The 56,335-nt window shown below is 60.8% G+C and carries 58 protein-coding genes (2 of these 58 only partly in view); 20 read left to right on the forward strand and 38 right to left on the reverse strand.

What is annotated here, in order from left to right; all coding sequences use genetic code 11:
* Positions 1-695 carry the final stretch of a DNA translocase FtsK gene (locus HKD21_RS02055; RefSeq protein ID WP_194253922.1) on the forward strand. It extends 2,026 nt beyond the left edge of the window, so the window shows 695 of its 2,721 coding nt (coding positions 2,027-2,721); the start codon falls outside the window, past its left edge; its stop codon occupies positions 693-695.
* Positions 685-1,470, forward strand: a complete 786-nt coding sequence (locus HKD21_RS02060) for an RluA family pseudouridine synthase (RefSeq protein WP_194253923.1) — start codon at positions 685-687, stop codon at positions 1,468-1,470. Before HKD21_RS02055 ends, HKD21_RS02060 begins: the two co-directional genes overlap by 11 nt.
* Here the strand turns inward: HKD21_RS02060 and HKD21_RS02065 are convergent.
* The 12 genes from HKD21_RS02065 to HKD21_RS02120 form a co-directional block, all read right to left on the reverse strand.
* On the reverse strand, positions 1,467-2,204 hold the full coding sequence (locus tag HKD21_RS02065; protein ID WP_194253924.1) for a DUF4097 family beta strand repeat-containing protein: 738 nt from the start codon (positions 2,202-2,204) through the stop codon (positions 1,467-1,469). The two genes, HKD21_RS02060 and HKD21_RS02065, sit on opposite strands and share 4 nt — an antisense overlap.
* 19 nt (positions 2,205-2,223) lie before the next feature.
* Positions 2,224-2,643 (reverse strand): hypothetical protein, encoded by a 420-nt coding sequence (locus HKD21_RS02070; protein WP_228120723.1) that lies wholly within the window; start codon positions 2,641-2,643, stop codon positions 2,224-2,226.
* 140 nt (positions 2,644-2,783) lie between these two features.
* A complete protein-coding gene (locus HKD21_RS02075; RefSeq protein ID WP_194253925.1) occupies positions 2,784-3,206 on the reverse strand; it encodes a hypothetical protein in 423 nt (140 codons plus the stop codon).
* Between the two features lie 88 nt (positions 3,207-3,294).
* Positions 3,295-4,722, reverse strand: coding sequence for a sugar porter family MFS transporter (locus HKD21_RS02080; RefSeq protein WP_228120725.1), 1,428 nt, complete (start codon positions 4,720-4,722; stop codon positions 3,295-3,297).
* An 87-nt stretch (positions 4,723-4,809) separates the two neighbouring features.
* Positions 4,810-5,829: an asparaginase gene (locus HKD21_RS02085; protein ID WP_194253926.1), complete on the reverse strand. Its 1,020-nt coding sequence runs from the start codon at positions 5,827-5,829 to the stop codon at positions 4,810-4,812.
* 19 nt (positions 5,830-5,848) lie between these two features.
* Entirely contained in the window at positions 5,849-6,304 is a 456-nt protein-coding gene (locus tag HKD21_RS02090) for a hypothetical protein (protein ID WP_194253927.1), read from the reverse strand.
* A gap of 5 nt (positions 6,305-6,309) precedes the next feature.
* Complete coding sequence (locus tag HKD21_RS02095; RefSeq protein ID WP_194253928.1) at positions 6,310-6,864, reverse strand: Fur family transcriptional regulator; 555 nt, start codon at positions 6,862-6,864, stop codon at positions 6,310-6,312.
* A 57-nt stretch (positions 6,865-6,921) separates the two neighbouring features.
* Positions 6,922-8,784 carry a phosphoenolpyruvate--protein phosphotransferase gene (ptsP, locus tag HKD21_RS02100; protein ID WP_194253929.1) on the reverse strand — a complete coding sequence of 621 codons (1,863 nt, stop codon included), beginning with the start codon at positions 8,782-8,784 and terminating at the stop codon, positions 6,922-6,924.
* Positions 8,777-9,067, reverse strand: a complete 291-nt coding sequence (locus tag HKD21_RS02105) for an HPr family phosphocarrier protein (RefSeq protein WP_194253930.1) — start codon at positions 9,065-9,067, stop codon at positions 8,777-8,779. Before HKD21_RS02105 ends, ptsP begins: the two co-directional genes overlap by 8 nt.
* A gap of 14 nt (positions 9,068-9,081) precedes the next feature.
* Positions 9,082-9,522 carry a PTS sugar transporter subunit IIA gene (locus HKD21_RS02110; RefSeq protein ID WP_099285746.1) on the reverse strand — a complete coding sequence of 147 codons (441 nt, stop codon included), beginning with the start codon at positions 9,520-9,522 and terminating at the stop codon, positions 9,082-9,084.
* Complete coding sequence (gene rapZ / locus HKD21_RS02115; protein WP_194253931.1) at positions 9,519-10,487, reverse strand: RNase adapter RapZ; 969 nt, start codon at positions 10,485-10,487, stop codon at positions 9,519-9,521. Before rapZ ends, HKD21_RS02110 begins: the two co-directional genes overlap by 4 nt.
* Before the next feature lie 34 nt (positions 10,488-10,521).
* A complete protein-coding gene (locus HKD21_RS02120) occupies positions 10,522-10,995 on the reverse strand; it encodes an HPr kinase/phosphorylase (RefSeq protein WP_194253932.1) in 474 nt (157 codons plus the stop codon).
* A 92-nt stretch (positions 10,996-11,087) separates the two neighbouring features.
* Between HKD21_RS02120 and HKD21_RS02125 the strand changes: the two genes are divergently transcribed.
* The gene (locus HKD21_RS02125; protein ID WP_194253933.1) at positions 11,088-11,438 is read left to right on the forward strand and encodes an endoribonuclease L-PSP; all 351 of its coding nucleotides are present in this window, start codon (positions 11,088-11,090) and stop codon (positions 11,436-11,438) included.
* Positions 11,439-11,607: 169 nt separating this feature from the next.
* Positions 11,608-11,967 carry a UrcA family protein gene (locus HKD21_RS02130; protein ID WP_194253934.1) on the forward strand — a complete coding sequence of 120 codons (360 nt, stop codon included), beginning with the start codon at positions 11,608-11,610 and terminating at the stop codon, positions 11,965-11,967.
* Between the two features lie 134 nt (positions 11,968-12,101).
* Here the strand turns inward: HKD21_RS02130 and HKD21_RS02135 are convergent, their stop codons facing one another.
* Complete coding sequence (locus HKD21_RS02135) at positions 12,102-13,817, reverse strand: stimulus-sensing domain-containing protein (RefSeq protein WP_407646515.1); 1,716 nt, start codon at positions 13,815-13,817, stop codon at positions 12,102-12,104.
* Positions 13,818-13,958: 141 nt separating this feature from the next.
* Positions 13,959-14,729, reverse strand: coding sequence for a response regulator transcription factor (locus tag HKD21_RS02140; RefSeq protein ID WP_062031216.1), 771 nt, complete (start codon positions 14,727-14,729; stop codon positions 13,959-13,961).
* 162 nt (positions 14,730-14,891) lie between these two features.
* On the opposite strand from HKD21_RS02140, the gene HKD21_RS02145 reads away from it, so the two are divergent.
* The 5 genes from HKD21_RS02145 to infC all read left to right on the forward strand — a co-directional run bounded on the left by HKD21_RS02145 (position 14,892) and on the right by infC (position 20,336).
* Entirely contained in the window at positions 14,892-15,557 is a 666-nt protein-coding gene (locus HKD21_RS02145; protein ID WP_194253936.1) for a nucleotide exchange factor GrpE, read from the forward strand.
* 80 nt (positions 15,558-15,637) lie between these two features.
* Positions 15,638-16,558, forward strand: coding sequence for a glycosyltransferase family 9 protein (locus tag HKD21_RS02150; RefSeq protein WP_194253937.1), 921 nt, complete (start codon positions 15,638-15,640; stop codon positions 16,556-16,558).
* Positions 16,555-17,610 (forward strand): glycosyltransferase family 2 protein, encoded by a 1,056-nt coding sequence (locus tag HKD21_RS02155; RefSeq protein ID WP_194253938.1) that lies wholly within the window; start codon positions 16,555-16,557, stop codon positions 17,608-17,610. The genes HKD21_RS02150 and HKD21_RS02155 overlap by 4 nt, the downstream gene beginning before the upstream one ends.
* A 113-nt stretch (positions 17,611-17,723) precedes the next feature.
* Positions 17,724-19,661 (forward strand): threonine--tRNA ligase, encoded by a 1,938-nt coding sequence (gene thrS, locus HKD21_RS02160; protein ID WP_194253939.1) that lies wholly within the window; start codon positions 17,724-17,726, stop codon positions 19,659-19,661.
* Between the two features lie 153 nt (positions 19,662-19,814).
* Entirely contained in the window at positions 19,815-20,336 is a 522-nt protein-coding gene (gene infC, locus HKD21_RS02165; RefSeq protein ID WP_194253940.1) for a translation initiation factor IF-3, read from the forward strand.
* 77 nt (positions 20,337-20,413) lie between these two features.
* Here the strand turns inward: infC and HKD21_RS02170 are convergent, their stop codons facing one another.
* The 6 genes from HKD21_RS02170 to HKD21_RS02195 all read right to left on the reverse strand — a co-directional run bounded on the left by HKD21_RS02170 (position 20,414) and on the right by HKD21_RS02195 (position 25,697).
* Positions 20,414-21,928: a tetratricopeptide repeat protein gene (locus HKD21_RS02170; protein WP_194253941.1), complete on the reverse strand. Its 1,515-nt coding sequence runs from the start codon at positions 21,926-21,928 to the stop codon at positions 20,414-20,416.
* Between the two features lie 83 nt (positions 21,929-22,011).
* Positions 22,012-22,389, reverse strand: a complete 378-nt coding sequence (locus HKD21_RS02175; RefSeq protein WP_228120727.1) for a thiol-disulfide oxidoreductase DCC family protein — start codon at positions 22,387-22,389, stop codon at positions 22,012-22,014.
* Entirely contained in the window at positions 22,389-23,126 is a 738-nt protein-coding gene (locus HKD21_RS02180) for an SIMPL domain-containing protein (RefSeq protein ID WP_194253942.1), read from the reverse strand. Before HKD21_RS02180 ends, HKD21_RS02175 begins: the two co-directional genes overlap by 1 nt.
* 62 nt (positions 23,127-23,188) lie before the next feature.
* Positions 23,189-23,533, reverse strand: a complete 345-nt coding sequence (locus tag HKD21_RS02185; protein WP_194253943.1) for a hypothetical protein — start codon at positions 23,531-23,533, stop codon at positions 23,189-23,191.
* A 58-nt stretch (positions 23,534-23,591) separates the two neighbouring features.
* The gene (locus tag HKD21_RS02190; protein ID WP_194253944.1) at positions 23,592-25,010 is read right to left on the reverse strand and encodes a sensor histidine kinase; all 1,419 of its coding nucleotides are present in this window, start codon (positions 25,008-25,010) and stop codon (positions 23,592-23,594) included.
* A gap of 6 nt (positions 25,011-25,016) precedes the next feature.
* On the reverse strand, positions 25,017-25,697 hold the full coding sequence (locus tag HKD21_RS02195; RefSeq protein WP_011252400.1) for a winged helix-turn-helix domain-containing protein: 681 nt from the start codon (positions 25,695-25,697) through the stop codon (positions 25,017-25,019).
* 550 nt (positions 25,698-26,247) lie between these two features.
* Between HKD21_RS02195 and HKD21_RS02200 the strand changes: the two genes are divergently transcribed.
* From HKD21_RS02200 to HKD21_RS02210, 3 genes are read left to right on the forward strand one after another with little or no spacing between them, the layout of a single operon-like run.
* Complete coding sequence (locus tag HKD21_RS02200; protein WP_194253945.1) at positions 26,248-27,945, forward strand: hypothetical protein; 1,698 nt, start codon at positions 26,248-26,250, stop codon at positions 27,943-27,945.
* A gap of 1 nt (position 27,946) precedes the next feature.
* Positions 27,947-29,860 carry an HAD-IIIC family phosphatase gene (locus tag HKD21_RS02205; protein ID WP_194253946.1) on the forward strand — a complete coding sequence of 638 codons (1,914 nt, stop codon included), beginning with the start codon at positions 27,947-27,949 and terminating at the stop codon, positions 29,858-29,860.
* A gap of 2 nt (positions 29,861-29,862) precedes the next feature.
* Positions 29,863-30,105 carry an acyl carrier protein gene (locus HKD21_RS02210; protein WP_194253947.1) on the forward strand — a complete coding sequence of 81 codons (243 nt, stop codon included), beginning with the start codon at positions 29,863-29,865 and terminating at the stop codon, positions 30,103-30,105.
* A gap of 148 nt (positions 30,106-30,253) precedes the next feature.
* Here HKD21_RS02210 and HKD21_RS02215 read toward each other — a convergent pair whose 3' ends face one another.
* From HKD21_RS02215 to HKD21_RS02245, 7 genes are all read right to left on the reverse strand, one after another.
* Positions 30,254-31,510 carry a S1C family serine protease gene (locus tag HKD21_RS02215; protein ID WP_194253948.1) on the reverse strand — a complete coding sequence of 419 codons (1,257 nt, stop codon included), beginning with the start codon at positions 31,508-31,510 and terminating at the stop codon, positions 30,254-30,256.
* A gap of 75 nt (positions 31,511-31,585) precedes the next feature.
* On the reverse strand, positions 31,586-34,084 hold the full coding sequence (gene hrpB, locus HKD21_RS02220; RefSeq protein ID WP_194254101.1) for an ATP-dependent helicase HrpB: 2,499 nt from the start codon (positions 34,082-34,084) through the stop codon (positions 31,586-31,588).
* Positions 34,085-34,191: 107 nt separating this feature from the next.
* Positions 34,192-35,022 carry an NADPH-dependent oxidoreductase gene (locus HKD21_RS02225; RefSeq protein ID WP_194253949.1) on the reverse strand — a complete coding sequence of 277 codons (831 nt, stop codon included), beginning with the start codon at positions 35,020-35,022 and terminating at the stop codon, positions 34,192-34,194.
* A gap of 10 nt (positions 35,023-35,032) precedes the next feature.
* On the reverse strand, positions 35,033-35,572 hold the full coding sequence (locus HKD21_RS02230; protein WP_146861550.1) for an adenine phosphoribosyltransferase: 540 nt from the start codon (positions 35,570-35,572) through the stop codon (positions 35,033-35,035).
* 76 nt (positions 35,573-35,648) lie between these two features.
* The gene (locus HKD21_RS02235; protein ID WP_194253950.1) at positions 35,649-35,999 is read right to left on the reverse strand and encodes a response regulator; all 351 of its coding nucleotides are present in this window, start codon (positions 35,997-35,999) and stop codon (positions 35,649-35,651) included.
* Positions 36,000-36,012: 13 nt separating this feature from the next.
* Positions 36,013-37,281, reverse strand: a complete 1,269-nt coding sequence (locus HKD21_RS02240; protein ID WP_194253951.1) for a multidrug effflux MFS transporter — start codon at positions 37,279-37,281, stop codon at positions 36,013-36,015.
* A 51-nt stretch (positions 37,282-37,332) separates the two neighbouring features.
* Positions 37,333-38,028 (reverse strand): TVP38/TMEM64 family protein, encoded by a 696-nt coding sequence (locus tag HKD21_RS02245; protein ID WP_228120733.1) that lies wholly within the window; start codon positions 38,026-38,028, stop codon positions 37,333-37,335.
* Positions 38,029-38,218: 190 nt separating this feature from the next.
* Here HKD21_RS02245 and HKD21_RS02250 point away from each other — a divergent pair, with 190 nt between their 5' ends.
* The 3 genes from HKD21_RS02250 to HKD21_RS02260 all read left to right on the forward strand — a co-directional run bounded on the left by HKD21_RS02250 (position 38,219) and on the right by HKD21_RS02260 (position 39,826).
* Complete coding sequence (locus HKD21_RS02250; RefSeq protein ID WP_228120735.1) at positions 38,219-39,022, forward strand: PadR family transcriptional regulator; 804 nt, start codon at positions 38,219-38,221, stop codon at positions 39,020-39,022.
* A gap of 51 nt (positions 39,023-39,073) precedes the next feature.
* Positions 39,074-39,451 carry a hypothetical protein gene (locus HKD21_RS02255; protein WP_194253952.1) on the forward strand — a complete coding sequence of 126 codons (378 nt, stop codon included), beginning with the start codon at positions 39,074-39,076 and terminating at the stop codon, positions 39,449-39,451.
* Positions 39,452-39,532: 81 nt separating this feature from the next.
* Positions 39,533-39,826, forward strand: a complete 294-nt coding sequence (locus HKD21_RS02260; protein WP_194253953.1) for a putative quinol monooxygenase — start codon at positions 39,533-39,535, stop codon at positions 39,824-39,826.
* Between the two features lie 3 nt (positions 39,827-39,829).
* On the opposite strand, the gene HKD21_RS02265 is transcribed toward HKD21_RS02260, so the two are convergent.
* Both HKD21_RS02265 and HKD21_RS02270 read right to left on the reverse strand, forming a co-directional pair.
* Positions 39,830-40,342 (reverse strand): hypothetical protein, encoded by a 513-nt coding sequence (locus HKD21_RS02265; protein WP_194253954.1) that lies wholly within the window; start codon positions 40,340-40,342, stop codon positions 39,830-39,832.
* A gap of 78 nt (positions 40,343-40,420) precedes the next feature.
* Positions 40,421-40,999 carry an NUDIX domain-containing protein gene (locus HKD21_RS02270; RefSeq protein WP_194253955.1) on the reverse strand — a complete coding sequence of 193 codons (579 nt, stop codon included), beginning with the start codon at positions 40,997-40,999 and terminating at the stop codon, positions 40,421-40,423.
* Positions 41,000-41,049: 50 nt separating this feature from the next.
* Here HKD21_RS02270 and dinB point away from each other — a divergent pair, with 50 nt between their 5' ends.
* The 3 genes from dinB to HKD21_RS02285 all read left to right on the forward strand — a co-directional run bounded on the left by dinB (position 41,050) and on the right by HKD21_RS02285 (position 44,038).
* Complete coding sequence (gene dinB, locus HKD21_RS02275; RefSeq protein WP_228120738.1) at positions 41,050-42,141, forward strand: DNA polymerase IV; 1,092 nt, start codon at positions 41,050-41,052, stop codon at positions 42,139-42,141.
* A 116-nt stretch (positions 42,142-42,257) separates the two neighbouring features.
* Positions 42,258-43,451: an MFS transporter gene (locus tag HKD21_RS02280; RefSeq protein ID WP_194253956.1), complete on the forward strand. Its 1,194-nt coding sequence runs from the start codon at positions 42,258-42,260 to the stop codon at positions 43,449-43,451.
* Positions 43,452-43,483: 32 nt separating this feature from the next.
* Complete coding sequence (locus HKD21_RS02285) at positions 43,484-44,038, forward strand: LOG family protein (RefSeq protein ID WP_194253957.1); 555 nt, start codon at positions 43,484-43,486, stop codon at positions 44,036-44,038.
* Between the two features lie 25 nt (positions 44,039-44,063).
* Here the strand turns inward: HKD21_RS02285 and HKD21_RS02290 are convergent, their stop codons facing one another.
* Positions 44,064-44,540 carry a GAF domain-containing protein gene (locus HKD21_RS02290; RefSeq protein ID WP_194253958.1) on the reverse strand — a complete coding sequence of 159 codons (477 nt, stop codon included), beginning with the start codon at positions 44,538-44,540 and terminating at the stop codon, positions 44,064-44,066.
* 221 nt (positions 44,541-44,761) lie between these two features.
* On the opposite strand from HKD21_RS02290, the gene HKD21_RS02295 reads away from it, so the two are divergent.
* Positions 44,762-46,237 carry a mannitol dehydrogenase family protein gene (locus HKD21_RS02295; protein WP_194253959.1) on the forward strand — a complete coding sequence of 492 codons (1,476 nt, stop codon included), beginning with the start codon at positions 44,762-44,764 and terminating at the stop codon, positions 46,235-46,237.
* Positions 46,238-46,322: 85 nt separating this feature from the next.
* Here HKD21_RS02295 and murA read toward each other — a convergent pair whose 3' ends face one another.
* The 8 genes from murA to HKD21_RS02335 form a co-directional block, all read right to left on the reverse strand.
* The gene (gene murA, locus HKD21_RS02300) at positions 46,323-47,579 is read right to left on the reverse strand and encodes a UDP-N-acetylglucosamine 1-carboxyvinyltransferase (protein WP_194253960.1); all 1,257 of its coding nucleotides are present in this window, start codon (positions 47,577-47,579) and stop codon (positions 46,323-46,325) included.
* A gap of 40 nt (positions 47,580-47,619) precedes the next feature.
* Entirely contained in the window at positions 47,620-48,171 is a 552-nt protein-coding gene (gene dcd, locus HKD21_RS02305) for a dCTP deaminase (protein ID WP_194253961.1), read from the reverse strand.
* A gap of 108 nt (positions 48,172-48,279) precedes the next feature.
* Complete coding sequence (locus tag HKD21_RS02310; RefSeq protein ID WP_194253962.1) at positions 48,280-49,194, reverse strand: DMT family transporter; 915 nt, start codon at positions 49,192-49,194, stop codon at positions 48,280-48,282.
* On the reverse strand, positions 49,191-49,379 hold the full coding sequence (locus HKD21_RS02315; RefSeq protein WP_194253963.1) for a hypothetical protein: 189 nt from the start codon (positions 49,377-49,379) through the stop codon (positions 49,191-49,193). The genes HKD21_RS02310 and HKD21_RS02315 overlap by 4 nt, the downstream gene beginning before the upstream one ends.
* The gene (locus HKD21_RS02320) at positions 49,369-50,553 is read right to left on the reverse strand and encodes a glycosyltransferase family 4 protein (protein ID WP_194253964.1); all 1,185 of its coding nucleotides are present in this window, start codon (positions 50,551-50,553) and stop codon (positions 49,369-49,371) included. The genes HKD21_RS02315 and HKD21_RS02320 overlap by 11 nt, the downstream gene beginning before the upstream one ends.
* Positions 50,554-50,745: 192 nt before the next feature.
* Positions 50,746-52,965, reverse strand: coding sequence for a pyrroloquinoline quinone-dependent dehydrogenase (locus tag HKD21_RS02325; RefSeq protein ID WP_194253965.1), 2,220 nt, complete (start codon positions 52,963-52,965; stop codon positions 50,746-50,748).
* Positions 52,965-53,348, reverse strand: coding sequence for a glycerol dehydrogenase (locus HKD21_RS02330; RefSeq protein WP_194253966.1), 384 nt, complete (start codon positions 53,346-53,348; stop codon positions 52,965-52,967). Before HKD21_RS02330 ends, HKD21_RS02325 begins: the two co-directional genes overlap by 1 nt.
* A 151-nt stretch (positions 53,349-53,499) precedes the next feature.
* Positions 53,500-54,642, reverse strand: coding sequence for a hypothetical protein (locus tag HKD21_RS02335; protein WP_194253967.1), 1,143 nt, complete (start codon positions 54,640-54,642; stop codon positions 53,500-53,502).
* A gap of 282 nt (positions 54,643-54,924) precedes the next feature.
* Between HKD21_RS02335 and dnaK the strand changes: the two genes are divergently transcribed.
* Positions 54,925-56,335, forward strand: partial view of a molecular chaperone DnaK gene (gene dnaK, locus HKD21_RS02340; RefSeq protein WP_194253968.1) — the 5' portion only. The gene runs 494 nt beyond the window's last position; 1,411 of the gene's 1,905 nt are visible here — the first part of the coding sequence; the start codon lies at positions 54,925-54,927; its stop codon lies beyond the right edge, outside the window.

Consider the following 56,335-nt stretch of genomic DNA (forward strand, 5'->3'; position numbering starts at 1 on the left):
AGCAGCAGGTCGCAACAGAAAACCTGCCTTATATCGTCGTCGTCATTGACGAGATGGCCGACCTGATGATGGTCGCGGGCAAGGAAATCGAGACAGCCGTTCAACGTCTGGCCCAGAAGGCCCGTGCGGCCGGCATCCACGTCATCATGGCGACGCAGCGGCCCTCCGTGGACGTCATTACGGGCACCATCAAAGCCAACTTCCCGACCCGAATTTCCTTTCAGGTCATCAGCAAGTTCGACAGCCGCACGATCCTTCAGGAACAGGGCGCCGAACAGCTTCTGGGTCAGGGCGACATGCTGTTCATGCAGGGTGGTGGCCGCATCACGCGTGTCCACGGCCCATTCGTGGCGGATGAGGAAGTCGAGGCCGTGGTGGCAGATCTGCGCTCCAAGGGCGATCCGATCTACAATGACGACGTGGTCTCCGGTCAGGACGACGACAGCGCGGGCGGCCTGACAGCAGGAACGGGCTCGGGCGGTGACGGAGAAGGCACCCTGTTCGATCAGGCCGTGGATATCGTAATGCGTGAAGGCCGGGCCTCCACGAGCTTCATCCAGCGCCATCTCTCCATTGGATATAACCGCGCGGCCAAGCTGATCGACCAGATGGAAAAGGAAGGCATTATCGGTGCCGCCAACCATGTGGGCAAACGCGAGATCCTTGTCCGCCGCAAGGAAGAACATGAAGACTGACCGGAAAGACCGGATCCGACGCGCAAAAGCCTCGCGCAACGCCCACAAGCCGCGCCGCCTGCCAGAACAGACGGACCTCCCCGCGGCTGAAGGCCCGCGCACACCGTTTTATCCGGGAATGGACATTCCCATCCTGCTGGAAACACCGCGCTTCCTGATTCTGGACAAACCAGCAGGACTGGCGGTGCATCCCGGCCCTTCCACGCAGGATTCCGTCGAAACCCGCCTGCTTCCGCATCCGCGCGGAGGGCCGTGGCTGGCGCATCGGCTGGATACGGATACGTCCGGCTGCCTGCTGGTTGCGCGGCGCAAGACGGCGCTATTAGAGGCGCAGGCAGCGTTTCAGGAACGGCAGGTCCGCAAGCTCTACTGGGCGGTTGTGGTGGGGGATCTGCCGCAGGATAGCGGCGAGATTAACGCGCCGCTTCTGCGGAAATCTGGCCCCTCCGGCTGGCGCATGGTTGTGGATGCGAAAGGCGATGAGGCCCGGACGCGCTGGCGTGTGCTGGGACGCGGGAGGGGTCTGTGCTGGGTAGAGCTGGAACTGCTCACAGGACGGACCCATCAGGCCCGCATCCATTGCGCGGAACTGGGAACGCCGATCCTTGGCGATAGGGTTTACGGGGCTGCGGGAGGATCGTCTTTGCCGGGGCTGCATCTGCTCGCCCGCAGTCTGGAACTGAACCTGCCATCCGATATGCTCGCCGCGGAAGCGCCCCCGCCAGATTTTATGGCGGGAACGCTGCGGCGGATGGGCTGTAAGAGTGTGGGTTAGTCCTGAACGAGTTTCAGGGTTCCCGTCACGCTATGGATGACGACATGATCGCGGCCATCGCCGACCTTGCCGGTGGCCGTGATTGTCCGGGCCTCTTCTGACCCGCCGGATTCTTTTTCCCAGTTCCCTGTCTGCACAGTCAAACCGAGCGACTGCTCAAGCGGCAGTGTCTTGTCCGAGCGGCGCTGCTTCAGGTGAATGTCGAAGGTTCCGCCAAAGCCGTGCGGCAGATGGATCATCATGTCACCGCTGACCGTGCCGATATCAATCGTGCGCATCTGCGGCGCGGCATCGAGAGTAAGGTTTATATCTCCGTTAACACTGCGGATCATGACATCCCGGGCCGCATGGTTGATCGTGTCGTCACCACTCACGCTACGGATCGAAGCCGCGCCGTCGGAATGATCGAGCGTGACATCGCCGCTGGCGCTGCGGATTTCGACGGCGGCTATCGCATGATCCACATCCAGCGTACCGTTGACCGTATGAACGTCGAGCGGCCCTCTGGACTGCTTGATATGAATATCGCCGCTGACGGTCCGGACGGACAAGGGGCCGTCTGACGTCCCGATGCTGACATCGCCGTTAATGCTGGAAATTTTTCCGCCCTCGGGCAGGGCAGGCAGAGAGATATCGTCCGAAGTCGAGGACTGGATCAGCGGTGCCGCGCAGACCGGAAAGGCCAGTGCGGTACCGAAGACAAGGACAGGAAGGGAAAGCGCGAAACGGTTCATGGTATGGGTCTTTCGGGCTTTAGCGGCTTGCGACAGGACGGTTGAGCAGGGCGGCATGGACGCCACGGGCAATGGCCCAGGCCGTGAGAATACCCCAGGCCAAAGTCAGCCCCCACGGCACCACCATGAACACCAGTCCAAGCCCGCCCGTGATGGCGCCCAGACCCGCCACCATGACATGGATCGTCCCGATCACGGTCAGGGCGAGCGCGCCGTACCAGAACATCCGCACCTGCCAATCGAGCTGCGTGCGCGTCAGCCCCGTAGCGGAGCGTCGGCTTTTATGCGCAATCATCACGCCGATCAGGGCTGTCACGCCCGTGAAAAATCCGGCGACATACAGAGCATAGATCAGCAGGACCAGATCGCGGCCGCTCCGGGCATCATCTCCGCGACCATAACGGCCTGCGGGTTCGTAAGGGACGTAGGATGCGTACATGAGGGAGACATTCCTCTGAGAAAAACTCGACAGCAGCCTTGATGCATGAACCGTGCCAGATCTGGATTTCCTAAGACTCCAGCGAATGAAATCCGTCTGGAACTTCAGGAAATGGCGTATTGCACCAGTTCGTAACGAGCTTATTCCGCCAATGCCCGGAAACGTCCGGGAAGCGGGCCTTCTCCTGCCAGAATTCCACGCACGCCCACGACCAGCGATACAAGCAGGACGATGTTCCAGATCGCAAAAATGCCGATCGGCAGCAGGAAGATAAGCTGGCCGGGACCAGAACTTCCGGGCGGTTCTGTCAGGAAGCATGCCAGAAACAGAGCAGCGCAACCGATGATGAAGGCAACATCATACCAGAACAGGCGCACCAGCCAGTTCAGATGCATCCGCTCCACCCCAACGCTCGATCTGCGCAGGAGATAGGCGACGATGACACCCGCCAGAAGGCTGATTCCCGTGAAGAAACGGGCGATATACAGCGCGTAAACGAGCAGGACGCCGCTTCTGCCGATGACAGGGGTGGATTCTTGGGAGGATCGGGAAAATTCGCTCAAGCGCGTCTCCTAATGGAAGGTTTAAATAAAAACGCCCGACCAAAGGGGCCGGGCGCAAAATCACGCGATGGTGATGTCCCGGAGGATGTCAGCGGCCCAGTTTGCGGAGCTTCACACCCGCCATGAGCCGTTTTTCGATGACGGCAAGAGACATTCCCCGCGTCTCAGGCACGAACAGGAACGTGAGCAGCAGGAACAGTGCGTTCAGACCGGCGAAGAGCCAGAACGTGCCTGCTGTGCCGAGGGTCTGCATAAGGGTCAGGAAGCTTACACCAACCAGAAGATTGGTCATCCAGTTGGTGAAAGTTGAAATGGCGATTCCGAAATCACGACCGCCCAGCGGCTGGATTTCGGAACATAGCACCCACATGAGCGGCCCAGCCGACATGGCGAACCCGGCACAGAAAATCATCAGCAGAAAGACGGCCGCGATCTGGGAGGACTGCGTGGTCATGCCGGTCTGGAGCAGCATGGCCAGAACGCCCATACCGAGCGCCATGACCGTAAAGCCCGCATACAGGATTGGCTTGCGACCCCAGCGATCAACCAGCCCCACGGCCACGAAGGTCGCCAGCATGTTCACCAGACCGATAATGGCCGTGCACCACATCTGCGACTGTGCGTCGAAATGCGCTGCCGCGAGAATGTTGGGCGCATAATACATGACGATGTTGATGCCCGCGAGCTGCTGCATCATCTGGAGCATCACGCCCAGCGCCACGGAGCGGCGGAAGTTGGGATTCGTGCGAAAGAGCTTGAAACCTTCCTGTTTCGTCTCAAGCTGCTCCCGGATGGCGCGGATTTCCTTGGCGGCCGTCAGAGGGTCATCCCGCAGGTCCAGCAGGATCTGCCGCGCTTCCTTATGACGCCCCTGCGCCATCAGCCAGCGCGGGCTGTAGGGCAAGAACAGCACGCCGATCAGGAATAGAATGGCCGGAATACCCGCTACGCCGAACATCCAGCGCCAGTTGCCGCTATAGGAAAAATACGTGTCGGACAGGAACGCAATGAAAATGCCGACCGTCACCATGAGCTGATAGGTCGAGACCATCGCCCCACGGGACTCTTCGCTGGCGATTTCTGACAGGTAGAGTGGGGCGGTGAAGGCGGAAATCCCCACCGCAACGCCCATGACGACCCGAAAGGAAATCATGGACGCGACCGACCAGCTCATGGCGCAGCCAATCGTACCGACCACGAAGATCGCCCCCCCTACGATCAGGGAATGTTTGCGGCCAAGAGTTTTGGACATCCAGCCCGCACTCAAGGCACCCGCCGCCGCACCCGCCATCATGGAGCTGACGACCCATTCCAGCGCGATGGTAGAAGCGTGATATTCCTTGCCGAACAGGTCCAGCGCCCCTGCCACCACACCGATATCAAGCCCGGACATGAGACCCGCCAGCGCCGCGATCACGCCAATGGCGATGATCTTGAAGCGCGTTGCGTCGAAAATGGATGTGCTGCTGTCATCCTGCGGCGAAATGGTCCCTGTTGTTCCAGGCTGATCGTTCATAGGCCAGTGCGTTCCTTTTGTTCTGTCATAGAATGACATCAATCTTTCATGCGGATGTCATATCCGTAACCTATAACACAAAACCGTTTACAGCGTGAGCGCGCTGCGGATCTCACCGACTGTGAGCCCGTTCCAGTTCCGCATGGTCTGCGTGGCGGTTGCGTCCAGAATGTCGCGGTCTGCGGCGTCCCGGCACAGTGTTTCGCCACCGAAGCGACGCAGCAGGGCGGACATCGCGACTTCCGCAGCGCGGTTGGCGCCGTCATCGGTCTTGATGGCCAGACCGAGGCCCAGTTCCGGCAAAGACGCGATCATCACGCCTTCCGCACCCATCTTCACAAAGGCCCGCGCGCCGAACTGATCCATGATTTTCGTGTCATAGCGGCCTGTCCCGGCGACCATGAACGGATTTGCCGCCACGGCCTCACGAAGGCGTGTGGCCGCACGGGAACGCCCTTCGGACAGCCCGGTTCCCGCACCAAATCTTGCAAAACCTTTCGCAAGCGCCTTCAGAGGGACGGCATAGGTCGGCATGGAACAGCCATCCATGCCGCGGTTAGCATCGTCATGTGGCGCGTCCATCATGACGGCCAGCACATCCGTCACGCGGCGCTGGATTTCGTGGGACGGGTCGATATAGCCGGTCGGATCGATTCCCTGATCGCAGGACAGGCACACCATGCCCGCGTGTTTGCCCGAACAGTTGTTGTGCAGCGGGCAGGCGTCCTGATGTGCGGCCGCCAGCGCGCGGCCAGCCGGTTCGTAGGTCGGCCAGTGCGTTCCGCATTCCAGAGACCCGACATCCCGGCCGACCGACGCCAGCATCGTGGCCGCCATTTCGGCATGGGCTTTCTCGCCACCATGCGAGGCACAGGCAAGCGCCAACGCATCGCTGCTCAGACCGAGACGGTCCGCAGCGCCACTTTCCACCAGTTCGATCGCGAGCAGGGACTTGACGGTCGAACGCGGAAATACCGCTGCCTCTACATCCCCACACGACCAGACCACGCTGCCATCGGCATCCACGACAACCGCGCGGCCCAGATGATGGGATTCGACACGTCCGCCGCGCGTGACCTCGGCCAGAAGGCCCGACTGTGCTGCCATATGATACTCTCCCTGCCTCTCATGATTTTTCTGGACCGAGCACATAGCACGGACGGCCGTCCTGACGATCTGCCGTCAGCCAAGGCTGGATCAGACGCCGCCGGACACGCACGATCCCCAGATCTTCCGTCACCGGAGCATCCGCGAGATCCTGCGCCAGATGCGCGGCCGTGCGGAATATGAGGCTGTCCGTCAGAGAGAGGCCATTTTCCGCAATCATCCGGGCGCTGACGAAATCCGTCAGATGATACACAAACGCTTCCCCAGACGGAGGGCGGAACCTGACAGGATTCAGGAGGCAGGCTTCGACCTCCTCCGCATCCAGATGCGTCCGCGGTGGCGTCCAGCCCAGAAGATCCGGCTGATCAGCCGGAGCCACAGAGGCGCGGGGCAGCGGAGTTTCCGGGCGCGGACGACGGGACTGGGGTAGCGTTTCAAACAGCGGCGCCGACGACGGGGAACGACGGCGGCCCATGCGTTTCAGCCTGCCGTGGTTTTCGGACGGCGTACCGGCAGAACACCGGCTTTCTGACAGGCCACGCACAGGCCTTCAATTTCGACGGTCGCGGACTCGGCTTTAAAGCCCATGCTCTGTGCCGCACGGGTCAGGACCGGCGCAATGGCTTCCTGCTCCAATTCCCATGCCCGGTCACAGCCCCGGCAGATCAGGAACTGCGCCCGGTGCATTCCGCCTTCGTCATGATGGCTGCAGCCATGCGGACATTCCACGGCATGCGAACAGCCCACGAAGGCGCTCAACCGCTCCAGACGGTGGATCAGGCTGTTTTCCAGCAGAAAATCCAACGCCCGGTACACGGTGGGCGGGGCGGCTTTCGGATGGGCAGGGCGCAGTCTGGCCAGAAGATCGTAAGCCCCGGACGGCTTCTCGCTGGACAGGATCAACCCCAGCACTTGCCGACGTGTTTCAGTCAAACGCTGCCCGTTGCGCTGGCACCACTCGGCCGTGAGGTCGAGGCGCTGTGTGACCTCAGGCGAAAAAGCGAGCGTATCAGCAGTGGCAGAAGAATCCGGCATGGGCGTTAATATGGCATCCCCGCCCCGCTTTGCCGAGAGACCCACGTGCAAACAGTATCAGGTTGCGAACTGCCGCACCAGATCCTGGATCAGGTCCGGATCGCTTTCCAGCATAACCTGTCGGCGGAGTTGGTCGCAGTCTTCGAGCGTCAGGGTCCGGATCAGGCGCTTCACACGCGGTAGGGAAGCGGAATTCATGGAAAAGGACCGCAGACCCAGACCGATCAGCAACGCCACCACGCGCGGATCAGACGCCATTTCTCCACAGACCGAAATCGGACGGCGCGCCTTCAGGGCCGAATCCGCCGCCGCCTCGATCAGCCGCAGCACACCCGGATGAAGCGGGCTGTAGCGGTCCGCCACCATGGAATCCGAACGGTCCACGGCAAGCGTGTACATCGTCAGGTCATTGGTGCCGAGCGCCATGAAATCAGCGTGCCGGGCCAGCGTATCCACCGTCAGAGCGGCGGCAGGGGTTTCGATCATGATCCCCAGCGGCGGCAGCGGATCGGGCAACGTATGGCCCTTGCGCTTGAGGCGTCGGGCCACCCGGTCATAAATCTCCCGCGCTGCCACGATTTCGTCTGCGGACGTCACCATCGGCAGCAAAATCCGCACCGGTCCGATGACTGCGCCCTCTTCAGGCTCGGCGGCCCGCAGAATCGCGGCGAACTGCGTCTCCAGCACGTCCGGCACCCGCAGGAGCAAACGCACGCCTCTCAGGCCCAGCGCGGGGTTGCCACCATCCGCCACCTGCTCCGCCAGACCCAGCCGACGCATACAGGCCCGACCTTTTTCGCCACCCCAGTCCAACACGCGGATCGTGACCGGGCGGCCATCCATAGCCTGTACGATGGCGCGATAGGCATCTGTCTGGCCGTCTTCGTCCGGCAGGTCCTCACGTTCGCCAAACAGAAATTCGCTACGCAAAAGGCCAATGCCCTTGGCGCCATTGCGCAGCAGCATCGGCATTTCCGCCGGCAGTTCCAGATTGGCCGAAAGCTCGATGTCCTCGCCGCTCTGCAACTGAGCTGGCAGGCGTTTGAGCCGCCCGAACGCCCGCTTTTCCCTAACCTCACGCTGCGCGAATTCCCCCGCCAGACGCAGTTCGGTTTCGTTGGGTGACAGCGTGACGGTCCCGAGATGCCCGTCCACGACCAGCATCTCGCCTTCCTGAACCTGCGCCATGAGGTTCGGAACGGCGAGGATGGCGGGAATATCGAGCGCGCGCAGCAGGATCGCCGTGTGGTCCGCGCCACCCCCGCCCTGCGTGACGACCGCCGCGATGCGCGCAGGATCGATCATGGCGACATCGGCCGGACGAAGCTGCTCCGCCACCAGAACGGAGCCGGGAGGCAGGCTGGAAAACGCGCGATAAGAAATGCCGGTCAGGTTCCGCATCAGGCGACGCCCGACTTCTTCGAACTCACCCGCGAGACGCAGATTCGCGTCGGCGTCCTGCGCACTGTTCTCCCGCGCCACAGCTTCCGCCATGCGCGAGACCTGCGCCGCCAGTTCCTGCGTGACGTCCGAAACGGCTGCCTCCGCACAGAGCCCCTCGCCCGCGATCCGCTCCCGAACCTGACGCACCAGCCGCGACGGGCCGAGCATGCGTTCATAGACCGTCAGGAGGGAGGCGATCTCCGCCCGGCCCTCTTCCGGCAGACCGACCAGACGGTCGCGCATTTTCTCGATCTGGTGGAACGCCCGGGCGATGGCTTCGTCCAGACGGACGTTCTCTGCCTCAGGCCCGATGGCGCTGTAGCGTTCGGTGATGTCGGGCAGCGGGAGAGCTTCAACCCTTCCAGCAGGCCCCAGCGCCATGCCCGGCGTGATGGCCTTACCGTGAAGGAGCGAACAGGACGGTGCGCTGCGGCGGGGCTGTCGGGACGAGCGGCGACGGGGCGGCGTTTCAGTCACGCTCGCCAAATCCGTCCGCGATCAGGGCTTCCAGAGCATCAAGCGCTTCGGCTGCCTGAGGCCCGTGGGCACGGAGCGTCACGTCTTGCCCCTCCCCGGCCCCCAGCATCATCAGCCCCATGATCGACAAGGCGGAGACGACATTGGAGCCATGGGCAATCGTGGCTTCGGCGTCAAAACGCTCGGCAGTGGTCACGATCTTGGCGGCGGGGCGGGCATGAAGCCCCAAATGGTTGACGATGCTGACAGTGCGCGGCGGAACGGACAGGGTCGTATCACTCATTCAGCGAACTCGATTCAATGAACCGGCAGCGTACAGGCACGCGGCCCGCCATGGAGACAGGGGGCGGGAAGCTGTGACGCCACGGCGATATACTTCCGCCCCGCCATTGTGGCCTTTTCCACGCAGCCTGCAAGATCCAGATCGCGACGTGTTTTCGCCAGCTTGACCAGCATCGGCACGTTCACGCCTGACACGACCTCGACATGCCCCGGCTCTCGCAATGACAGGGCCAGATTGGAGGGCGAACTTCCGAAAATATCCGTCAGCACCAAAACGCCATCGCCGGTATCGAGGCGCTGGAGCAGGCGTTCGGCCGCAGGACGCAGGACGGCAGGATCGTCGTCATCCGCAACGCCGACAACCCCAACCTGAGTCTGCGGACCCACGACATGAACCAGCGTTTCCAGCAGGACATCGCCAAGACGTCCGTGCGTAATCAGCATGAGTCCGATCATACCGTTCTGTCCTGTAAAGAAATGTCCTGCGGGGGCACGGCCCAGCGTCGTGGCGCCACACCCTTGCGGGCGAGTTCGCGATGCAGAACCATCATCGGCCCAACCGGCATGGCTGTGGGGAGAATGCGGGCCAGTTCCTCCACGATCGTCACTGAACGATGGCGTCCGCCGCTGCATCCGATGGCAATGGTGGCGTATTTCTTGCCTTCCGCAACAAAGCGCGGAAGCACCAGTTCCAGAAGGCTCTGGATATGGCCGAAAAAGGCGGGATAAGCCGGGTCCGACTTCACGTACTGCACAACTGCCTCATCCAGCCCGGTCATGGGCTGGAGCAGCGGATCATAATGCGGATTACGCAGGAAACGTGCATCGAAAACCATGTCGGCTTCGCGCGGCAGACCTGACGGATAGGCAAAGGACATCAGCGCAACCGTCAGCCCGTCTTCGCTCGCGCTGCCAAAGCGCGTCTCGATCAGCTGGCGCAGCTCCGGCGAGGGCAGGTCGGACGTGTCGATGACCAGATCCGCATTGGTACGCAGCGGGGCCAGAAGGGCGGTTTCCTGCTCGATTCCGGGGAGGATGGTGCCGCTTGTCACCAGCGGATGGCGGCGGCGCGTGGCGGTAAAGCGACGCAGAAGGATTTCAGGCTCGGCCGTGGCGTAAAGGAGTTGCACCACGCAGTCCGGCAGGAGGCGAAGGCGCTCCAGTTCTTCAAGAACGCGGGAGGCTTCGAACCCGCGACTGCGGACGTCGATCCCGATGGCCAGATTCTGTCCGGCTCGTGAGGCGAGCGCCTGGATCAGGTTCAGAGGTGGATTGTCCACAACCTCATGACCCAGATCTTCCAGAACCCGCAATATGGATGATTTTCCCGCCCCGGACAGACCCGTTACGATCAGGATCCGACGGGACCCGTGACCATAGCCGGATAAGGAGCCAGACTCGGGATGGTTCGCCGATGCCATGCCACACTCTAGCCTTTTTTCTTTTGGTACGGAACTATTTCACATCTTCACGTTTTTTTAGCGTCTCCCCGGCTCCTGCGACCCATTCATAAGGACCGCAACAGGCCTTGAGAGCCGCCCTGATCCGGGCCACCGTTCCCGGAAAACCGGGCTCCAGACACAACATTACCGCACCCGTCCAGGGGTCCCGGCGCGATTCGGGCAGGCGTGGCTGTCCCAGCCCCAGACAGACCCGCAGGCGGACCGTCGCTTTCACAACAAAAGGTGTCCGCAGAATTCCCACACCCCGGACTTCGATCAATCCTGCCAGCCGCGCGGGGGCCGAAGCGACCGCCCCCTCCAGCAGCACACGGTCATCCGCCACGAGATCAAAACCCGCATCCATCAGCCGCAGAGCCAGTTCCGATTTCCCCGCGCCCGGGGGGCCGGAAATCAGGACAGCTTCCCCGTTCCACGCCACGCAGCTTGCATGGACCGAATCTTCAGAGGGGCATGGCGAGACAGACATGACGGATTGCGACCTCTTCAGGAGCGGACTAAGACCTTGGACCGGACAGGGGCATGACGGCCCCCTGACATGGATCAGGACTTCGAACCACCATGGGCGTATCCTTCCCTTCATCGACCGTCACCGTACATGGAGACGAGGTCACCTGCACGGATTTCAGTGGTTTCAGCCCGGAAGGGGATCGCCCCGGACGGCTGTCGGATGAGTGTCAGGCAGCACTTTTAGCCATTTCTCTGGCACTGGCCGATCATGGCCTCACGCTGGACCACACCCGGCATGTCGCGGCCATGATCCGCGAGGGCCAGACCTTCAGCCAGTGTCAGGCAGCCCTGAACGAGGCTTTGGGGGCTGCAAAACCCGCACTGACCCTGCGGATCGTGCAGCGTTTTCCTTTCCCCGAACAGCGCATCGCCCTCAGCCTAACGGCTACACCTCACGGATAATAGAAAAATACGCCACTTTATGGCGGATTTTATGATTTTACCGAGATGATTTATCTTCAACCTGCTGAAGATCGAATTTTTCTGACTGGAAATAAAAACTGGCACGCTTCCTGCATTGAAGATTTTCAGACGCAATCAGCGTCGGATCTGACTTCAGGAACGTCGTGCCATGACCCGTTTTTCCTCCTTGCTGCTCTGCGCCCTCTCCATCACCAGCCTTGCCCTGCCGCTTCAGGCCACACACGCCGCTCCCAGCGGGATCGGGACGACCAGCACGGAAATTGACCTCTCGTCGCTGGATCTCAGGGCCACGCGGGACTGGACCATCGCCAACCAGAAAATTGCCCAAGCGTCTCACGTCGTCTGCCAGAAGCTCATTCAGGACAACTGGCTGGTGGACAGCGATGGCGCCGATTGCGAGCAGGACGCCTTTTCCCGCGCCCATGATGACCTTTACGTCCTGCGGGATCAGCAGCGCGCGCGGCATCAGGCTGGTCATGTGATCCTTGCCCTCTCCGCCAGGAAGTGACCGCCATGTCCCGGCCCGCTTTTGCGGCCCTGATGCTGGCGCTGCCAGTGGCCGCGGCCCTTGTTCCGGGCGCGATTGCGGGCCTGTACCCGGAACCAGCCATCACCGTGCAGGGCACGGGCCGGATGGTAGCATCAGGACGCGCGAGGGAGCCGCACCACGAAACACGCCCCCCGGATCGCCCCGGACGCATCCATCCGGTTCTCGGCGAACAGGTTGCCGCGCAGGGCGTGAATGATCTGCCGACTGATCGCGAGCCCGAGCCCGGAATGCTGGCCGAAGTTCTCGGTCTGGGGCCGCTCTGAATAGAAACGGTCGAAAATGCTGTCGAGCTTTCCGGGCGGAATGCCAGGACCCTGATCGGTAATGGTGATTTCCACCACGCTCCCCGTCCCGGGCCCGCTCCCGGCAATATCGCGCGCACTGGCATGCAAGGCGATGATGCCCTTCGGCGGTGAGAACGAGACCGCATTGCCAATCAGGTTGCGCAACACCTGAACCAGACGGTCCTCCACGGCCAGCGCCTTGAGCGGCGGGTCCTGATCGCGGACGTCCAGCCGAAGCACGGGGTCGTTTTCCCGGCGGGTGGTCTGGTGCATTTCCGCGAGGATGGACAGGAGCGCCACGACCGAAACGGGCTCGGGGCGCACGCGGGACAGCTCTGCATCAATCCGACTGGCGTCGGAAATGTCGGTAATCAGACGGTCCAGCCGTTTGACGTCACTGTTGATGATCCCCATCAGCCGTTCGCGACGCTCGGCGATCTGGATACGCGGCAACGTCTCGATAGCGGAGCGGATAGAGGACAGCGGGTTCTTGATTTCGTGACTCACATCAGCGGCGAAGCGTTCGATGTCGTCCATCCGCGCCCAGAGCGCCAGTGCACTACCCCGAAGCGAGCGGGCCAGAACGCCGATCTCGTCCCTACGGACCAGAAGCCGTTCGGGCACCAGATCCTTTCGGCCATCCGCCTCGCGCATGTCGTTGGACGCACGCGCCAGCGTCAGGAGCGGGCGGGCAATCGTGAGCGACAGATACCAGGACAGCAGCACCGTCACGACAAGCGCCGCCAGAACCAGCGACAGGATTGAGGAGCGAACGGCGAACAGCGTGCGATCCACTTCCGGCGCGTGACGCGTCAGCTGGATTTCGCCAACCGTCACACCATCGCGCACGACCGGCTCCACCACCGTCACGACAAGCTGATGGTCCTTGGTGCGCCGGATGAAGGGCGGCAGTTCGGCCTGCGACTGGAGCGGCCGGGCATCATGCGGGCCGTCCATGGCGGTGTCATTGGTGTCGAGCGTGACTTCCTCGCTGGAGGTCAGCGGCAGGAGCGACAGCAGCCAGTCGTAGAAACTTTCAAGGATATTGTTCCGCGGCGGCTGCCACGGCGTGCCATCGACGGGGTCGGGGAGCGCATGGTCCTGCTTGCGGCGCGAGGCCGTGCGGCTGTCCACGACCAGCTTGCCATCCGGATCGAACAGCAAAGCGTGAGCATTCGGACTCGGCTCGGTCAGGCTGGCCAGAAGCGGACGGGCCTGCGCGACGTCCAGTTCCAGATTGCCACCGGGCGCGGGATGGCCCGGCCCATGCGCGCTCACCCGGACAGCAGACTGCCCGAGCGCGCCTGCATAAATATGCGCCTGTTCGCGCAGGGCGTTGACGTCGGTTTCCAGCAGGCCGTTCTGGAACTGGTCCAGAAACAGCAGCGTGACGGCCAAGAGAGCGAGCGGCAGAGCATTCAGCAGCAAAATCCGCACCAGAAGCGGAGATGCCAGACGCCGTCGCGTCAGGGAAATCTCCGAAGCCCGGCGCGGGCGCAGGCGCTTCAGGATCTTTGCGCCGATCCTCCGCAAAGACTCGCCCAGCCCTGCCCGCAGACCAGCCCGGGCCGATTCGGCACGCCGCCGGTCCCGGCCCTGTTCCAGCCGTTCAGCATCAAGAATATGGCCTGTCGGAAAAGCCTCCGAATCATCATCCACGCGCGCTTACTCGTCCCGGTAGCGGTAGCCGATGCCATACAGCGTCTCGATCTGGTTGAACTCGTCGTCCACCTGACGAAACTTCTTGCGCACGCGTTTGATATGGCTGTCGATCGTGCGGTCATCGACATAGATGTTGTCGCCATAGGCGGCATCAATGAGCTGGTCGCGCGATTTCACCATCCCCGGACGCAGGGCCAGAGCCTTGACCAGCAGGAACTCCGTGACCGTGAGCGCAATGTCCTGCCCGTCCCACAGGCACTGATGGCGCGTCTCGTCCAGCGAGAGCTTGCCGCGAACGATGGCGGAGCCGACGGCTGCCACACCCGTGGCCTCGGCCCGGCTGGCATCCTGACGGCGCAGCAAAGCGCGGATGCGCTCGATCAGCAGGCGCTGGGAGAACGGTTTGGTAATGTAGTCGTCAGCCCCCAGACGCAGGCCCATGAGCTGGTCCAGCTCCTCGTCCTTGGACGTCAGGAAAATGACCGGCAGGTTCGAGCGTGAGCGCAGGCGCTGGAGCAGTTCCATGCCATCCATGCGCGGCATCTTCACGTCCAGCACCGCGAGGCTGACAGGACGCGATGTGATGCCCTGCAACGCGCTTTCGCCGTCGGTATAGGTGTGGACGGTAAATCCTTCGGCTTCGAGCGTCATCTGGACGGACGCGAGAATGTTCCGGTCATCGTCCACCAGCGCAATAATCGGCGCGGCGGAAGCTCCGGGCGGCGTCTGCGAGGCAGGCGCGGGCGGCGCGTAGGGGGTTCGGGGCGTCTCCATAAGGGGTCCGTCTGCTGAGAACTGTTGCGGCTTTTTACCTATAACCCATGATCCATGATGGCGGAAAATAGGCTTTTCAATGACATGATGCGTCGTTATGCGACGGCGCAACCCTTGTCTTTAGGACAATCAGCGTTATCTCCTGAAGAAGAACGGGGCCGCATGATGGCCCGTCCCACCAAAGAAGGTCGTAACATGACAGACCACAACGCCTCGCCGGAAACGGCCCATGACGTGCCTGAACAGGGCGTCGAGACCTCCGGCCACGAGACACCGGGCATGAACGAAACCGGCGGTGAAACGCTGGAAGAGACGACTCCCGAAGCCCGGATCGAGGCTCTTGAAGCCGAGGTTGCAGAACTCAAGGACCGCTGGGTCCGCTCCGAAGCCGAAAGCCAGAACATCCGCGCCCGCGCCAAGCGCGACATTGAGGATGCGCGCCAGTACGCCATCCAGAAATTCGCCCGCGATGTGGTGGAAGCCGCTGACAATCTTGAGCGCGGCCTGGCCTCCCTGCCCGCCAAGACGGAAGGCGAAGACGTCCTCATCACGAAACTGCGTGAGGGAATCGAAGGGACGCAGCGTTCGTTCCTCGGCATTCTCGAACGCAACGGCATCACCTGCGAAGACCCGACCGGCAAGCCGTTCGATGCCAACCTGCATCAGGCGATGGCGGAACAGCCTTCCGACCAGCATCCGTCGGGCCATGTCATGCAGGCCTGGACACCGGCATGGCTGCTCAAGGGCCGTCTGCTGAAGCCCGCCATGGTCGTGGTCGCCAAGGGCGAGCCGGCTACGGCACCGCAGGGCGTCGACACTACGGCCTAATTGGCCACAGGGGCGATTTTCTTTGCGGAACGGCAGCCGGGAACGGTTGGCGTTCCGCAACACCCTGCTAAAGTCGGCTCATGAGTCGCATACTTGTCATAAAGCTCGGCGCGCTGGGCGATTTCGTTCAGGCTTTCAGCGCTTTCGCGTCCATTCGGGCCGCCTTCCCCCACGCCACGCTGACCCTTCTGACGACCGCGCCTTTCGTGGATCTGGCCCGCGCCGCGCCGTGGTTTGACGACATCCTGACGGACGAACGCCCGTCGATGCGGAACCTACCGGGGCTGTGGCGCCTGTCGCGAAAACTGCGCGGTTATGACCGGGTGTTCGATCTTCAGACCTCAGGTCGCTCCAAAACCTATTTCCGCCTCGCCGGACAGCCTGCAAACTGGTCGGGCATTTCCGATGGCTGCTGCCATCCGCACGGCAATCCATCGCGCAACGCCATGCATACGCTGGCCCGCCTCGACGATCAGCTCCATGACGCCGGGGTCACGCCCCTGCCGCGCAGTGTTCCACGCTGGCTTCAGGGCCATGGGCCGGACATTGCAGCCCCCTATGCCGTTCTGGTGCCGGGTGCAGCACCTCACCGCCCCCAGAAACGTTGGCCCAGCGCCCGCTTTGCCGAAATTGCAAAATCCCTCGCCGCGAAGGGCATCCGTCCGGTCCTCGTGGGAACCCGGACCGAAGCGCCTCTGGCTCAGGACATCCTGCGCGTCTGCCCAACGGCTCTCGACCTGACGGGCCAGACCACAATGGTTGAACTCGCAGGCGTGCTCGACCGCGCCTCCCTCGTGATAGGCAACGACACCGGGCCGATGCATCTGGCCGCCGCAATGGACACACCCTGCCTCACGCTGTTCGGCCCGGACAGCGACCCGCGCCTGACGGCCCCCCTCACCCCGACGGCAGGCCGGACAGAGCTGATCGTGGTGCCCGATCTGGCGATGCTACCCGTGGAGCGGGTCGAGACCTGCATGAACGCCCTGCTGTCCCGATGACCCGAATCCGCTGCGTCATGATGCAGAAGAACGAGGCGACCCTGCTGGAGCCCTGGATTCTGTGGCACGCAGCGATTTTCGGTTTCGCCAGCCTGACCGTGATCGACAACGGCTCGACTGATCCCGCCGTTCTGGAGATTCAGACCCGATATGAGGAAAAGGGCGTGCGGATTGTCCGGGATCATGCGTCGCCCAGTGATTTCCTGCATAAGGGCGAGGTCATCGCGAACATTATCCGACAATGGGACGCTGAAGAATCCTACGATTTTGCTGTCCCATTGGACTGTGATGAGTTTCTGACAGTCTTTCTGGACCAGCTTTCGCTCGACCCTGACGTTATCCGGCGGCAGTTCGACTGTCTGAAGCAGGAAAACGCGACCTTCATTACCGAACGCCTGCTGCTGAACGTCCCAGAAGCACCGGATTACTACCTGCCCCAGATCGTCCGACGCAGTCTGTTCAAAGCACGAACGATCGTCAGTTTGGACCGTGGCTTCCACAATCCCCAAAGCCTTTATCCCGAGCGCTATGTCCGCACACCTTTCGTGCATCTCCATCTGCACAACCGCCCCGATTATGAAGATATCCGCCGTTTTGCGCGCCAGAAACTGGCTGCCGCGGACACCGGCGAGACACTGGAGCACCCCGCGGACGGCACACATCTTCACTTCTATTTCCGCACGGACGCCGAGGCTTTTTCTGCCGGTTACCGGCCCGTTCCAAACATTTATGCGCCCATAATCGCGCAGCGCTTCCGCGATCTTGGCGTCGATCCGGACATCCTGTTGGGCACGGGAGAGAGCGTTCCACACCCTCCACTCAGCATCCCGTCCGGCTTTGTGGCCCATCGGGCGCGGAACGACGGGCAGCAGCACGAATATCGGGTGTTCGATCCGCTGTATTATGCCCAGAGCAATCCGGACGTGACGCAGGACCCCTATTACGGGATCTGGCCCCTCATCCATTATGTCACGCTCGGATGGGACGAAGGACGGCAGTCCGATCCCCATGATGGGCCTGCGCTCGTGATCCAGACGGACAAAGCGACCTGAAAACGGTTCGACTGTTCGTCTGGGGGTTGCGGCGGGACGGGGATTGAGGCCATTTACCCGTTCATTTTTCGGCAGAGCAATCTGCCGGTCCCACTCGCACAGGAGCGATCTCCATGCCCGCCATCACACTCCCCGACGGAAGCGTCCGCACATTCGACGGGACGGTGACGGGCACGACGATCGCCGCCTCCATCGGACCGGGCCTCGCCAAGGCCGCCATGGCGATGGAAGTGGACGGCAAGCCCGTCGATATCAGCACCGAAATCAGCAGCGACGCGTCCGTGAAGTTCGTCACCCGCAAGGATGAGGACGCGCTGGAAATGATCCGCCATGACGCGGCGCATGTTCTGGCCGAAGCCGTGCAATCCCTGTGGCCTGAAACGCAGGTCACGATCGGGCCGAGCATCAAGGACGGGTTCTATTACGATTTCTCCCGCGAGAAGCCGTTCACCCCGGAAGACTTCCCGGCCATCGAAGAAAAAATGCGCGAGATCGTGGCGGCCAACACACCGTTCGTCCGCGAGGTCTGGGACCGTGACGAGGCCATCCGCTTCTTTGAAGAGAAGGGCGAGGACTTCAAGGCCCAACTGATTCAGGACCTGCCGGAAGACGAGCAGATCTCGATCTACCGTCAGGGCGAATGGCTCGACCTGTGCCGCGGCCCGCATCTGCGCACCACTGGCGATGTCGGCACGGCGTTCAAGCTGATGCGCGTGGCCGGGGCCTACTGGCGCGGCGACCATCGCAACCCCATGCTGACCCGCATCTACGGCACCGCATGGCGCGACAAGAAGGAGCTGGACGCCCATCTCCTGCGCCTTGAGGAAGCCGAAAAGCGCGACCATCGCCGCATCGGCCGCGAGATGGACCTCTTCCATATTCAGGAAGAAGCCGTCGGGCAGATCTTCTGGCACCGCAAGGGCTGGCGCCTCTATACGGTCCTTCAGGATTACATGCGTCGCGCACAGGAGCGGAACAACTACGAGGAAGTCCGCACCCCGCAGCTCGTGGATCGTGCGCTCTGGGAGGCTTCGGGCCACTGGGACAAATATCGCGAGAACATGTTCATCGCGAGCGTCGAGGACGAGGACAAGACCCTCGCACTCAAGCCGATGAACTGCCCGTGCCATGTGCAGATCTTCCGTCACGGCCTGCGCTCCTATCGTGAGCTGCCGCTGCGGATGGCGGAATTCGGCGCGTGTCACCGTTACGAACCGTCGGGCGCGCTGCATGGCATCATGCGCGTGCGTGGCTTCACGCAGGATGATGCGCATATTTTCTGCACGGACGAGCAGATTGCGGACGAGACCGCGAAATTCGTGAAGATGCTGGCCGAAGTTTACACCGACCTCGGATTCGAGAGCTTCCGTGTGAAATTCTCGGACCGCCCGGAAACGCGCGCGGGTTCGGACGAAGTCTGGGACCGGGCGGAAGGCTCGCTCAAGAAAGCCTGTGAGATCGCAGGCGTCGAATACGAGTACAATCCGGGCGAAGGCGCGTTCTACGGTCCGAAGCTCGAATTCGTGCTGACGGATGCCATCGGTCGTGACTGGCAGTGTGGCACGCTTCAGGTGGACTACGTTCTGCCCGAGCGTTTGGATGCGTCCTATATCGGCGAAGACAGCAACCGTCATCGCCCGGTCATGCTGCACCGCGCGATCCTCGGCAGTTTCGAGCGCTTTATCGGCATTCTGATCGAGCAGTATGCTGGCAAGTTCCCGCTCTGGCTGGCGCCCACGCAGGTTGTCGTGGCGTCCATCGTCTCCGATGCTGGCGATTACGCCAACGAAGTGGCTGCGACCCTCAAGGCTGCGGGACTCCAGGTCGAGACCGACATCCGCAGCGACAAGATCAACGCCAAGATCCGCGAACACAGCCTCGCGCGCGTTCCGGTCATTCTGGTCGTCGGTCGTCGCGAAGCCGAGGAACGCAAAGTCGCCATGCGGCGTCTGGGCGGCGCGACGCAGGAAATCCTGTCGCTTGACGAAGCCGTTACGGCTCTCGCGAAAGAGGCTCAGGCCCCTGACATCGCACGTACGACAAAGGATTGAACGTAATCCCCTTGCACCGCGCGTAAGGCAGGACTATGTGCAGAAGGAACGGGATCGGAAATGGCCGTATCCCGCCTTTCTTCATAAAGGCGGATGCAGGTTGCCGGGCCCGAACGAAACTGATGACAGGAGCTGACCATAGCTAGACCGCCGATGCAGGCCGCGCCCACCCGTGAAGGACCGCGCGTCAACGAGGAAATCCGTGTTCCGCAGGTTCGTCTGATTGACGAAGAAGGCGAAATGCAGGGCATCATGACGACCCGGGATGCCATGATGCGCGCTTTTTCGGTGGGTCTCGATCTTCTGGAAATCAGCCCGACTGCTGTTCCTCCTGTCGTGAAAATTCTCGACTACGGCAAGTTCAAGTATGAGCAGCAGAAGAAGAAGAACGAAGCCCGCAAGAAGCAGAAGGTCGTTGAGATCAAGGAAGTGAAAGTTCGTCCGGGTACGGGCGAGCATGACTTCCAGACGAAGCTCAAGGCCATCCACAGCTTTCTTGACGAAGGCGACAAGGTCAAGATTTCCCTGCGCTTCAAGGGCCGCGAAATGGCCCATCAGGAACTCGGCATCAAGATGCTTGAGCGTATCCGGCAGGAAGTCGAAGAAAAGGCGAAGGTGGAGCAGATGCCCCGCCTTGAAAACCGCCAGATGCTGATGGTGATTGCTCCCCGCTAAGGGGTGCTTTCATCCTGCGAATAAAAAGCCGGCCACTTCCGCTTCGGGAATGGTCGGCTTTTTTTATGGATTGCGCCTCAGGCGGCTTCAGCCGCGAGGTGCGTCTGGTAAAGCGCAACAAACTGCCGCAGCATATCCGTAATTTCGGCCACCGGCGTCTCCCAGTCTCCTGAGCAGGGCTGACGGAAGATTTGCATACTGGGATACCACGGCGTCGTGGAACCGGTTTCCCCCCAGCGCCAGCAGGCATCGCTCCGCGAGAGCATCCAGACAGGCCGGCCAAGCCCGCCAGCCAGATGCACCATGGACGTATCAACACTGATCAGCAGATCCACGCCATAGAGCCCGGCCGCTGTATCCGCGAAATCCACAATACCGTTCGTCGCATCGATCACAGGCAAGCCGGTCTCGGCAATCTGGTTTTTCGCGGCCCCAAGCTGGAAACTGACGAACCGGACCCCCTGCATGTCCATCATGGGCGCGAGTTTCTCCAGAGGGACACTCCGACGCCGGTCCACCTGTGTGGCGACGGGATCATGAGACCGGGGGTCGCCGTTCCAGACCAGGCCGACAATCAGTTCAGGCTGCTCAGGGGTCCGCACCACACCCTGTCGCAACGCACCACCAACGCGCTCCTGTTCTTCAACAGGTACGGACAGATACGGACATTCAGGAGCCGTGTCCGGTGTCAGACCCAGACGCATCGGCAGGCCGACAAGCGGGCAATGCAGATCCAGAGGCAATGATGGATCAAGTGCCGAAACGACGCGGTCAATGCCTTCCATCCGTTCCAGAAGTCTGACGAGCGTGGGCGGAACCTGCACCACGGTCGTCGCCCCAAGCGCCTTGAGCAGTGGCACAAAACGGATGAACTGAAGCGTATCGCCATAGCCCTGTTCATGGTGGATCAGGATGGTTTTGCCCGTCAGGTCCTCCCCCTCCCATTGCGGGATGGAAAGATCCGTGCGCGGCGTCTGGCAGCACCGCCAGCGCCATTCATATTCCCGCCATCCAGCCTCGAAATTTCCGATTTTCAGAAGACTGACGGCCCGTCCGAAGCGACAGACGCCGTTTTCCGGCGCCAGAGCAATGGCGCGGTCATAGTAGGGAAGCGACTCTTCGCTTCGGCCAAGGCACTGGAGCGCATGAGCAATATTATTGATGGCCGGAACATGATCCGGGCAAAGGGAATCGCCGGTTATGGCGTTCTCCAGAGCCTCATCGAACGCGCCTTTGCGGGCCTGAACCAGACTCAGATCGACGTAATAAGGCGCTTCGGATGGTTTTTGCTGAATGGCGACCTTCAGCGCCCGCTCTGCCCCGTCCAGATCCCCTCCTTCCAGACAGACAATCCCTAGCCGATGCCAGATCCTCGGGGCATTGATATCCAGATTCAGGCTCTGAAGATAAAAATGGCGCGCCTGTTGCCAGTCTTTGAGGCGTTCGTACAGACATCCGGCCAGAAATGCAGAATGAGGGTCCTGAGGGAGGGTCTGGACACCATCATTCAGCTTTTCAAAGGCAGCGGGAGCATCGCCTGCATCTGCCAGAGCGAGAATATCCTGTGCCAGCAAACGGAAAGAATTGGGCATGGGGGCTCCTTTTTTTCCGTCGTATCGAAAGCCCCCTAAGAAACCCTTAAAATCTCTCGTTTTCCTGCCCGGACCTGACTGCTTCAGCTCTCCAGCCTACGGGTCAGGCGCTGGAGAAACGGACGGAAACGCAGAAACTGCCCGTATCCCCATTGCAGAACAGTAAGAATGACCGGGTTCCGGGCCGCCAGCCCCATCGGTCGCAGCAGGGGAATGGCGCGCCACATGGCTGCGAAGGCCGCCGCCCCCTCATACAGATGCCCGTCTTCTTCCGCATGGAAACGGGCCAGCAGGGTTTCCCGGTCCAGTGGACAGGCCTGCGCCGACTCAAGATTGATGAAGCGGATGGCCTTGCGCCGGTCCAGACGTTTCATCAGAGCGATTTCACGCCGACACAAAGAACATCCGCCATCGAACCAGACCGTCACCATGGCATGTGACGTCCCGGCAGACGGAACCATTACTGCGACAGTTCCGCCTGCACGAAGACGTTCACGCGGAGGGTCTGCTCATCCGGGCTACGCTGCGGAGGTGCGGAGTCCGCCATGCGGGCCGCCATGAGCATAACAGGGCGCGGGCCCGGCTCTTGAGAGGAAATACGGACTTCCTTCAGACGCACAAGGCGCAGACCCAGCGTCTGCGCGCTCTGCTCCGCCTGCTGACGGACCTGTTTGAGGGCCGCCGTCCGGGCGTCTTTCAGGAGCTGCTCACGAGTGGCATCATCCAGCGACCAGTCCATCCCTTCGAGCATCAGGGACTGCGACTGGAGTTGTCCGGCCAGCGCGAGAAGCTGCACGGAATCCTTGCCGGTGAGTTCAAGCTCCTGTCGGGCTGTCCAGCTTTTCGGCGCGTGTTCGGGCGTATTCTCATAAATGGAGTATCCCCCGGCCCTCGCTTCAATTCCCGCCTGACCGCCCGCCAGTTTCAGGGCTGCGGCCATGCGGGTGTTCACGTCCTTCTGGGCCGTTGCGGCAGACGGGCTATCAGCACGGACAGACAGGCGGATCGTCAGTTCCGTTGGCGCGGCGTGTGCGTTGCCTGTCACGTTGAAATCAAGCTTGGTCGTGGACGGTGTTGTGGTCTGGGGCATGTCAGCGGCCTGTGCTGTGGAGAACGCCCCGGAGAGGGCAAGCGGAGACACGAACAGGGCGGCCACCAGAAGGGGGGCTGGCCGGATCAGAGAAGAAAGACGGGTCATCGGATCTCCTGAAGGCAGGTATCGTGTGGAACGCCCCGAAAGCTGGCAGCAGAAAACGTCAGTCAGCGCGGCTCAGGAGCGTGTTTCAGCAGGACCAACGCCCGACGCAGGCGTTCGATCCCCGCCCGGACATGCCCCTGTGTGCACAGCAGGTTTCCCTGCGCGCGAAGGTGACGCGCATCTTCCATCATCCCCAGCGCAATCGCCCCGGAAGGAGCGGCCAGTTCAGCGTCCACGCTTTTGCGCAGTCGTGCGCAGTATTCCGCCGTCTCGGACGTAACAGAAATCGCATCGTCCGAGCGCCCTGACGGCTGGTGTTGCGCCGGGTGCAGGACTGGCGACGCGGCCAGACAGCCGAGCAGACAGAAAGCCGGGAGAAGCACCGGCGAAGGAAGGGAAAGGCGCATTACGGACTCTCTAGCCCATTCCAGCTAAGCGCAGGGTGGGGCGGGCATGAAACTTCCGTCATGCAGCCTTGGCGGCGGGAGTCACGACCGGCAGGAGCAGAGTCGCGGACAGACCCTGATCTCCATTTTTCAGCTCAAGCGCGCCTCCATGCAGGCTCATGACAGCCTGTACGAGAGACAGGCCAAGCCCGGCCCCCGGCGTATTGCGGGCTGTTTCGGCACGGAAAAACCGTTCTGAAGCGCGGCAAAGATCGTCTTCGCTCATGCCGGGCCCCTGATCCGCAACGGTGATGGCCAGACGTTCGCCCCGCATCTCCACCGAGAGGGTGATGGCCGTGTCCGGCGGAGCAAACTTGATGGCATTGTCCAGCAAATTGGCGACGGCCTGTTGCAGAAGATGCGGGTCGCCATTCACGGGCCGCACGCTCCCGGCCCTGAAGACCAGCCGGAGCCCGGCATCCTCGACGGACGCATCATAAAGCTCGGTCAATCCTTCCAACAGGGAGCGCACATCCAGAATCGTGAAGGCCGCCCGTCTGGCGCCCGCCTCAAGCTGTGCAATACGCAGCAGAGCCTCGAAAATTGACGTGACCCGATCGAGATCCATAACCGCACGATCAATCGCCGCATGAAGTTCTTCGGCGGAAGTGGCGGTACGATTGGCGTCTTCCAGTCGGGCACGAGCGCGGGCGATGGGGGTTCGCAAATCGTGGGCGATGGCATTGGAGACCTGCTTGACGCCCTCCATCAGACGGTTGATCCGCTCCAGCATGGTGTTGACAGTCTGCGCTACCAGATCAGTTTCGTTGCCGGTCAGGGGGATGCGCTGGCTCAGATCGCCCTGCGCCACCGCTGCCGTCGTGCGGGCGATGGAGCGGACGACCTGCCGGAAAATCCTGCGGATAACCAATGCGCCGCCCGCTGCCAGTAGCGAGATCATCACCCACGCCCAGATCAGCGTATCGGTCAGAACGTGTCGGACAAGCTGCCGCCCGCGAACATCGCGCCCTACGATCATCCGGAAGCCCTGCGTCAGGACATAAGCGTGCATTTTGGCGTTGGTGCGGAAACCGTCGCGCTTGATGGCCAGTTCATAAAACTGGTCCATCTGGGTAATGACGACGGGCCATCCGGGCAGATTTCCGGCGAATTTGCGACCATCGGGGCCGACCAGAAGGTAGAGTTCGTCATCATCGACGTTCTGGTCCAGCCTGTCCTGAATGGCGAGACTGAGCGCGGGTGGCCCACCCTGCGTCCAGCGATGAGACAAATCAGCCGCATCGACCTGCACCGCCAGTTCCACCTGGCGGTCAAGCTGGCCCGTCGTGTTCCACCAAATGAAGGACAGGAACGCGCCGGCCGAAATCACGAACACCAGCCCGTAGGCCAGCGCGAAATTCAGCCCGGCCGAGCGGACCGGCCAGCGCAGACGCCGTTTCAGAAACAGCCCGAGACGGCGGCCTTTACGCAGGAGCATTCCCAATCAGTCCGCCCGCAGAATATAGCCCGCATTGCGGATCGTGTGGATCATGGGCTTGTCGAACGGCTTGTCCACCTTCTGGCGCAGGCGCGAAACATGCACGTCGATCACGTTGGTCTGCGGGTCGAAGTGATAGTCCCAGACGCGCTCAAGCAGCATAGTGCGGGTCACGACCTGTCCGGCATGGCGGATCAGAAATTCCAGAAGACGGAACTCGCGTGGCTGAAGGTCGATCTTCTCGCCGCCGCGTTTGACGGTGCGCGAGAGCAGATCCATTTCCAGATCACCCACGACCAGTCGCGTCTGCGGCGCACTTTCCGGGCGGCCGCGACGGCCCAGCGCCTCAACACGCGCCAGAAGTTCTGAAAACGCGAAAGGCTTGGTCATGTAGTCGTCGCCACCGGCCTTGAGGCCCGCGACGCGCTCATCCACATCCGCCAGCGCTGACAGCAGCAGGACCGGCGTTGCATTCTTCTGACCGCGCAGAGTCTCAAGAATCCGCAGACCATCGATGCCGCCCGGCAGCATCCGGTCCAGAATCACGACATCATAGTTTTCGCTAACGGCCAGAAACAGGCCGTCCTTGCCGTTATCCGCCTCATCAACGACATGCCCGGCTTCCCGCAACCCCTTGAGCACGAAAGCACGGACAGTAGGATCGTCTTCGACCAGCAGGATACGCATTGTTGTCTCTCTTCCTTGCGAACGCAGTCTTGCCGTTCCTTGCGGGAAAGAATACCGGCTTGAAGAGCGCCGTCAAAGGCAGTTGTTAAAGATCAGATCTGCAACACCAATGAAATTGCATCTGAAAAGATCTAATAACTGCTGATTTCAGACCGGTCGGGCAAGCAGGACCTTCTTCGCTATCAAAAAATCAGACAACTTCATTCTATCCCCGTCGTCCAGACGCAGAAACGTGAAAACACGAACAATTCCCCAGAGACGCAAAGGATTTTAAGGGGCCTCTATTACCGTCTGATAAAATCAAATTTCAAGACTCAGAAATTGACTAAGGCAGTTGGCCCACAGCACTGTATTCATACCCTCTTTGATACAGCGGCTCAGACCCCAAGCCTTACAGTAAACCGGGACAATGAATGATGGGTTGGAAGTTTGATTTTCAGCACCCTGACCGCGCGGCTCAACAAAACTACCACTCCGCACACGGCGCCCTTGAACGGCACTCAAAGAGTGTTGTAGCGTGCCACATAAAATGCAATACAGGTAAAAAATAATGTCTGAATTAGATTATAGAATAGACAGTTTCAACTTTTCCAATCATGATTTTTCCAAAATTAAAATCGATGGATGGTTCTTAAATCATCAAAAAGAAATAAAAAGCATTTTTCTCCATATTGGCGACATAGACTATCCCCTTGATTCTTACGGACTTTACAGTCCAGATGTCCTTGGAATTCTTGGTGACAGAGCTCGCAACTGTCGTTTCATGCAGTTCATAACTCTTCCCGAAAATACTTTTTTTGAAGACATCGCTGCATCATTTTTTATCGTAAATTACATCGATAATACTTTTGAAATTGTCCGTTTTAATGATCTAGACCATCAGAAGTGGGTGATCCCGAAATGCAAAAATTTTTCTGACCTTAGGATTCACATGGCTGTTCGGGCGTGGGACCGAGCAACTCTGCGTAAGCATCTACAGGAACTGGAAAAATTTACCGGCATCGCCAAACCAGGCGTTGTCATTGGATATTCTGATGACCCAAGACTATATCGGGTAGCTCATGAACATGGGTGGGATTATGTTTCTGCACATAACAAAACAGATCTTCCATTCGAGACACTTGCTTCCTTCTACCTGAGGACAGTCTTAGGGAGTGATGTTCTGCTCCTGATTTCCGATATCCGCCCATCGCATCAGGACTGGGATAATCGCTGGGTATTTGGGGTCCTCAATTTTGGTGCTGTTGCTTATTTTCCACCCGAGCAAATCCAGAAACCTCTTCGAGGTGAGGGTAGCTGGAACAATCCTTTCCAGACCTCCGATCTAAACAAAACCAATCTGGCAGCGTTTACAGCATCTGATATCGAATTATTTGGTCTCCCTGGTCTGCGCTCACTTTCATCCGCAACAGAGACAGAGACTTCACAAACCGTGTACGCTCTGGATACTGAGGTTATTCCCGTTACACACACGGATGAAAAACAGATCAGCTTCATGACACCGTTCGCAAATAGTGTCTCTTTATCATCAAAACAAACTGAATGCCTGAAGAGTATCTTATTAGATGCGCACCCTCTTTCTTCACGACACGACCCCAAAAATAGACTGATAAATGATCAGAAATTATTCTCACGATTTACAAGTCTTGGTGACAATTGCGAGTTTGGATTAATTCAACGCGAAGTTGGCTTAGAGCCTCTTGATCTGTTTCGATTTGGGGGAATACGGGATATTCAAAACCTCATACAAGCATTTGACGAAGATCTGAGTGCTTTCGGAACAGCAAGCGATACTGAAATTTACGAAGCCTACGGCGAGTGGATTTCTACAAGCAATCGTTACGGCGTAACATTCCACACTCATCGTTACGCTCATGATTCATCTCGCGAAGATATGCGTACAAGTGAGCAAAAAAAACTGCGGTATCTTGCCAGAAAAACTTTAGAGGATCTGGAAGAAGGAACCAAAATCCTCGTTCGAAAATCTAACGACGTTATTACGGATGATGAAGCCCGTGCTCTCTATCGAGCCGTCAGACGACATGGAAACTGCCCGATCCTCATAGTGACGCAAGCATCTGGCAAAGCGGATCTTAATACAGTGGAAGATTGGGGAGATGGATTACTAAGGGGTTATATTTCACATTTCGCGCCTTATTCCGAAGCATATTCAGGATCAGTAGAAGAATGGAGGGACCTCTGCGGAGCCGCCCTTGATCTTTTAACTCCGCAAACGGGAATGAATTGACATGTCCACACCTCAGCTCGCCTGGCTTCCAGACCCGACTGTCGCAACGAAGGGTCATCTTTGGGATCAGCGCCTCTCGCAGGCAAAAGACGCCGCCCCTGACTGGGATACGCTGCTGGATCTTGCGCGTTATAATCTGAACTTCATGCGGACGATGAAGCTGGACCGCGTTTTAACGCGCCAGTTCCCGGAACCTCCTGCCCATCTCTCCGTCAAACCCGTTCGTCTTGCGCTTCTCGGCTCTTCCACAATAAATCATTTGATCCCGTCACTTCGGGTTGCGGCTCTGAGGCATGGTATCTGGCTCACTGTGCATACAGGGGAGTATGGGAGCTATCGGCAGGAGCTCGGGCAGGATGATGACGCTCTTAAGGCGTTCGCACCCACACTCATTCTTCTGCTTCTGGATGCGCGACACATAGCGGGTTTTCTGCCACGCAATGCCGACCAGGCCGCAGCCGATACAGCATGTCAGGAAGTTGTTGAGAGGCTGCTTCCAGAATGTTGGCGTGAAGCAAAAAGCCGTTATGGCTGCCCTGTTCTTCAGACGTCTTTTCTCCCTGTCTTCCCGCGCCTTATGGGAAGCGCAGAAGCTCTTCTTCCGTCCTCATCAGCCAATTTCATAACGCGGATCAATGCACTTCTGGCCGCAAGCTGTCACAAGCACGGCGCAATCTTTGTCGATCTGGCCGCTGAGGCAACACGATACGGCCTTGAGGCATGGTATGATCCATCACTCTGGTGGCGTGCCAAACAGGAAATTGCCCCGAGTGCAGCTCCTGCTTTTGGCGAACTCGTGGGCCGCAGTCTGGCCGCACTGGCTGGCCGTTCATCGAAATGTCTTGTGCTTGATCTCGATAATACTCTTTGGGGAGGTGTTATCGGGGATGATGGTCTGGATGGTATCGAGCTTGGGCAGGGAAGCCCTTTAGGCGAAGCTTTTGTTGCTTTGCAGGAATTCGCGCTGCGCCTGAGCCGCAGGGGCGTCGTTCTGGCCGTCTGTTCTAAAAACGATGAGGCGAATGCTCGTTTGCCTTTTCAAAAACATCCAGAAATGATCCTGCGCGAAAAAGATATTGGATGTTTCGTCGCCAACTGGAACGACAAGGCAGAAAATATTCGCGAAATTGCTTCCCGCCTCAGTATCGGCCTCGATTCCATAGTGTTTGTGGATGACAATCCATTTGAACGCTCCCGGGTGCGGGAAGCCTTGCCGATGGTCAATGTTCCAGAAATACCAGAAGATCCCACTCTTGTTCCCGATGCGGTCGCAGCAGCCGGATATTTTGACCTCATTGAATTAAGCGCTGAAGATCTCAATCGAAGCGATCAGTATCAGGCCAATCTGCAACGACAGTCCCTACAAGAAAGCGCTACGGATCTTGGCAGCTATTTGAACGGGTTAGACATGACCCTGATTTATGGCGCGTTCAACTCGACCAATCTTTCGAGAATTACACAGCTTATCAACAAGAGTAATCAGTTTAACCTGACAACACGCCGTTACAGTCAGGACGATCTGACAGCGCTGATGGCTGATGACACGGCTTTTGGTCTGTGGTTCCGTTTGACCGACCGCTTCGGAGATAATGGTCTGATTGCGGTTGTCATAGGACGGGACGCTGCCGAAGGAATTGTGGATATTGATACATGGCTTATGAGCTGCAGGGTTCTGGGCCGTGGTGTAGAAGAAGCAACGCTCAGTGTTATTGCGGCTCAGGCTCGTGCAAGAGGAGCAATAGCGCTTCGAGGAACGTACCTGCCCACGCTCAAGAATAGCATGGTAGCAGACATGTATTCCCGGCTTGGCTTTACATTACTGGAAGACAGGGGAATAGAAGGAAAGTCATACATCCTTCCTTTAACGGAATGGATGCCCGCAACAACCTCTATTACCTTAAGTTCGGAGTTTTAAAAATGAACCGTAACGACGTTGTTGAACAGATTACGAAGATCTTTCAAGATGTTTTCGACGACCCCAATCTTACTCTGAAGGATGACACAACTGCTCAGGATGTTCCGGGGTGGGACTCTGTTGCCATGATCAATATCATTGTAGCTATCGAAGAGCACTTCAACATCCGTTTGAAAACGCGGGAAATTGACGGTCTGAAATCAGTTGGCGATCTCTACGAAACCGTTCTCGCCAAAGTATCCTGAGAAGCGGATTCCAGCCTGTCTGGATTTCGTAAGTAACGACGAGACAGCAGAAGAACCATTCATGGTTAATGGTTCTTCTGGATGAATCTCCGATAAGACTAATTTGCAGACAAACCGGCTTCTGCCCTGCTTCCTGAAGGTTTACAGCTTAGTCATCCGCATCCTGCGGACGCGGACCAATATGGATGGGCAGCGTCAGAGAGTGTTTGCCGCGCTGGATCTGAAAGCTCAGGACCACGCCGGGACGCGCCGCCGCAATACTGCGCAGAAGCATCCGGGCGCTGGTGACGGGCACATTGTCCACCTGCGTCACGATATCGCCACGCCGTAGACCGCCCTTCTGGGCCGGGCCACCGTTATCCACACCGGCAATGCCAATCGCTGCATCCCCGTCATCGAGCGTGATGCCGAGCCAGCCATGTTCGGCATGACCCGTCGCCTCGATTTCCGCGACGATCGGGGCCACGATTTCGGACGGAATGCCGAACCCAATCCCGACCGAGCCTCCTGCAGGCGTCACGATGGCGGCATTCACGGCCACGACCTGCCCGCGCATATTGAAAGCCGGGCCGCCCGAATTGCCGGGGTTGATTGGGGCATCAAGCTGGATGAAATCGTCGAGCGACCCGATGCCCAGATCGCGCCCGACCGCCGAGACAATTCCCGCCGTGACGGACGATCCGAAGCCGAACGGATTGCCCGCGACGAGAATCCAGTCCCCGATATCGGTCTGCTGGCTGTCACCCCAGGTGACATGCGGAAGCGGCTCGGGGCTGTCGACCTTGATGACGGCGATATCCGTCAGCGGATCGGCCCCCAGCAGACGCGCTGGCATTTCATGGCCGTTGGACAACGATACCACGACCTTGTCCGCCCCGCCCACGACATGGCGATTGGTCACGATGATCCCGGACGGATCGACGATGAAGCCCGAACCCGCGCCGACCATTTCTTCCTGCTGGCGCTTCATCCGATCCCGGTAGCGCTTTTCAAGCGGGGTGCCGCGGATCTGAGGCGGAATATGGTCGTGACCATCGGGGCTGTTCTGGGTAATGGCGATGTTGACCACGGCCGGGATCACCTGCCGCACCAGCGGGGCAAAACTCAGCGGACCATATTTAACCAGAAGTGGCGGCAGAGCGGGCGCCGGAGCCGGGACCACGGCGGGCTGTGTGGGGATGCCATGTGCGTCCGTGTTCTCGCCCGCAACGGTGCGATCGGGAATGATCGTCGGGAGCATTTTCGGCGCGGGAGCCTGCACGACTGCGGGCTTCTGCGGCTGTTCCACGGAATGCGTAACGCTCTGCGGGCTGTTGCCATGACCGCGCAGGGCCAGCATCAGCCCCACCGTCACCACAGTGGCCGTTCCGGCACCGATCGCAGCAGCCTGCAGGGTGCGGTTCATGGGAAACAGGACAGGAACATCGTCATACCAAATCTGCTAACACAGAATTGTTCCACATCCCAAGATCCTGACGATTCAGCGGCCCTGCTGAGATTTCGAACGCGGTTTCGGCGGCTCTGCTGTCGCGGGGTCTTCGGGCCAGTCATGACGGGGGTAGCGGCCCCGCATGTCCCGGCGCATATCGGCCCAGCTTCCTTTCCAGAAGCCTTCCAGATCCGCCGTGATCGCCTGCGGACGACCGGCGGGCGACAGCAGCGCGCATTGCAGGGCCAACTGTCCATCCGCGAGTTCCGGCGTCCGAGCCGTACCGTAAAAGGCCTGCGCGCGGGCGGAAACCGTAGGAACAGCGCCGGTATAATCGATGTCGTGTGTGCTGGCCTTCAGCGTCAGGCGCGGCGGGAGCTTGCGGTCCAGCGCAGACAGATCCGCATAGTCCAGCCGCGCACGCAGGATGGACAACAGGTCCAGCGCCCGGACCTGCGCGAGCCGGTCACATCCCGCAAGATACGGCTCCAGCCACTCCAGAGACGCCGCCAGCCCGTCATCGGACAGGTCCGGCAGATGCGGCGCATAGGTCGCGCGGGCGTGGGCCACGCGGGCCTGAAACTGACGTCCGGCCTCCGTCCAGGTCAGGGCCTGCGCCGGAGTCGCGGCGATCTGCTGCAAGAGAAGGCTCTGCGCTTCCTCGGGGCTGATCTCGCCGTTGCGGTCGCGCAGAACCAGTGCGCCCAGGCGGAGCCTGCGACGGGCGATAATGCGGCCGGATGTCCCGTCCAGCGTCGTCTCGACCTGCTCGCGCGTCCGGTCCAGAAGGGTCTGGGGCAGGTTTTCAGCATCCAGCGGGGCTGCGAGCGTGATCTCCGTAGAGGTCCGCGTGTGGAACGCCGCCCCGGCCAGCAGTTTCTCGCGGGCCAGCGGGTCATTGGCCGAAACGCGGGCACTTCCCCCACCTGCCAGACGGAAACGCCCAAGCTCGCCCGCCGCCTGCGCAACACGATCCGGAAACCCTGCGGCCAGCAGCGCACCCGCATGGTCCGGCAGCGGGATGAGCGGCACGTCCCGCTCCCCCATCCGGCGCAGGAAGCGCTTTGCGGACTGACGCATATGGAACAGGCTGGCCCGATCCGCGCGCGGGTCGTCGCGCTCGAACAGGGCGAAGCGGAGACGGATATCAGCGCCCGGCGTGGGGCCAGAAGGGCGGTTCAGACGTGGACGGAGCGGATCGCGCTCTTCCAGCAGGGCCGCCAGACAGGCCGCCGTCACGCGCTCCGGCAGGGTCCAGGCCGCGCACAGCATCGCGGCCAGACGCGGATGCGTGCCAAGGGACGCCATGCGTTTGCCAAGTGCCGTAATGAGGTTGGAATCATCCAGCGCGCCGAGTTCCCGCAACAATTCGCGTCCGCCCGCCAGAACGCCGGAAGGCGGCGTGTCCAGCAACGGCAGACTGTCCGGAACCGTGCCCATGACCTCCTGCCAGGCGGCGGTGACGAGCGCGAAATCCGTCAGATCGGCCACGAGAATTTCCGGCGCGTCCTGCGGGCGCAGGCTGCGCTGCGTCATCTCCGACCACAGGCGAATGGCAATGCCCGGAGACTGCCGCCCTGCACGGCCTGCACGCTGGGTGGCGGTGGCGCGGGATATTTTCAGCGTTTCCAGCCGTGACAGGCCCGTATTCGGATCAAGCCGCGGGGCGCGACGCAGACCGCCATCCACAACAATCCGCACACCGGAAACCGTGACGGACGTCTCGGCAATGGACGTCGCCAGCACAACGCGGCGCGTGTCGGACGGCGCGATGGCGCGGTCCTGATCTTCGGTCGTCTGCTCGCCGTGCAGCGGGAAGATCGGAACCGTGCCGTCCAGCAGCGCCTGAGTGCGGCGGATTTCGCCAACCCCGGGCAGGAACGCGAGAATATCGCCGTCTTCCTCCGCCAGTGCCTGACGGATCGCGCGGGCGCAGGCTTCCGGCAGGTCCCGCATGTGGGGAATGTCGCGGGTATGGCGGATGTCGATGGGGAACTGGCGGCCTTCGCTCTCGATCAGCGGGGCGTTCATCAATGTTGTGAACGCGCGACCATCCGGTGTGGCGGACATGGCCAGAATCCGCAGATCGGGCCGCATTTCGCGCTGCGTGTCCAGACAGAACGCCAGTGCCGCATCCAGATCGAGCGAGCGTTCATGCACTTCATCGAACAGCACCGCGCCCACACCCTCCAGCAGCGGATCGGTCAGCAGGCGACGCAGAAGCAGACCCTCGGTCACGACTTCGATGCGCGTTCTGGCGGACATTGCGGAATCGGTGCGCGTGCGGAACCCCACAATGCCGCCCGGCTTCTCACCCAGCGACGACGCCATGCGCGAGGCCGCCCCACGCACCGCCACACGGCGCGGCTCCACGAGGATCAGACGCTGCGTGCCGAGCCACGGTGCGTCCAGAAGGGCGAGCGGCGTCAGAGTCGTCTTGCCCGCACCCGGAGGCGCGACGAGAACGGCGTTGGGCTGCGTCTGTAACGTCGCCAGAAGCTCCGGCAGAATCGCCGTGACGGGAAGTTCGGGAGGAAGAATGAAGGTCAGAACGCAGCCCCCGCACCGGCAACAACAGCCAGCAGTTTAAAAGTTTTTGGTGCAGCTCTCCGCCTTTTTGGAAAAAGGCGGAACCCAAAAACTTTTCTCTGTATTTTTTACCGCAATGGGAAGCCGAGTTTATGCAGCACCGTGCGCATAACGTGACGGCCGCTCAGGCCCTTAAAGCTGTCCACACGCTTAGCCACTGTTTCCGACCATGCGCGCGACGACAGACCCTGTTTCTTCTGGTAGTCGTCCGCGATCCGGTCATAGGCCGCGATACCTTCAGCCTCGGTCTCTGTGCTGTATCGCTCGCGATGCAGCACCACGTCCTGACCCAGACGCGGTTTGTGGCCGTTCTGGGCTGCGGGATCGGGCTGGCCAACGCACAGACCCACAACCGCCACCGAACGCGGCGGCAGGGACAGGAGTCGTGCCACTTCTTCGGGATAATTCCGCAAGCCGCCGATATAGACCGTGCCCAACCCAAGGGACTCGAAGGCAGTGACGGCGTTCTGGGCCGCAATACCGGTATCGAGCGTCGCCATGAGGAAGATTTCTTCATAGTCGAGCGCTTCGTGCCCCGTCCCTGCCCGCTCCGCGATCCGCTCCAGCCGAGACAGATCCACGATCCATGCGAGGAACAGAGGCGCGACTTCGATATGCTTCTGGCCGCCGCACAGTTCGGCAAGTCTGGCCCGCGTTTCCGGGTTCTCGACGGCCACGACGGACCAGACCTGAAGATTGCTGGACGTCGCAGCCGAGGACGCCGCCGCAATACCGGCCTCCAGCGTGCCTTCGGGCAGGGCATCCGGCAGATAGGCCCGGACCGAATGGTGCGACAGCAGCAGGTCAAGCACCGCATTGTCCGGCAGGGTTTCCGGCGCCGTCGTGCGGTACCGTGTCTGCCACAGTGCGGAAATCCTTTCGGAAGAGGTGCCCGACATATCGTGTCCCTTATTCGTCGTACGTCATCAGAGCGTTCAGCGGAACGTCCAGTTTGTCACGGCCTTTCAGATCCGCAAGCTCGATCAGCACGGATGCGCCCACAACTTCGGCGCCGACCTTGCGCAGCAGATCGATGGACGCAGCGAGCGTGCCACCCGTCGCCAGCAGATCGTCCAGCACCACGACGCGCTGGCCCGGCTTGATGGCATCGGCCTGAATGTGGAGTTCGTCTTCGCCGTATTCGAGGCCGTATTTCAGGGAAATGGTCTTGCCCGGCAGCTTGCCCGGCTTGCGCAGCATCGTGAAACCACAGCCCAGACGCAGCGCGAGCGGAGCAGCGGTCAGGAAGCCGCGGCTCTCGATTCCGGCCAGCATGTCCGGCTGCCATGCGGCGATCGCACGGGCCAGACGCGCGGTGGCGACCTGCCAGGCGTCGGGCGAGCGGATCAGCGTCGAGATGTCATAGAACAGGATGCCCGGCTTCGGAAAATCCGGAATTTCGCGGATGTAACTCTTGAGATCGAGCGGCTGGGGGTCCTGAAACGACATGGTGGCACGGCTTTCATCTGGTCATGGCAAACAGCGCGGCATGTAGGGGAGTCTCCCCCCCAACTCAACCCCGGCCTCAGGTCCGGATTGCGTCTCTCGCCTGTTCGATGGCTGAGAGAAGCCCGGCCCTGCGGAACGGTTTGGGCAGAACAGCCATACCATGCGGGGCCGTGTCGCGGTCTTCATAATCGCCGGACATGAGCACGACGGCCATCTGCGGACGACGCTCCCGCAACAGATGCGCGATCTCCAGCCCGTTATGCGACCCCGGCAGGTTGAGATCCGTCACCAGAAGATCCGGTGCGTCCTCCCCCTCCAACGCGCCATCACCGTCCAGAACATGTCGGACGGTCCAGCCTTCCCGCTGGAGAACCGTCTCGACCACCAGCGCAATGGCGGCATCATCTTCGACAAGAAGTGCTTTCATGACGGATGTTTCCTTAAGAAGGGCGCGGTGGTTCCGCCACCGCAGGCAGGCTGGGTCGCAGCAGGGCGAAGCCCATGGCGGCCAGGAACGCAAAAGCCATGAAAATCGCCATCGGAACTGCTGTCCCGGACGGCATCAGCCCGAACAGCGCACTTGCCACAGCGCCGAAAAGATACTGCATCGTCCCCGCCAATGCCGAGGCCGAACCGGCACGATCGGACTGTTCTGACAACGCGCCAACCATAGAATTCGGCCCTATAACGCCCGTGGGCGCCATGGTGATGACAAGTGCGATAATGAGCGGCCACAGGAACATCGCCTTGATATGGCCTTGCGGGTCGAGATCGTAATTCGACACCAGCGCCAGAAGAAGCAGGACGGCACACCCGGCCAGACTGACACCCAACGCGGAAAACAGCATCTTCCCCGTACTGACACGGCCCACGAGCTGACCGTTAATGGCAGACGCCCCGATCATGCAGACTGCAAACAAGCCGAACAGCATACCGTAATGGAACGGTGACATCCCGAACACATCCTCGAACAGCATGGGGGCTGCGGTCAGATAGGTGAAGGTCACGAAGCCCAGAAAACTCCAGACCAGACCGTTCGTGATGAAGCTGCGGGTCCGCAGGATATAGGTGTAGCGTTCGATGATGGAGATGGGGCGCAGGTCCCGGCGGTCCTGCGGAGCGAGCGTTTCTGGAAAGACCGTCATCAGCAGAAGGGTACAGAGCCCGCCATAAACGGCCGTGGCCCAGAAGATCATGCGCCAGTCCACGAATTTCAGCGCAAAACCGCCCAGCATGGGCGCGAGAATCGGCACGGTGCCCTGAATGACGATCAGGCGGGACATCATTTTCGACGATGCATCCCCTTCCGTCAGGTCCCGGATGCACGCATTCGGCACCACAAGCCCGGCGGACGCCATGATGGCGGAAAAGACGCGGCAGATGCACAAAAACGTCATGCTGGGCGCCATTGCGCAGCCGATTTCGCCCAGCGTATAGCCCAGCATTCCGATCAGCAGCGGCCAGCGACGGCCGAAGCGGTCCGAGATCGGGCCGATGCTGATCTGCCCAATGGCCAGCCCGATCACCCAGGCCGCCATGGTCGCACTACCCGCACCGGGTGAGGTGTGAAGCTGGCGCTCCATTTCGGGGAGAGCCGGAAGATAGACATCCGTCGAGACCGGCCCGACAGCCGTAAAAATTCCCAGCAGAACCGGAAGCCATGCGGGCAGGGAATCTCCCCGTCTGAATCTCATGGTCTGGTCTGTCATGCGCGTTTGCCTGTTCACTTCAGGTTGCGGATTGATGGTCTGATAGCGTGGTCAGGGGGCGTCCCGTTCCCGGCCATGCTGACGCAGCAGGACAGCGCCCAGCACACCCGACACGACGAACAGGATTCCCGCAAGCCCCAACTGAAGGACATGCCCGATCCGCGTCCCGGACCCGACCAGAACGAAAATCAGGGTCTGCGGCAATCCGCCCAGAAAGGTCGCGACCGAGAACGGCAGCAGCGGCAGCTCGAACAGCCCCGCCGCCGTCGAAACCAGCAGGGCGGACCCCACAGGCATCAACCGCAGTGTCAGCACCGCCCGGAAGGGCTTTGCATGGAGCGTGCGGGCCAGAGCGGCATAATCCGCTTCCAGCCTGTCATGCAGCCGCGCCCGGAACGCTGCCGGGGCCAGAACCCGCGCCCAGCCATACGCCAGAACCGCCCCCAGCATATAGGCCACAGAACACAGGACAAGCCCGCCCCATAATCCAAAGGCGAGACCCGCCGCCACGCACAGCGCCTGACGCGGCAGACCGCACGCGCTGTAGGGCACGGCCAGCAGCAGGAACCACAGTGGCGCGCCCGGCGTCTCGTGCCAGTGCGGAGCGTTTTCCAGAAGATGGTGGATGAATGGCAGCCGCTGGAGTGCTGCCACCAGCACCAGCATCGCGCCGATCGTCAGCGCGGCACGCCACGGCACGATCTGCCGCAAGGTGCGGCGCAGGTCCGGATCGGGGGGAAGAGACATCGGGCTACCCATTCCTGCCCGATACCAGCCGCGGGCCGCCGCGGCTATGGGTGGGCGCGTAAACACGTGTTCATGCTGGCGCGCTTACCGTTGAAGAATGGGCATCCGGAGAAATCATCCGACTGCATTTTTCTCTTGAAGATATATCGTAAGATACTATATCGTTCGATATATCGAATAGGATAACATCATGTTTAGACGTAAAATGGATTTTTTCAGCACGGCCCGTCATGGCCATCATCATCGTGGCGGCTTCTTCGGCAGAGGCCGTCCCGTCTCGGAAGGCGACGACCAGAAAGAGGGTGGCAATAGTGAAGGCCGGAGCGAGCGGCCTAATGAGAAACGGGGCGGTCGTCACTGGGGCATGGATGGCTTTGGACACCGGCATGGCGGACGTGGTGGCGGCATGGGCGGTGGACGCTTTGGCGGGCGCTTCGGAAGAGGCTTTGGCGGCGATCTCGGCGGCGAAGACTTTACACGCGGTCGCAAGCTGACAGCTGATGAGCTTCAGCTCGTTATCCTCGCTTTGCTCGCGCAAGCCCCAGCCCACGGCTATGAGCTGATCCGGCGCCTCGAAGAGCGGTCGGGCGGATTCTACAAGCCCAGCCCCGGCGTAATCTACCCTTCCCTCACCTATCTTGAGGAAACCGGCCTTGCCGCCGTCACACAGGAAGGCAACCGCAAGCTCTACAGTCTGACGGACGAGGGAAAAGCCAGCCACGAAACCCGCAGTGAGGAAGCAGCCCGCATCCTCGACGTCCTGAGCCGTATCGGCGCCCGCATGGCGGATGTCCGCGAGGCGTTCACCGGCGTCAACGACCTCGACCCCACGTTGGGGCAGGCCTTTCACGATGCGCGTTTTGCCCTGAAATCCGCTCTGAAATCCCGCCGCGGCGCGGGTGCGGACGAACTGCGGCGGATCGTGGCGATCCTCAACCGCGCGGCAGTGGAGATCGCAAAACCTGCTTCCGATCAAAAGACATCGGACGAATAAGGCAGGGCGCGCCTCTCCCAACGCCTGCACCGATGACGTAAAGGATGGTCCATGATCGTTCAGGACCATCCCAATTTCTGCAACATGCCCGAGGACATGCGTTATTACCGGCCGGAGCATTTCGGGGCGGGATTCATCGAAAAATCGATGGTCTTCCTGCTGCCGGAACGGCTGAGGAAGTTCCGGCGCAACCTGTGGCATGTGCGGCGCAATCCCGGCGACGATGCGGTCTATATGCCGCTGTTCCGCGTCAATTGCGTCCTGCCGTCGGAACCTGCTCCCGTTGGGCTTCAGGGGCCGTTCGACGTGTACCCCTTCTATACCCGCACCACGAAAACCCGCAGCCGCGAGCTGGATTATTACGTCCTGTTCGTCTTCCGGGACCGCATGTCGTGGATGCGCTGCAAGACGCTGCTCGAAAAGCCCTGACTCTCACGCAGCTTTGCCTTTGCGGACGGGCTCCAGCGGGTCAATGATGCAACATCATCAACCACCACAAGGCTCTCCGCCATGCCCAAGACCCTTTACGCCACGCTCAAGGCCCTTCCCGGACAGCGCGAAACCCTGCGCGGCCTGCTGACGGCGCTGGCAAAAGATGTCCGCGCCGAACCCGGCTGCGAGCGTTTCAAGGTCTATACGCTCGCCTCCGACCCCGACCTGTTCCATGTGGAAGAAACCTATCGGGACGACGCAGCCTTCGCCGCCCATATGGCCACCGAACACGGCAAGGTGTTCAACCAGAAGATCACGCCACTGGTCGAAGGCGGCGGATCGGAAGTTGTTTTTCTGGATGCGGTGATCTGATCGCTATTTCAGATACAAATAGAACGGGATGATCCCGAAGATCGCCCAGGCCACGATGAAAATGAACGGGGCCTGATGGGCGAACAGGGCGCCACGCTGGGCGCGGCGCATCATGTCACGGGTTTCGTCTTCGTTCGGTGCCAGAGTGAAATCGGTTAGATCCGGACTTCGGGTGTGCAGATGGCGCTGCTTGCCCTCCCATTTGCCGATTGCAGCATAAGCCGCACGGATGCCCGGCAGCGCCATCAGCGCCAGTACAAACCCCAGTAGCGAAAACAGGGGCGGCAGCAGAAGCACCATGCTGTCGCCCCACCGTTTCGTGGAGCCGGTCATGGCCGTTGCATAGGCAATGACCAAAAACGCCTGTGATCCCAGAAGAGCCTGAAGACGACCATTCACGATTTCGGTCTCGAACCGGATCTCCGAGCGGTAGAAAGCAAGAAGCTCGTTATCGGTCGGATGACCCTGTGCGACGATCTGAGTGGTATCTGGAGACGGCGATGCGGTGTCGTCCATCGGGACCTTCGTGATATGCTCGGTCTTCGATAGCGCCCCAGATATGTCTCAGGTTCCGCAATTTTCGGGAAAGTCCTGTCAGATCAGGCCTTTCGCACGGATCAGAGCGAAAGCGGCGAGCGAGACCATGCATTTCATTTCGCCTTCGCGGATCATGGTCTCGAACGCCTCCAGCGTCATGTCGTGACAGGTGATGTCCTCTTCCGTGGCTTCCAGATCCGTCTCGCCACGGGTCAGGTTGCGGGCAAGGAAGACATGCCCCTTCTGGTTCGAATACCCGGCGCCCTGATACATCGTGCCGACATGGATCATCTCGCCGGCACATAACCCGGTTTCCTCGCGCAGTTCGCCCAGCGCCAGCTCGACGGGATCGACGTTCTCTTTCGTCTCCCACATGCCCATCGGCAGTTCCCACAGCCGCTCGCCTACCGGATAGCGAAACTGCTGGATCAGCGTGACCTTCCCGTCGGCATGCAGCGGCAGGATCACAACGAACTCACCCCGCTCCACAATCCCGTACAGGCCCTGCTTTCCGTTGGGATGGACGATGATGTCCTCACGCAGGGCGGTCCAGGGATTGCTGTAGGCCAGTCGGGTCGAAAGCGTCTGGAAACCGGCGTCCCTGCGTGCGTCTTCAAGGGTCTTATCGGTGCTCATGGACGGCTCCTGATCTTGTTTCGTTCTTTCGAATCGGCGACACTCGCGTCATGGAGCAACGCCGGATCGTGCATATCGACATGGACGCATTTTACGCGTCTGTCGAACAGCGGGACGACCCGTCCCTGCGCGGCCGTCCGCTCGCGGTCGGGCGGGGCGAAGCGCGGGGCGTGGTCGCAGCCGCAAGCTATGAAGCCCGGCGCTTCGGCGTCCGCTCGGCCATGCCGTCGGTTACGGCCAAACGCCTGTGCCCGGAACTGGTGTTCGTCCCCGGACGCTTTGACGTCTATCGGTCAGTGTCCGCCCAGATCCATGACATTTTCTCCCGCTACACGCCCCTGATCCAGCCGCTGTCGCTGGATGAGGCCTATCTGGACCTGACGGACCATTTGGGCGCTTACGGCTCGGCCACACTAGTCGCGGACCGCATCCGCGCGGACATCCACGCCGAAACCGGCCTGACCGCCTCGGCTGGCGTGTCCTACAACCGGTTTCTGGCCAAGCTGGCCTCGGATTACCGCAAACCCGACGGGCTGTTCGTGATTACGCCCGCCATGGGCCCGGATTTCGTTTCCGCGCTGCCCGTGGATGCGTTTCACGGCATCGGTCCGGCCACAGCCCGGAAAATGCGCGCGCTCGGGATCGAGACAGGCGCGGATCTGCGGACACACAACATCGAAACCCTGACCCGGCATTTCGGCAAGGCGGCGGCATTCTATTATGGAATCTCACGCGGCATTGATCATCGTCCCGTCGTTGTGAACCGGGAGCGCAAATCCCTCGGAACCGAACAGACCTATCTTCAGGACCTGACTTCCGAACCCGACGCACACACGGCCCTGACGCAGATTGCCGCCAAGCTGTGGGGCAGTCTGCAACGCCGTCAGCTTCAGGCCCGCACCGTAACCCTGAAGGTCAAATACGCCGATTTCCGCCAGATTACCCGCGCCCGCACCTTACCTGCGCCGGTTCCGTCCGAAGACGTCCTGCTACAAACGGGGCAGACTCTCATGATGCCGCTGTTTCCTTTTGTGACGGGCGTCCGTCTGCTGGGGCTCACGCTTTCGGGGTTTCATGCGCCCGCTCCCACGTCCTCCGACCAGATGGAACTGCTGTTCCGCGACGCGCCTGACCCGTCATAAGCGCCCTCCACGCGAAATTTATGAGGCAAAGACAGGGCCGCCCTCGTGACGGCACCCGTCATCTGGCCTATGCCATGAGAGATCTTTTCACAGATAAGCCTCAGGAGAGCAGAGCCATGACCGCGCAGGAAACGTCGGCGGCCTCACCGACGAAACGCGTTCTTGCCGTCGTTCTGTTCAATCTGCTGGTCTATATCGTGATCGGCCTGCCCAATGCCGTTCTGGCGATTTTCGTCCATGAGAGCCTGGGTTACAGCACCACCGTCGCAGGCATCACGTTCTCGCTCCAGTATTTCGCGACCTTCGCCGCGCGCCCTTCCGCCGGACGACTGGTGGACCGGATCGGCCCCAAACCAGTCGTCATTGGCGGACTTGTCACCTGCGTTCTGTCGGGCCTGCTGATCGCAGGGTCCGGGCTGCTGGCGGCCACGCCGCTGCTGTCTCTGGGTGTGCTGCTCTCCAGTCGTCTGCTGCTGGGCTGGGCGGAAAGCTGGGCCGCAACCGGGGTGATCGTCTGGAACATCCGCCGCGCCGGGGCGGAAAACACCGCCATCGCCATTTCATGGAACGGCATCTGCTCCTATGGCGGAATCGCGCTGGGTGCGCCGATCGGGGCAAAGCTGTCGCTGCTGGCCGCGCCTTATGGCGGGCTAGTCTCAGTCGGTATCCTCTCGGCGGCGCTGCCGCTGTTCGGCCTTGCGATCATCGGATTCTATCCCGCCGTCGAACCCCTCCCCGCAACCAGCAAGCCCATCTCTTTTTCGCGCGCTCTCAGACTCGTCCTGCCGCATGGCTCGGCACTGGCAGCAGGGTCCATCGGATTTGGCGCGATCTCGTCGTTTCTGGCCCTTTATTACTCCGTCCTGCACTGGGAAGGCGCCGCCACCGCGCTGGCGGTTTTCGGGTTCATTTTCGTCGTCATCCGGTTTTTCTTCGCCTCACAGATCGCAATCCGTGGCGGCGTGTTCGTGGCGATCGTCTCACTGCTGGTAGAGGCGCTGGGACTTGCCACGCTCGGTCTGTTCCAGACGCCGTTCGCAGCCCTCGTGGGGGCCGCGCTGACCGGGGCGGGATTCTCACTGCTCTTTCCGGCTCTCGGTGTTCTGGCCGTCAACAGCGCGGGGCCCGAGAACCGTGGGGCGGCTCTGGGCGCCTATTCCGTCTTCATTGACCTTGCCATCGCGTTCTCGGGGTTGTTTCTTGGACAGGTCATCGAGTTCGCAGGCTACAGAACGATGTTTGCCACCACCGCCCTGTGTTGTCTGGGGGGCGTGCTGATCAGCCGTTCTCTGGGCCGCCGGATTTCCTGACAGATCCTTGCTTCAACTGACACGGACCCGACATGATCATTCGTTCCTGCGCCGTTTTCTGTGGTTCCCGCTTTGGCAACTCCCCTGCTTACGCTGAAGGGGCAACGGAGATCGGAACGGCTCTGGCGCAACACGGAATCACACTGGTCTATGGCGGCGGGCATGTCGGGCTGATGGGCACGGTGGCGGATGCAGCACTCAAGGCGGGCGGCAAGGTGATCGGCGTCATCCCCGAATTCCTTCATACCCGCGAGGTGATGCACAAGGGCGTCACGCAGCTTGAAATTACGCCGGACATGCACACCCGCAAGGCGCGCATGTTCGAACTCTCCGACGCCTACGCCATCATTCCCGGCGGCCTCGGCACATTCGACGAACTCATGGAAATCATGACCTGGAAGCAGCTCGGCCTGCATCAGGGGCCGATCTATATCGTCAATATCGACGGCTGGGCCACGTCTCTGGTGCAGACGCTAAACGATGCCGTCGATCAGGGTTTTGCAGAACCGTCAGCCCGCCGCCTGTTCACAGTCGTGCAGGACGTGCCGGAACTGATGGAGCATCTGTCCGTCAGCGTCCCGGCCTGAGTTCAGGAGCGGGGCGCGTCCCCGCTCACCCTTCCAGCGTTGCGACCAATAGAGCGACAATCTCTTCCAGACGCACCCGGTCCGCGTCCGAAAACCGGTTCTTCACCGGGCTGTCGATGTCCAGCACGCCCACAAGCACGCCCCCCGCCACGATAGGCAGCACGATTTCCGACTCCGATGCCGCATCACAGGCGATATGGCCCGGAAACGCATGGACGTCCGGGACCACGAGCGTCTCGCGGTTCTGCGCAACCGTCCCGCACACGCCCCGGCCCAGCGGAATCCGCGTGCAGGCCAGCCGCCCCTGAAACGGCCCCAGCACAAGCTGCTTTTCAGCCTCTTTCCAGAGATAGAATCCGGACCAGTTGATCTGCGGCAGGGCCTCGAACAGCAGGGCCGCGATATTGGCCATGTTGGCGATCATGTCCGTCTCGGTCGACACGACGGACCGCACCATCGGAACAAGCTCGTCAACGCTCAGGCGATGGATGGGAGCACTCATAAAAAGACAGTCCTGCAAAAACAGAAGATTAGGGCCACCGATCATAGGTCAGATCGGAAAAAACGCGAAAGGACGCCGTTTTTAATAGAAAAGCGTTCGTTTCCCGTAATGCTCCCGGGTCTGCGAGAATTATTAGAAATTATTCACAAAATAAAAAACAGTTTCCTCAAATGAAGAGACTTCTAAAAGAGGCCGGTCCTTTCGTCTGAAAGATCCTTTTCATGATCCTGACATCCCAGACCCTTCCGACTCTGCCGGACTCCATCCTGACCTCCCCCTATGATCGGACGACGGTGACACCCGGCATTGTCCATCTCAGTGTCGGCAACTTTCACCGTGCCCATCAGGCCGTCTATACGGACCGCGCGCTGGCCCTTCCGGGGGAGTCCGGCTGGGGTATCGTGGGTATGGGCCTGATGGATTTTCCCGGAGAAGTGGCAAAGGCCGAGGCCCTGCACGCACAGGACGGCCTCTACACCCTGCGCGCCTGCCCGCCGAACCGTCCCGACACGGTCCGGGTCGTCAAGTCGCTGGTCGAATACATTCATGCCCCCGCCGACCGCGAAGCCGCTCTGAAGCGCCTGACGGACCCCGCCATCCGTATCGTCAGCCTGACCATTACCGAAGGCGGCTACTATATGGATGAAGCGGGCCGGTTCATGACCGAGCACCCCGCCATCGCTGAAGACCTGCACCGCCTGGTCCCGCAGACGGCATTCGGTATGATGACCGAAGCCCTGCGCCAGCGCCGTGATGCCGGGATCGCGCCCTTCACCATCCTGTCCTGCGATAACGTGCCTGCGAATGGCGATGTCGCCCGCAATGCCGTGCTGTCCTTTGCCCGTCTGCGTGATGCGGAACTGGCGGCGTGGATCGAAGCCGAAGTGGCTTTCCCCTCCTGCATGGTTGATCGCATCACCCCGGCCGTTCATCCCGCCGACGTGGCGCGCCTCAATGCCCAGAGCGGCATCGAAGACCGCGTTCCGGTGTTCTGCGAAGACTTCATCCAGTGGGTCGTGGAAGACAATTTCCCCGCCGGACGCCCGGCCTGGGAGCAGGTCGGCGTTCTGTTTACGGACGATGTCGAGCCTTACGAACAGGTCAAGCTGCGGATGCTGAACGCGTCCCATTCCATGCTGGCCCTGCCCGGCGTGCTGATGGGATACCGGCTCGTCGATGAAGCCATGGGCGACGAGCATCTGGCTGCCCTGCTGGAGCAATTCCTGCGCCACGACGTCTCACCGCAACTGACGGCCCCTCCGGGGATCAGCCTGTCGGACTATGCCGCCCAGCTTCTGGAGCGGTTCCGCAACCATGCCGTCAGCGACCAGCTTCTGCGCATCACGTCCGACAGCACATCCAAGCTGCCGGTCTTTTTGCGCGCCACGGCGGAAGACGTTCTGAAAAACGCTCAGGACCCGCGCCGGATCGCCTTCGCCCTCGCCTGTTACTGTGCCTATCTGGTGGGCCGCGATGACGTACAGGCCAACTTCGCCGTCACCGAACCCCGCCTGAGCGCCGACGACCGTGCGCTGGCGCTGGACCCGAACCCGGCCAAGGCGCTGGAAATGAGCGTGTTCGCCGGATGGGGCCTTGAAGACTCCGCCGAGTTCCTCACGCGCTTCATCCAGACCCGCGAAGACCTGAAAACGCGCGGCACAACAGCCGTCCTGAAGGATCTGGTCACAAACTCATAAAAGTTTTTGGGTTCCGCCTTTTTTCAAAAAGGCGGAGTTCTTTGAAGCTTTTTGAAAAAAGCTTCACCAAAAACTTTTATCCCTGTCAGTCCGAGACGCGAGCAATATCGGCACCGCAGGCGGCGAGCTTGCGGTCCACGCCTTCATAGCCGCGGTCCAGATGATAGATGCGGCTGAGCTGCGTCTCGCCTTCCGCCGCCAGACCCGCGAGGATCAGCGAGAAGGATGCCCGCAGATCGGTCGCCATGACCGGCGCACCCGACAGCTTCGACACGCCACGGATGATGGCGGAGCGTCCATGCACATTCACACGCGCGCCCATCCGGTTGAGTTCGGGAACATGCATGAAGCGGTTCTCGAAAATCGTCTCGGTAATCATGGACGCCCCTTCCGCCACGGACAGCATCGCCATGAACTGCGCCTGCATGTCCGTCGGAAAACCGGGATACGGCTCGGTCATGATGTCCACGCCCTGAAGTGTGCCGCTGCGACGGACCCGCAGACCGCGCGCTTCTTCCACAACTTCGACGCCTGTTTCCTCAAGTGTGCGGATCACGGCCCCCAGATCATCGGCCCGTCCACCCACGAGCAGCAGATCGCCGCCCGTAATGCCAGCCGCGCAGGCATAGGTGCCGCACTCGATCCGGTCCGGCATGACGGCGTAATGCGCGCCGTGCAGCTTTTCCACACCGTCAATAACCAGCGTGCCCGAGCCTTCGCCCGTGATCTGCGCGCCCATGGCGTTGAGGCAATGCACCAGATCGCTGATTTCCGGCTCACGCGCGGCGTTGACGATATGAGTGCGCCCCTTGGCCAGCGTTGCGGCCATCAGCAGGTTCTCGGTCGCGCCCACGCTGGCGAACGGCAGGATGATCCTGTCACCCTTCAGCCCGTCCGGAGCGGTCGCATTGATATAGCCGTTCTCGAGCCGGATCACGGCCCCCAACGTCTCAAGCCCCTTGAGATGCATGTCCACAGGACGCGTACCAATGGCGCAGCCACCGGGCAGCGAGACCTTCGCCTCACGCGCCCGCGCCAAAAGCGGCCCCAGCACCAGAATGGAAGCCCGCATCTTGGAGACGATGTCATACGGCGCCTCGACGGAGCCGATCTCGCCGCCGATGGACAGCGTGCGCGGCCCGACGTCTTCAACCGCAATGCCCAGCCCCAGCAGCAGGTCGCGCATCGTCTGGATATCCGCGATGCCCGGCACATTGGACAGCACCAGCCGCTCGGACGTCAGAAGCCCCGCGACCATGAGCTTGAGGCCGGAGTTTTTGGCCCCGCCGATCTCGATTTCGCCTGTCAGGCGGCGGCCACCGCGAATGATGAAACGGTCCATGGTGCGATCCTTGAGAAACGGGCCTTGAGAAGCGGGGGGATTAGAGGCGGGGCGTGGTGACGCCGGACTGGCGCATGTATTTTCCGGCGCGATCGGCATAGCTGACCTCACAGGGGCTGGCGCCCTGAAAGAACAGGAACTGGCAGATGCCCTCATTCGCGTAAATTCGCGCAGGCAGCGGCGTGGTATTGCTGATCTCGATCGTGACCTGCCCTTCCCATTCCGGCTCCAGCGGCGTGACGTTCACGATGATGCCGCAACGCGCATAGGTGGACTTGCCGAGACACACCACCAGCGTGTCACGCGGGATGCGGAAATACTCGACCGTATGCGCCAGCGCGAAGCTGTTGGGCGGGATGGTTATGTCGCCCGTGCGGGTGACGAAACTGTTGGACGCGAAGTTCTTCGGATCGACGATGGCGCTGTCCACATCCGTGAAGATCTTGAAGTCTTCCGCCACGCGCGCGTCATAGCCATAAGATGACAGGCCGAAAGAAATGACGCCTTCGCGCTTCTGGGCCTCCACGAATGGCTCGATCATGCCTTTTTCCCGCGCCATCTGGCGAATCCATGTGTCGGGCATGATGGGCATGAAGGCACTCCTGAGCGGGGGCGACAGGAATCGCCGCGCGTCTAACCCACCTGCTCTAGCGAGCGACGCCAGATCACGCAACGGGACATCATCACGCAATGTGTCAGATCAGTCATTTTTCGTGATCGCCTGCGAGGAACGACCCAGCAGGGCTTCCAGCCATTGCGGACGCAGTTCACTGGTCAGAACACCGCCCACGATCAGCACAGCACCCAGCAGCGTCGCCGGAGGCAGATGATCGCCAGCCAGCCAGCCGACAAGCCCGCCCCAGACGGGCTCTCCGGCATAGATCACGGCCGCTTTTGTCGGAGAGACGGATTTCTGCGCCCAGTTCATCACGACCTGCACCAGCGCGCTCAAACCGCCCAGAGTCAGCGCACAGGCGATCCAGACCCACGAGAAGGCCGGAAGCGCTTCTCCCGAAACCGGGACCATCAGCCCGGCAAACAGACTTCCGGCAACAAGCTGCATGACCGTTATGCGCAGACTGTCCACACCGCGTGCATAAAGGCTGATGAGGACGATCTCGATTGCAATAGCAATCGCCGCACACAGCGTCAGCAGATCGCCGCGACCGAAAGACAGCGACAGCGCCGCCGGCCCCGCCAGACAGACCAGCCCTGCGAACGCCAGTCCGATCCCAAGCCAGCTCATCAGGTGCGGCGCGCGGCGCAGGAAAGCCCACTGAAAGATCGGCACCAGCGGAACATACAGCGCCGTAATGAAAGCGGAGCGACTGCTGGTGATGTCGTGCAGCCCTGCGCTCTGCAACACGTATCCGATCGCCAGAGTAACGCCAATCAAGGTTCCGGCCCAGATTTCCCGCCGGTTGAAATCCAGCAGTTTCCGCCTGGCCATCAGCCCGACGAAAACTGCCGCCATCATGAAACGGACAAAAACGAAAAACCGCGGTCCGCAATGCTGCATGGCGGTATGCAGCACGAGAAATGTTCCACCCCACAGAACTGTCACGCCTGTCAGCGCCAGCTCCTCTGGGGACGGCATGGAAAAATTGCGTTTCACTGGCTCTCAGCGCTCGTTGGGGGGGATGAGACAACTTCATCCTGTGGACGGGCACGCTGCTGCTGTTTGCGGCGCATCAGATTGGCCCGGAGCGCTTTGGCTTCACGGCTTTCCCGCTCTTCCTTTGCGGCCGCAGCGCGGTCTCGGATGATCTGCTCCGTGGGTTTTCCGTCCTTACCGGTCATGGTTCTGTTCCTCGAATGTCGTCCGCAGATGGGTGCCCAGAAGTTCATCATAAACGCCCAGCGTCCGGGCCTGCATCAGGTCTGTCGTATAGTTGGCAACGGCATGGGCGCGGGCTTTTTCCGCCAGCCAGTTCAACGCATCCTCATCTGTTTCCAGTACGCTTTTCAACGCATCCGCCAGAGCATCCGCATCACCGGGTGGTACAACAAGACCCGTCTCGCCCGGCAGGATCGTTTCCATCATGGCTCCCTGCGCCGTACCGATCACCGGACGGCCCATCATCTGCGCCTCGACCAGCGTCCGCCCGAACGGTTCGGGCCGGAGCGAGGGTGCCACGACAACGGTCGCCAGATCACAGGCCGCAGGCATGTCCGTGCAGGTTCCGGCAAACCGGACCCGATCTTCAAGGCCGAGTTCCCGCACACGCTGTTGGAGTCTGCGCGAAAACTTCCGGTCGCCCTCGGGCCCCGCCAGAACACAGATCCACCCCGTATCCGCCCGATCCCGCAGGAGCGCCAGCGCCTCGATCAGAACGCCCTGCCCTTTCCAGTCCGTCAATCGTGCGGGCATGAGAATGACGTCTTCGCCATGCAGCACACCCCAGGATTCGGCAAGTTTCTGGACGCGCTCGCCGGAAATCACACCGGGCTCGAAGTCCTGCGGGTCTGCGCCACGCGGAATAACGCGCAAACGGCTTTCCGGCACACCGTATTCGCTACGCAGGCGGCCCGCAATGAACTCCGAAATGGCGATGACCCGCGCGCCCCGCGCCAGCACGGAATTATAGAGTTTCTTGCCCCACCATGTGGCCTCGTGAACGCCGTGCCATGTCGTTACGAGCGGGATGTTCTCCCGGCGACACGCGATCCATGCTGCCCAAGCCGGAATCCGCGAACGCGCGTGCACGAGGTCCACGCCTTCACGCCGGATGATCGCCTGAAGATCCCGTGCTCGACGCAGGACGGCGAAAGGCGATTTTATCTTCAGATCAAGGTCGATATGCCGCCCGCCCGCATGACGAAGCTGCACCAGAAGCCGCCCCGGACGCGAGGCCACGAGCGCGGTCCCGCCGCCTTGTGTGATGGCAGAGGCAATCTCGACAGCCCCGCGTTCCAGACCGCCGGTGCCCAGCGCCGGAAGAACCTGAAGAATGACGGGAGAGCGGTCGGTCATGATGGTTCTGCGGGGCCTGTTCCGGAAAGAGTATTTTCAGACGAAAACAGCCTGTAGCCGGGTCTGCATCCCCTTCCCACCCGAAAAATGGAAAAACGACTATCCTGAACGACGAAGGGGCGGCCCCCGTGCCATTTCCGGCACGAAAACCACCCCTCTTCGTCTGCCCGGAAGCGGAAGCCCCCGGTTTTATCAGCCCTTGTGATCGGGCAGGGCGTAAACCACGAGCTGGTCGCTGACCGGCGTCATCATGAAGTGATGTCCACCTGCCATGATGGCGACGTACTGGTGACCATTGGCCTCATAGGTCATCGGGTTAGCCTGACCGCCGCCCGGCAGGACTGCGCTCCAGACCACCTTGCCAGTGTGTTCGTCGATAGCGCGGATCTGGTTATCCGTAGCCGCAGCGATGAACACCAGACCGCCAGCCGTCACGACAGAGCCACCATTGTTCGGTGTACCGATTTCCCAGGGCAGACCAGTCGGCAGACCCCACGGGCCATTGGCACGAGCCGTTCCCAGCGGATGCTGCCACAGCACCTTCTGGCCATGCTTCATGTCGATGGCCGTAATCATGCCGTAGGGCGGACGGTTGCACATCATGCCCGTGTACTGGTTCCAGAACGGGGTCACGACAATACCGTAAGGCGTGCCGTCCATGGCGCCGTTACCTTCGGCTCCGCCACCACCCGGCTTGTAGTTCGGGTCGTCGATCGGCATCAGGCCAAGCTGATCGGCCTTCTTGCGGGTCACGAGCTGGTCGTACATCGGGGTGATGTTCCAGTTCGCAATCAGGATACCGCTCTGCGGATCATAGGACATGGAGCCCCAGTCACTGCCGCCGTTATAGCCCGGATATTCGATCCAGGGCTTATCGACGCTCGGCGGCGTGAACTCACCCGTATAGTTCGCACGACGGAACTTCACGCGGCAGAAGAGCTGATCGATGGGGGACATGCCCCACATATCGGTCTCTTTCAGGTCGGGCACGCGCAGGGCCGGCATCCCTGTGGACCAGGGCTGCGTCGGTGTACGTGGATCGCCCGGAATCACACCCGGCGACGGAGCAGGACGTTCCTCGACCGGCAGGATGGGCTTGCCGTCACGACGGTCGAGCACGAAGGTCTGGCCACGCTTGGTCGGCATGATGAGCGCCGGAACAGGCTGGCCATCCGGGCCAGGCATGTCCATCAGCGTCGCCTGCGAGCCGATGTCATAGTCCCAGACGTCCTTATGGGCCGTCTGGAAGACCCAGCGCGGTGCGCCTGTCTTCACATCGATAGCAACGACTGCGGAGGACACCTTGTTTTCTTCGGGGCTACGCAGCGCGCTGTAATAGTCCGAAGCCGAGTTGCCGGTCGGGACGTAAACGAGGCCAAGCGCGTTGTCGCCCGTCATGGCAGCCCAGGAGTTCGGCGTGCCGCGGCTGTAATGGTTGTTGCCGGTCGGCTGGCTGTGGTCGTTAGGATTATTCACATCCCAGGCCCACAGGAACTTGCCGCTCTCGGCGTCGTAACCACGGATCACGCCTGACGGCGCCCAGCGGCGCTGGCCGTCGAGAACTTCGTGGTTCACCACGACCACACCGTTAATGACAGGCGGCGGCGTCGTCATGGATACGAAGCCCGGAACGGATTCGCCCAGACCCTGCATCAGGTTCACCTGACCACCATGCCCGAAGCCCTCGCACAGATTGCCGGTCGCGGCATCAACCGCGATCAGGCGCATGTCGAGCGTGCCTTCGAGAATACGGTTGTGACAGGGCTGACCTTCCGGCACCTGGGACGACGTGAAATACGTCACGCCCTTACACGCAGCGGTGTAGGGGATGGATTCGTATTTCTCGTTGATGTTGTGACGCCAGATTTCCTTACCCGTTGCCGGGTCGAGCTTCATGATGTCGTTCTGCGCCGAACACATATAGAGGCCGTCACCCACCTTGATTGGCGTGGTTTCGGCTGCCCATTTGTTGACCTGTCCCGGACGCGGATAGCTGCCGGTATGGTAAACGAAAGCGACCTTGAGCTGATCGGCGTTCTGCGGCGTGATTTCGGACAGCGGCGAGTAGCGCGTCTGGCTGTCATCACGACCATAAGCAGACCAGTCACCCTGTGCAGGGGCAGCGCTCTGCTGCGGCACCATCTGCGGAACGTCGTTCGGGTCCATGGACCCGATATCCGGCAGGTTGGCGGCATTCACGCCCGGAGCCTGAGGCGCGTAAGGAGACGGGCCGGAAAAACGGCTTGTGCTGGCAGGAGTCGTTGCCGTCGGCTCGTCGGCATTGCCGGGGCCCGGAACGGAAGCCGTCGGCGAACCGCCACTTCCGGCAGGAGCGAACTGGGCATTGGCGGCCAGCGGAACGCAGGCCAGCGTCACGCAGGCTGCAGTAGCGAGAAGATAGGATCTGCGCATCAGACGGCTCCCCTCAGGGTGCGGCGGGTTTCCAGTCGGCGAAGAACCGGAATGGTGAGGAAAACAAGAATACCCAGCATCGTCGGACCCATGGCGCGCGGCATGAGATCAATTGGGCTGAAACCTACTTCCCACAGCGACCAGACCCATGTGTAGGCAAGCGCACCCAGATAAAGAAATGCGCCGATTGTGCGTCCCAGAACCATGAACACGCCGCTGGCAACCAGCAGAATGCCACACAAAACGTAATAGACGGAGCCGCCCAGCATCGCGAGTTCTGCACCCTCGATGACAAAGAACAGACCCACCAGAACGATAACAACCCCGAGCACGAACGTGAGCCACTCGGTCAGGGTCCTGTTGCCATAATAAGTATTTGGCATCGGTGAAAGCCTCCTGCACTGATACCCCGGACGGTAATTCCGGACTTTCAGGAAAGCTACGGCTCTTTTGCAATATTTCTATGTTTCACTCTAACAAAAGCGTGTGCGAATACAGTTTTATTTCGGTGAATTCAAATAACCGTGATCCTTATTACCCGGCAGGAATCGTGACAACAGCGCCACCCGTATGATTCGTTGCCGCAAGGGCCGCCAGAACCTGAACCATCGTAAAGGCCAGTTTGCTCTGGAAATCCCGGTCACTGATCCAGAACCACGCATTGTGATAGCTGACGGCAGCATAGGGGCCGTCAGGTTCTTCCTTACTTGAATGGATCACGACTTCTGGCCGATTCTCGATTCCAACCTGACCAATCGTCGGCGGCGTGCGACCGGCCTTGATGTCTCCTTCCGGAACCTCGACCTCATAGGCAAGCTGCGTCAACATCGCGAGCATTGAGCGTGTCAGGATCGCAATCTGACCCGGATGCTTGGGATAAGGCCCATAGACGATCTCGGCCTCTTCCGCCGTCGGGTCGAGATGCAGCAGACGGCGCACTTCCGCCTGAATCGCAAGCAGATTACTTTCCGAAGTGGAGGTCAGAACAAGATAGGACCGTTCAGGCCCCGGACCACCGCCATTACTGTCCGACTTGCCGCCATTCTTCTTGCTGTCTGTCGGCGTCACAGGATCGGTCGTGATCCGGATAGTCATGGCTCCAGCGACTTGAAGCTGACGCAGGTCGTGCAGCAGCAGATAAAACCGCACGGACCCGCCGCCGAACGGTCCTGCACCGAGGCCCCGCACATTGGACAGACCATCAATGGACTGCGCCGTCAGACGCAGCAGCGTGTCGATCGGCAGACCGCCAAGGCTGAGCGGCATGATGACGGTCGGCGAAATCGGGCGGACCACGTTCTCGGCATATTGCTGCCCCGTCACGGGCTGATAGGTGAAAGTCGGGCTTTCCCCCATCGACATCGTACCTGTTCCGAACAGGTAATTCCCGACCGCCGTTGCCGGGTAGGCATAAAAGCCGCCGCTGACGCTCTTGGAAACGCTGTACCCCGCAATGACCTGCGTCGTGTCGAGGAAGGTCGGCGGATCGGCGTAACGCAGTCGCACGATGTTGAGCAGCATCTCGTGCTTCTGGGTATCTCCCAGCGCACGGGAATATTCGAGCTGGTCATTACGCAGCTTCCCCGGTCCCATCGGACCACAGGCGGAAAGCCCGATTGCAGAAAAACAGGTCAGGGCAGCCAGCAGCGTGGCACGAAAGTAGGGATGATTCGGCATAGCTGTGTGAAGACTGTCCCATTGGCAGGCAAAGCGGAAGGCCCGACCTTACTAAAGGGCGGCGCGCATATCTGAAACCGCCATCTTTCTTTTGAATGCCCTTTTCACTGCGAGACAGGACAAGATTCTCGACGAAATGTGTCGTCCAAGTGCTTGAAACACCTTCCAGCCTTGCCTAGATCAGTAGTCGAAACACAGGCCCGTGAGGGTCTGGGGACGTCAATAGGGTTCGATCCGGTGCCTCACAGGGCCGGGACGGACCGCTGAGAGGACTGATTTTACATGAGCAAAGTCATTGGCATTGACCTTGGTACCACCAACTCCTGCGTCGCCGTACGCGAGGGTGACGAAACCAAGGTGATCGAAAACAGCGAAGGCGCCCGCACGACGCCGTCCATGGTCGCTTTCACCGACAAGGGTGAGCGTCTCGTCGGACAGGCCGCGAAGCGTCAGGCTGTGACCAATCCCTCCAACACCCTGTATGCCGTCAAGCGCCTGATCGGCCGCCGTTACGACGACCCGACTGTCCAGAAGGACAAGGAAATGGTGCCTTATGGCATCGTCCGTGGCGACAATGGCGACGCATGGGTTGAAGCCCGCGGCGAGAAATACGCACCGTCGCAGATCGCTGCCTATGTTCTGGGCAAGATGAAAGAAACCGCCGAAGCCTATCTTGGCGAAGGTGTGTCGCAGGCTGTCATCACGGTTCCGGCCTACTTCAACGATGCCCAGCGTCAGGCCACCCGTGACGCTGGCAAGATCGCTGGCCTCGAAGTCCTGCGCATCATCAACGAGCCGACCGCAGCAGCCCTCGCCTATGGCCTTGGCAAGCGCGATTCCGGCACGGTGGCCGTGTATGACCTTGGTGGTGGCACGTTCGACGTCTCCATCCTCGAGATCTCCGACGGCGTGATCGAAGTGAAGTCCACGAACGGTGATACGTTCCTGGGCGGTGAAGACTTCGACAACCGCATCATCGGTTTCCTCGCCGACGAGTTCAAGAAAGAGCAGGGCATCGACCTGCGTGGCGACAAACTCGCCCTGCAGCGCCTGAAGGAAGCCGCCGAGAAGGCCAAGATCGAGCTGTCCTCCTCCAAGGAAACCGAGATCAACCTGCCGTTCATCACGGCTGATGCCTCGGGCCCGAAGCACCTCGTGGTCAAGCTGTCCCGCGCCAAGCTGGAAAGCCTCGTTGATGATCTGGTGCAGCGCACACTCGGCCCGTGCCGTGCAGCTATCAAGGATGCGTCCGTCTCCCCGAGCGAGATCGACGAAGTCATTCTCGTTGGCGGCATGACGCGTATGCCGAAGGTCATCGAGACGGTTAAGGAATTCTTCGGCAAGGAACCGGCCCGCAACGTCAATCCTGACGAAGTGGTCGCTATCGGTGCCGCCGTTCAGGGCGCTGTCCTGAAGGGTGACGTCAAGGACGTCCTGCTGCTCGACGTGACGCCGCTGTCGCTGGGTATCGAGACGCTGGGTGGCGTGTTCACCCGTCTGATCGACCGCAACACGACGATCCCGACCAAGAAGAGCCAGACCTTCTCCACGGCCGAAGACAACCAGAACGCCGTGACCATCAAGGTCTATCAGGGCGAACGTGAGATGGCGGCTGACAACAAGCTGCTGGGTAACTTCGACCTTCAGGGCATTGCCCCGGCGCCGCGTGGCATGCCGCAGATCGAAGTCACGT

Source organism: Gluconobacter cerevisiae (genome assembly GCF_015244675.1).
Classification (GTDB): Bacteria; Pseudomonadota; Alphaproteobacteria; order Acetobacterales; family Acetobacteraceae; genus Gluconobacter; species Gluconobacter cerevisiae.

Bases quoted from the DNA above. Each gene is read 5' to 3' on its own strand.
- HKD21_RS02060 (WP_194253923.1), top strand. From the start codon at position 685: ATGAAGACTGACCGGAAAGACCGGATCCGACGCGCAAAAGCCTCGCGC.
- HKD21_RS02065 (WP_194253924.1), bottom strand. From the start codon at position 2,204: ATGAACCGTTTCGCGCTTTCCCTTCCTGTCCTTGTCTTCGGTACCGCA.
- HKD21_RS02070 (WP_228120723.1), bottom strand. From the start codon at position 2,643: ATGTACGCATCCTACGTCCCTTACGAACCCGCAGGCCGTTATGGTCGC.
- HKD21_RS02080 (WP_228120725.1), bottom strand. From the start codon at position 4,722: ATGAACGATCAGCCTGGAACAACAGGGACCATTTCGCCGCAGGATGAC.
- HKD21_RS02085 (WP_194253926.1), bottom strand. From the start codon at position 5,829: ATGGCAGCACAGTCGGGCCTTCTGGCCGAGGTCACGCGCGGCGGACGT.
- HKD21_RS02090 (WP_194253927.1), bottom strand. From the start codon at position 6,304: ATGGGCCGCCGTCGTTCCCCGTCGTCGGCGCCGCTGTTTGAAACGCTA.
- HKD21_RS02095 (WP_194253928.1), bottom strand. From the start codon at position 6,864: ATGCCGGATTCTTCTGCCACTGCTGATACGCTCGCTTTTTCGCCTGAG.
- HKD21_RS02105 (WP_194253930.1), bottom strand. From the start codon at position 9,067: ATGAGTGATACGACCCTGTCCGTTCCGCCGCGCACTGTCAGCATCGTC.
- HKD21_RS02110 (WP_099285746.1), bottom strand. From the start codon at position 9,522: ATGATCGGACTCATGCTGATTACGCACGGACGTCTTGGCGATGTCCTG.
- rapZ (WP_194253931.1), bottom strand. From the start codon at position 10,487: ATGGCATCGGCGAACCATCCCGAGTCTGGCTCCTTATCCGGCTATGGT.
- HKD21_RS02120 (WP_194253932.1), bottom strand. From the start codon at position 10,995: ATGTCTGTCTCGCCATGCCCCTCTGAAGATTCGGTCCATGCAAGCTGC.
- HKD21_RS02125 (WP_194253933.1), top strand. From the start codon at position 11,088: ATGGGCGTATCCTTCCCTTCATCGACCGTCACCGTACATGGAGACGAG.
- HKD21_RS02130 (WP_194253934.1), top strand. From the start codon at position 11,608: ATGACCCGTTTTTCCTCCTTGCTGCTCTGCGCCCTCTCCATCACCAGC.
- HKD21_RS02140 (WP_062031216.1), bottom strand. From the start codon at position 14,729: ATGGAGACGCCCCGAACCCCCTACGCGCCGCCCGCGCCTGCCTCGCAG.
- HKD21_RS02145 (WP_194253936.1), top strand. From the start codon at position 14,892: ATGATGGCCCGTCCCACCAAAGAAGGTCGTAACATGACAGACCACAAC.
- HKD21_RS02150 (WP_194253937.1), top strand. From the start codon at position 15,638: ATGAGTCGCATACTTGTCATAAAGCTCGGCGCGCTGGGCGATTTCGTT.
- HKD21_RS02155 (WP_194253938.1), top strand. From the start codon at position 16,555: ATGACCCGAATCCGCTGCGTCATGATGCAGAAGAACGAGGCGACCCTG.
- thrS (WP_194253939.1), top strand. From the start codon at position 17,724: ATGCCCGCCATCACACTCCCCGACGGAAGCGTCCGCACATTCGACGGG.
- infC (WP_194253940.1), top strand. From the start codon at position 19,815: ATGCAGGCCGCGCCCACCCGTGAAGGACCGCGCGTCAACGAGGAAATC.
- HKD21_RS02170 (WP_194253941.1), bottom strand. From the start codon at position 21,928: ATGCCCAATTCTTTCCGTTTGCTGGCACAGGATATTCTCGCTCTGGCA.
- HKD21_RS02175 (WP_228120727.1), bottom strand. From the start codon at position 22,389: ATGGTTCCGTCTGCCGGGACGTCACATGCCATGGTGACGGTCTGGTTC.
- HKD21_RS02180 (WP_194253942.1), bottom strand. From the start codon at position 23,126: ATGACCCGTCTTTCTTCTCTGATCCGGCCAGCCCCCCTTCTGGTGGCC.
- HKD21_RS02185 (WP_194253943.1), bottom strand. From the start codon at position 23,533: ATGCGCCTTTCCCTTCCTTCGCCGGTGCTTCTCCCGGCTTTCTGTCTG.
- HKD21_RS02190 (WP_194253944.1), bottom strand. From the start codon at position 25,010: ATGCTCCTGCGTAAAGGCCGCCGTCTCGGGCTGTTTCTGAAACGGCGT.
- HKD21_RS02195 (WP_011252400.1), bottom strand. From the start codon at position 25,697: ATGCGTATCCTGCTGGTCGAAGACGATCCTACTGTCCGTGCTTTCGTG.
- HKD21_RS02200 (WP_194253945.1), top strand. From the start codon at position 26,248: ATGTCTGAATTAGATTATAGAATAGACAGTTTCAACTTTTCCAATCAT.
- HKD21_RS02205 (WP_194253946.1), top strand. From the start codon at position 27,947: ATGTCCACACCTCAGCTCGCCTGGCTTCCAGACCCGACTGTCGCAACG.
- HKD21_RS02210 (WP_194253947.1), top strand. From the start codon at position 29,863: ATGAACCGTAACGACGTTGTTGAACAGATTACGAAGATCTTTCAAGAT.
- HKD21_RS02215 (WP_194253948.1), bottom strand. From the start codon at position 31,510: ATGAACCGCACCCTGCAGGCTGCTGCGATCGGTGCCGGAACGGCCACT.
- HKD21_RS02225 (WP_194253949.1), bottom strand. From the start codon at position 35,022: ATGTCGGGCACCTCTTCCGAAAGGATTTCCGCACTGTGGCAGACACGG.
- HKD21_RS02230 (WP_146861550.1), bottom strand. From the start codon at position 35,572: ATGTCGTTTCAGGACCCCCAGCCGCTCGATCTCAAGAGTTACATCCGC.
- HKD21_RS02235 (WP_194253950.1), bottom strand. From the start codon at position 35,999: ATGAAAGCACTTCTTGTCGAAGATGATGCCGCCATTGCGCTGGTGGTC.
- HKD21_RS02240 (WP_194253951.1), bottom strand. From the start codon at position 37,281: ATGACAGACCAGACCATGAGATTCAGACGGGGAGATTCCCTGCCCGCA.
- HKD21_RS02245 (WP_228120733.1), bottom strand. From the start codon at position 38,028: ATGTCTCTTCCCCCCGATCCGGACCTGCGCCGCACCTTGCGGCAGATC.
- HKD21_RS02250 (WP_228120735.1), top strand. From the start codon at position 38,219: ATGTTTAGACGTAAAATGGATTTTTTCAGCACGGCCCGTCATGGCCAT.
- HKD21_RS02255 (WP_194253952.1), top strand. From the start codon at position 39,074: ATGATCGTTCAGGACCATCCCAATTTCTGCAACATGCCCGAGGACATG.
- HKD21_RS02260 (WP_194253953.1), top strand. From the start codon at position 39,533: ATGCCCAAGACCCTTTACGCCACGCTCAAGGCCCTTCCCGGACAGCGC.
- HKD21_RS02265 (WP_194253954.1), bottom strand. From the start codon at position 40,342: ATGGACGACACCGCATCGCCGTCTCCAGATACCACTCAGATCGTCGCA.
- HKD21_RS02270 (WP_194253955.1), bottom strand. From the start codon at position 40,999: ATGAGCACCGATAAGACCCTTGAAGACGCACGCAGGGACGCCGGTTTC.
- dinB (WP_228120738.1), top strand. From the start codon at position 41,050: ATGGAGCAACGCCGGATCGTGCATATCGACATGGACGCATTTTACGCG.
- HKD21_RS02280 (WP_194253956.1), top strand. From the start codon at position 42,258: ATGACCGCGCAGGAAACGTCGGCGGCCTCACCGACGAAACGCGTTCTT.
- HKD21_RS02285 (WP_194253957.1), top strand. From the start codon at position 43,484: ATGATCATTCGTTCCTGCGCCGTTTTCTGTGGTTCCCGCTTTGGCAAC.
- HKD21_RS02290 (WP_194253958.1), bottom strand. From the start codon at position 44,540: ATGAGTGCTCCCATCCATCGCCTGAGCGTTGACGAGCTTGTTCCGATG.
- HKD21_RS02295 (WP_194253959.1), top strand. From the start codon at position 44,762: ATGATCCTGACATCCCAGACCCTTCCGACTCTGCCGGACTCCATCCTG.
- murA (WP_194253960.1), bottom strand. From the start codon at position 47,579: ATGGACCGTTTCATCATTCGCGGTGGCCGCCGCCTGACAGGCGAAATC.
- dcd (WP_194253961.1), bottom strand. From the start codon at position 48,171: ATGCCCATCATGCCCGACACATGGATTCGCCAGATGGCGCGGGAAAAA.
- HKD21_RS02315 (WP_194253963.1), bottom strand. From the start codon at position 49,379: ATGACCGGTAAGGACGGAAAACCCACGGAGCAGATCATCCGAGACCGC.
- HKD21_RS02320 (WP_194253964.1), bottom strand. From the start codon at position 50,553: ATGACCGACCGCTCTCCCGTCATTCTTCAGGTTCTTCCGGCGCTGGGC.
- HKD21_RS02325 (WP_194253965.1), bottom strand. From the start codon at position 52,965: ATGCGCAGATCCTATCTTCTCGCTACTGCAGCCTGCGTGACGCTGGCC.
- HKD21_RS02330 (WP_194253966.1), bottom strand. From the start codon at position 53,348: ATGCCAAATACTTATTATGGCAACAGGACCCTGACCGAGTGGCTCACG.
- HKD21_RS02335 (WP_194253967.1), bottom strand. From the start codon at position 54,642: ATGCCGAATCATCCCTACTTTCGTGCCACGCTGCTGGCTGCCCTGACC.